Consider the following 50,652-nt stretch of genomic DNA (forward strand, 5'->3'; position numbering starts at 1 on the left):
AGGAGAGACTTGAACTCTCACACCTTGCGGCGCCAGAACCTAAATCTGGTGCGTCTACCAATTCCGCCACTTCCGCATCTATTCCTAACTGCTCTGATAAAAAGAACATTTAGGAATGGTGGCTACGACGGGATTCGAACCTGTGACCCCATCATTATGAGTGATGTGCTCTAACCAGCTGAGCTACGTAGCCAAAACCGTATTTTTTGTTCTCAACGCTTTGTTGCCTTGTCGTTGGGAACGGCGCGCATTATGCGAAGTTGAGTGAGATCCGTCAACAGTTTTTTTTAATAAATTTCGGAAAAAACCTCGTTCGCTTCCTTTTTAAACAAAGAGGCGTGTTTATGATCTAAAACTGGAAATAAATTAGCTTGCAGTTAGGTAATTTATTTTTGCTCATTTACTTAAGGTATTAAAAAAGCCAGCTTAGCAGCTGGCTTTTAGTGTAAATGAAGTGTTTAGAATTCATTCATTTAATTAAACATTGAAGCGGAAGTGTACAACATCACCATCTTTTACGATGTAGTCTTTACCTTCTAGACGCCATTTACCTGCGTCTTTTGCGCCATTTTCACCATTGAATTGGATGAAATCGTCGTAACCGACTACTTCTGCACGAATAAAGCCTTTCTCGAAGTCAGTGTGGATCTTACCTGCCGCCTGAGGTGCAGTTGCACCAACAGGGATTGTCCAAGCACGTACTTCTTTAACACCTGCTGTGAAGTAGGTGTGTAGAGTCAGTAGTTCGTAACCAGAGCGAATTACACGGTTTAGGCCCGGCTCTTCGATCCCCATATCTGCTAGGAATTCTTCGCGATCTTCATCTTCCAGTTCAGATAGTTCAGATTCGATAGCCGCACATACAGGTACAACGACATTGTTTTCTTTTTCTGCGAACTCACGAACCGCATCTAGATATGGATTATTTTCGAAGCCATCTTCGTTTACGTTTGCAATGTACATAGTTGGCTTCAGTGTTAGGAAGTTTAGATAGCCGATTGCTGCTAACTCTTCTTTAGATAGCTCAACCGTGCGTGCCATGCCGCCTTCAGTTAGTACTGGTAACAGTTTTTCTAGTACGGTTAGTTCAAATTTTGCGTCTTTATCGCCGCCTTTTGCCTTCTTCGCGTTACGTTGAATCGCTCGCTCACAAGAATCTAGGTCAGCCATTGCAAGTTCAAGGTTGATCACTTCGATATCTTCAATAGGTGAAACTTTACCTGAAACATGAACAATGTTTTCGTTTTCAAAACAACGTACAACGTGGCCAATCGCGTCTGTTTCACGGATGTTAGCTAGGAATTTGTTACCTAAACCTTCACCACGTGATGCACCAGCAACAAGACCAGCGATGTCCACGAACTCCATCGTCGTTGGAAGAACTCTCTGTGGGTTAACGATCTTAGCTAGTGCGTCTAGACGTAGATCTGGCACAGGAACCACACCAGTGTTTGGTTCAATGGTACAGAACGGGAAGTTTGCTGCTTCGATACCCGCTTTAGTTAGTGCGTTGAACAGAGTTGATTTACCTACGTTAGGTAGACCAACGATGCCACATTTAAAACCCATGATAGTAACCTTATTCAGCTTTGAACGTGTGGAGGCGATTTTGTGCTTTAGATAGGCCATCCTTAATCAGGATATCTAGACAACGAACAGCCTCATCAGCTGCTGCATCTAAAAGCTCTTGCTCTTTAGCTGGCGCTTTACCTAATACAAAACCCGCCACTTTATCTTTGTGTCCCGGATGACCAATGCCAATACGAAGACGATAAAAATCTTTGTTATTGCCCAGTTTGCTAATGGTGTCACGCAGACCGTTGTGTCCACCGTGACCCCCACCTTTTTTAAACTTAGCGACACCTGGCGGTAAGTCTAGCTCGTCATGAGCAACCATGATCTCTTCAGGTTTAATTTGATAAAATTTCGCAAGCGCTGCGATCGATTTACCTGATAGATTCATGAAGGTGGTTGGGATAAGCAAACGGAGATCCTGGCCATTGACCATAATGCGTCCTGTTAGACCAAAAAACTTTGGTTCGTTCTTCAGTGTAACGTTGTGAACGCGTGCTAATTCTTCTACAACCCAAGCGCCCGCATTGTGACGAGTTCTGGCGTATTCTGGTCCTGGATTAGCAAGACCAACAAGAAGTTTGATTTGTTGACTCAAGGTTAGGATCTCTCTGGAATCTCAAAAAGCGCAGTATGATAGCACAGAAAACTCGCGGTGGGCGACCAAGGGATTTTCTAGTTATCAGTACAAATAAAAAAACACCCCAAAGAGGGGTGCTTTTGAAATCAGTGTAACTGAAATGTTCGTATTAGTTGAACATTGCAGAGATTGACTCTTCGTTGCTGATACGACGAATCGCTTCAGCCAGCATGCGAGATAGGCTTAGTGTTGTCACTTTACCTGTTGCAGCCATCTCTTTAGACAGAGAGATAGAGTCAGTTACGATAACTTGGTCAAGAACTGAGTTCTTGATGTTATCCGCAGCGTTGCCTGAGAATACTGCGTGAGTAGCGTAAGCGAATACACGCTTAGCACCGCGCTCTTTTAGTGCTTCAGCTGCTTTACATAGTGTGCCACCTGTGTCGATCATGTCATCAACGATCACACAGTCACGACCTTCAACATCACCGATTAGGTTCATTACTTCAGAAACGTTTGCACGTGGACGACGCTTATCTACGATTGCGATGTCGATGTCGCCTAGTGCTTTTGCTGTTGCACGAGCACGAACAACGCCACCTAGGTCAGGAGATACCACTACAGGGTTATCTAGACCGCGAGCCTGCATATCTTCAAGTAGCACTGGCGTGCCGAAGATGTTGTCTACAGGTACATCGAAGAAGCCTTGAATTTGCTCTGCGTGTAGGTCGATAGTTAGAACGCGGTCAACACCAACGTTAGATAGGAAATCAGCAACAACTTTTGCAGTAATTGGCACACGCGCAGAACGTACACGACGGTCTTGGCGAGCGTAGCCGAAGTAAGGGATAACTGCAGTGATACGGCCTGCTGAAGCACGGCGCATTGCATCAATCATAACAACCAATTCCATTAGGTTGTCGTTAGTCGGTGCACAAGTGGATTGAATGATGAAAACATCGCTACCACGAACATTCTCATTGATTTGAACTGCAACTTCGCCATCAGAAAAGCGAGAAACAGATGCATCACCAAGAGAGATGTAAAGACGATCAGCAATACGTTGGGCTAGTTCAGGTGTTGCGTTACCAGCAAATAGCTTCATATCAGGCACGGTGGAAACCTCGGGTTTGCGTCCAGTTTAAATAGGTCGGTGTGAGGCTGATTGGTATTCAGCCAAAGTCTCTTTTAATGGCGAAATATTGCGCCCTTGAGCGATAAATGCCGAGACTTTATCAGAGAGTTGTGCAAGGATAGTTTCTGCTTCAGATTTGCTCGAAAATTCAGCAAAAACGCAAGATCCTGTCCCCGTCAATCTTGACGGCGCGTATTGTAGCAGCCAAGAAAGTTGCTTATCAACCTCTGGGTAGAGCATTCGTACAATTTTTTCGCAATCGTTTACGCTTGGCGTATTTAAAAGTGTTTCTAGATCTCGTTTTGGGGTGTTTCGCGTCAGATCTGGATGACAAAAAACGTCGACGGTTGCAATAGATACATTCGGTCTGACGACTAAATACCATTTTTCTTCGGGATAAGCAGGAGAGAGTTTTTCACCAACACCTTCAGCAAAAGCTGCAAATCCGCGCACAAATACGGGCACGTCTGCGCCTAGTTTTAAACCTATTTCAGCCAGTTCGTCGTCAGTTAGATTCAGTTGCCATAAGTAATTCAGTGCCACTAATGCTGTAGCTGCATTCGATGAGCCCCCACCAATGCCTCCACCCATAGGCAGCACTTTCTGTAGCTCAATATGCGCGCCAAAAGGGCAGTTTGAGTAAGTTTGAAGCGCGGTTGCTGCTTTCCAAATTAAATTGTCTTGAAGGGGCACACCTTCTATGTCTGGAGAAATCGTAATATCACCAGAATGGTTCGCTTGAATGGTGAGCTCATCGCCGTGATCGACGAATTGGAATAAGGTTTGTAACTCGTGGTAGCCATTCTCTGTACGGCCGTTGATATATAGAAAGAGATTCAATTTCGCTGGTGATGGCCAGCGTGTTGAAAGTTCAATCATTGGGTGATGTTCCATTTTGTGATCACTAGATTTATTTTGACATCAGCTGTGGTGAGTTTCAGCTTATTTGGCAGAGGGAGAGACTGTTCATGCCATTGAACGTCGCCATATCGTTGATATGCAATGCTCCAATCATTTAAACCAATTTGTTTGTTTAACGCTTGCAGTGTATTGGTTGGAGACAGTTGGAATTTGTCGGCATCGGTCGGTAGACCTAATAGCCAGTCAGGCATGTGATCGACGGGCATCATCAACCCTGTAAGACGGTAAATCAGCTGGTTAGCACTGCGAGAAGAAAGGACCTGATCATCGTAAGTTTCTACTGTGGCGCCTTGTGGGGTGATGGTGAGCTTTAATGCCGTTTGTCCGAGAATCGTTGTTAAACGCAACTGGCTTAGTGCTGAAGAATGTTTCCAGTAGAAGTTTAAATTTTGTCTTTGGTCTGGGCCAATATAACCAAGTTTCCCCGTTGCTTGAAAATCTTGGATGGTTTCGAGTCGCTGCTCATGAGCTTGCCATTCAACGCTGGTAACACTTTCAGGAACGGACGAACAACCAGCGAGCAGTAAGCTCGACAAGAAAAAAAGAATAAAGGAGCGTAACGTCATGTTTGATGGCTTATTAATCAGTTTCATCGGGAATCGCTCACAACTATAGCATTGAAAAGTCGCACTTAGGAAAACAAATCCGGCTTACCCTTTCAATAAATGCGTGCTTACAGTAAAATTCTGGACCTATTTTATAACCTATCCCAGAGATACCACGTTAGATGTCCTTGCTTGCTATTGGAATTAATCACAATACAGCGTCTGTCGACTTGCGAGAGAAGGTGGCGTTTGGTCCGGATAAACTCGGCCCTGCACTCGAGCAACTTAGAGAGCACGAAGCAGTTAACGGCAGTGTGATTGTTTCAACCTGTAACCGAACTGAGTTGTACTGCGATGTTAAGCAAGGAGCGCGAAACAAGTTGATCGATTGGCTTGCTCAATTTCATCAAGTGAGCCGCGAAGATTTAATGCCGAGTTTGTATGTTCATGAAGAGCAAGCAGCAATAAAGCATTTGATGCGCGTATCGTGCGGTCTTGACTCTCTGGTGTTGGGTGAGCCTCAAATTTTGGGGCAGGTAAAGCAAGCATTTTCTGACTCGCGAGATCATCAAGCCGTCGATGCCTCGATTGATAAACTGTTTCAAAAGACGTTCTCAGTCGCCAAACGGGTAAGAACAGAGACAGATATTGGTGGTAATGCCGTGTCCGTGGCTTATGCGGCATGTACACTGGCAAAACATATTTTTGAGTCGTTATCAGATTCAACCGTGCTTTTGGTTGGTGCGGGTGAGACGATTGAATTGGTCGCGAAGCATTTAGCGTCCAACGGTTGCACAAAAATGATTGTCGCGAACCGCACTAAAGAGCGCGCGCAAGGCTTAGCGGACCAATTTGGCGCAGAAGTGATCAGTTTGAACGAAATTCCTGAACATTTGGCGAAAGCGGATATTGTGATTAGCTCAACGGCGAGCCCATTGCCTATTATTGGCAAAGGTATGGTCGAAACGGCTCTAAAGCAGCGCCGGCATCAACCTATCTTGTTGGTCGATATTGCGGTGCCGCGAGATGTAGAGTCGGAAGTCGGTGAACTGAACGACGCATATCTGTATTCTGTTGATGACTTGCAATCTATCATCGACAGCAACATTGAGCAGCGTAAAGTCGAAGCGATTCAAGCTGAAGCGATTGTTAGTGAAGAAAGCGCTGCATTTATGACATGGTTGCGTTCACTGCAAGCCGTCGATAGTATTCGCGACTATCGCAAATCAGCCAACGAAATTCGTGAAGAGTTACTGAGCAAAAGTTTGCAATCTTTAGCGGCAGGCGCAGATCCGGAGAAAGTGCTGCGCGAGCTGAGTAATAAACTCACCAACAAACTGATTCACGCTCCAACTCGCGCATTGCAAAGTGCAGCAGAGCAAGGCGAACCAGCAAAATTAACGATTATCCGCCAAACACTTGGCTTGGATGATCTATAACTCACGCTTTTTATTAAGAAAACGACACTATGAAAGCCTCTATTCTGACTAAGCTAGAAACGCTAGTAGAACGTTACGAAGAAGTTCAACATCTTCTTGGTGATCCTGATGTAATTGGAAATCAGGACAAATTCCGTGCTCTATCAAGAGAGTACTCTCAGCTAGAAGAAGTAACCAAGTGCTTCCAAGCTTATCAACAAGCACAAGAAGATCTTGTCGCCGCTGAAGAGATGGCAAACGAAGACGACGAAGAAATGCGTGAAATGGCGCAAGAAGAAATCAAAGAAGCGAAAGCGACGATTGAGCGTCTTACTGATGAGTTACAGATTCTTCTTCTGCCAAAAGATCCGAACGATGATCGTAACTGTTTCCTAGAAATTCGTGCAGGTGCGGGTGGCGACGAAGCGGGTATCTTCGCGGGTGATCTATTCCGTATGTACAGCAAGTACGCAGAAAAGCGTGGTTGGCGTATCGAAGTGATGTCTTCTAACGAAGCAGAACACGGCGGTTACAAAGAGATGATCGCGAAAGTAAGCGGCGACGGTGCATACGGCGTGTTGAAGTTTGAGTCAGGCGGTCACCGTGTACAGCGTGTTCCAGCAACAGAGTCTCAAGGTCGTGTGCATACTTCTGCTTGTACAGTAGCAGTAATGGCGGAAATCCCTGAAGCGGATCTGCCAGAAATCAAAGCCGCAGACCTGAAAATCGATACGTTCCGTGCATCTGGCGCGGGTGGTCAGCACGTTAACACCACGGATTCTGCAATCCGTATTACCCACTTACCAACGGGTACGGTAGTAGAGTGTCAGGATGAGCGTTCACAGCACAAGAACAAAGCGAAAGCAATGGCGGTTCTTGCTGCTCGTATCGTTCAAGCGGAAGAAGAGCGTCGTGCCGCAGAAGTGTCTGATACACGTCGTAACCTTCTAGGTTCTGGTGACCGTAGTGACCGTATTCGTACCTACAACTACCCACAAGGTCGTGTGTCTGATCACCGTATCAACCTGACCATCTATCGTTTGAACGAAGTGATGGAAGGTGACCTGCAGAGCTTGATTGATCCTGTGATTCAAGAGCACCAAGCAGACCAACTTGCGGCGCTCGCAGAGAACGGCTAATCGATGAGCCAAGTTCAATCGATTGAGCAAGCACTGAAAAGTGCGACGGCGAAACTGGCAGAAGGCGGCAAAGAGTCGCCTTCTCTCGATGCAGCTGTACTCCTTTGCCATGTCCTTGGCAAACCACGAACTTACCTGCTGACCTGGCCAGAAAAAGCATTAGAAGCAGAGCAAAAATCTCAGTTTGACGCTCTACTTGAACGACGTTTAACTGGTGAACCCGTCGCTTATATTATTGGTGAGCGAGAGTTTTGGTCTCTACCGTTCAAAGTTTCTCCCTCTACCTTGATCCCAAGACCGGATACAGAACGTTTGGTCGAGGTTGCACTCGATAAAACCTACGAGCAAACTGGGCCTATTTTAGATCTTGGAACGGGTACGGGAGCTATCGCCATCGCGCTTGCATCTGAAATGCCAAAGCGTCAAGTGACGGGCGTAGACCTTAAGCAAGAAGCGAAAGCACTTGCAGAGTACAATGCTGAGCAGCTAAACATCAAAAATGTGACCTTTGCTCAAGGCAGTTGGTTTGAGCCTATTACAGAAGGTACGAAGTTTGCTTTAATTGTCTCCAACCCGCCATATATTGATGAAAAAGATCCACATTTATCCCAAGGTGATGTGCGCTTTGAGCCAAAATCTGCATTAGTTGCTAAAGAGAATGGCTTAGCTGATATTCGTTATATCTCGGATCTTGCTCGTCAGTATCTTGAAGTGGGCGGTTGGCTGGCATTTGAACATGGTTATGATCAAGGTGAGGCGGTGCGTGAGATAATGCGTGGCTTTGGTTACCAACAGGTCGTTACGGAAAAAGATTACGGTGGTAACGATCGAGTAACGCTCGGTTGTTTTGCCTGTTAATCACGGAAGTCAGCAAACACTAACTAAAAAGAGAAGAAAAATGTACGTAGCTCTAAAACACATACACTTAGTGACGATTGCGCTCAGCGCGACACTATTATCGATCCGATTCGTGTTAATGATGATGAACTCACCGAAGCGAAATAATCGCTTTTTGAAAGTGTTTCCCCACATCGTTGATACTGCATTGCTAGTGTCAGGTATCGCGCTTATTTTCATTACTGGTTTCATCCCGTTTACCGATGCCGCACCGTGGTTAACAAACAAAATCACCTGCGTACTGGCGTACATTGCGCTTGGATTCTTCTCATTGAAACTTGCGAAAAACAACCTACTGAAGATATTTGGCTTTTTCGGCGCATTGGGTTGGTTGGTCATGGCTGCAAACATTGCTGTGTCTAAGAGCCCTACGTTATTTGGATAGACGTCATGTTAGAGTTTTTTGACGAAGATTTTGACAATATACCGTTGGTGGAAGGTGCGCTTGAGCTCAACAAAGCGATTAACCCAGAAACCAAAGTACATTGGGCGAAACAAGAGTTAGAGCGTCTTTACAAAGATGCAGAAGCCACGCTTGTTCATGAAACCGATGAAGAGCAACGATTTGATGCATTCCTACGACTGTTTTTCCACGAGTGGGGGTTCAAAGGCGACGAGCAGGAATACTTTATTTCGGACAACAGCTTCATCGATAAAGTGTTGGAGCGCAGAAAAGGTATTCCTGTGAGCTTAGGTTCGATTTTGTTATACCTAGGCAAAAAGCTGGGGTTCCCGTTGAAGGGAGTTACTTTCCCTACTCAGTTCCTGTTAAAAGTCGACTGGATGCATAAGAAGCCAGACTACATCAACCCATTTAATGGTGAGTATGTAGGTGAAAGGATTCTTCAAGCTTGGCTTATTGGCCAGGAAGGACCGCTAGCTCAGCTAAAGCCTGAACATTTTGAGGAAGCTGACAACCCAACAATTATTGGTCGCTGGTTGGCGTTGATTAAAAGTGCGATGTTGCGCGAAGAGCATTATACGCTGGCATTACGTTGTACGAATCTTGCTCTAACGTTTGTGCCAGATGACCCATACGAAATTCGTGACCGTGGTTTTATTTTCCAACAGCTAGAGTGCCCTCAAGTAGCGGTATCAGATTTTCAGTACTTTATTGACCAATGCCCTGACGATCCGGCTTCTGAGCTACTAAAATCACAAGTTAATGTGATGAGTGAAACGCACGTCACACTTCACTAATTTTATCGATGTGCCGAACTGTGGCGTATCGTGGACAGAAAAAGAGAATCAAAATGGAACAGAAAATCGTTAATATCGGCGACATTCAGGTTGCTAACGACAAGCCATTCACCCTATTTGCAGGTATGAACGTTCTTGAGTCTCGTGATCTTGCGATGCAGATCTGTGAGCACTACGTAAAAGTAACGGAAAAACTTGGTATTCCTTACGTATTTAAGGCGTCGTTTGACAAAGCAAACCGCAGTTCTGTTCATTCATACCGTGGTCCAGGTCTGGAAGAAGGTATGAAAATCTTTCAGGAGCTGAAAGACACTTTTGGTGTAAAGATCATCACGGACGTTCACACTGAAGCGCAAGCTCAACCTGTCGCTGACGTGGTAGACGTTATTCAGCTTCCTGCATTCCTAGCTCGTCAAACTGACCTTGTTGAAGCTATGGCCAAAACAGGTGCGGTTATCAACGTGAAGAAACCTCAATTTATGAGCCCTGGTCAAGTGGGTAACATCGTTGAGAAGTTCGCAGAATGCGGTAACGACAAGATCATCCTATGTGAGCGCGGTTCTTGCCACGGTTACGATAACCTAGTTGTAGACATGCTTGGTTTTGGTGTGATGAAAAATGCTTCGAAAGGTAGCCCAATCATCTTTGACGTAACGCACTCACTACAAATGCGTGACCCATCAGGCGCAGCATCTGGCGGCCGTCGTGAGCAGACAGTTGAGCTTGCAAAAGCGGGTCTAGCGACAGGCATCGCAGGTCTATTTATCGAAGCGCACCCAAACCCAGACCAAGCGCGTTGTGATGGCCCATCTGCACTGCCTCTAGACAAGTTAGAGCCATTCTTAGCACAAATGAAATCGCTTGATGATCTAATCAAGAGCTTTGCAGATATCGATATCAAGTAAACGCCAGATGACTGGTGGTAACAAATACTATAGCCAACCGAGTGTTGGCTATTTTTTTATCTGAAAAACTGTAAATTCTCAAACTTGTTACTGATGAATTTGTTATTGCTAAACAATGCATCATAATTATTAAATCAATGTGTTAGGGTGCACGTGGTTTTCAAATAGATCGAATGCTTAAAATGTGCGTCAGTAATCCCAATAAGAAAAAGGTAAATAAATGAATCAGCGTCTGATGATCAAAACTGTTTTGAGTGCCGCTATCTTGGCCTCGTTAGCTGGGTGTGCTACGCAACCTGCACCAGAATGGAATGCCGATACAACCTATAAATTGACCGTGTTGCACACTAACGATCATCATGGTCGCTTTTGGCAAAATCGATACGGTGAATATGGCATGGCGGCGCGTAAAACGTTAATCGATGATTTGCGCGAAGAAATACAGGCTGAGGGGGGGAGCGTGTTATTGCTTTCTGGTGGTGACATCAACACAGGAGTACCTGAGTCTGATTTACAAGATGCCGAGCCGGATTTTAAAGGCATGAGCAAAATTGGTTACGATGCGATGGCTCTAGGTAATCATGAGTTTGATAATCCATTGGACGTGCTATTCAAGCAGCAAGAGTGGGCAAACTTTCCGATGTTGTCTGCCAATATTTACGATAAAAATACTGGCAAGCGTTTATTCCAACCATACGCGATGTTTAACAAGCAGGGCATTAAAATTGCGGTCATTGGTCTTACAACCGAAGACACAGCGAAACTTGGCAACCCTGAATTCATTGAACAAATTGACTTCCGTGACCCAAAAGAAGAAGCCAAGAAGCTGATTGCAGAACTGAAAGAAACAGAGTATCCAGATCTGATTTTTGCTGTCACGCATATGGGACACTATGAAAATGGTAATAGAGGCATCAATGCTCCTGGCGATGTGGCGTTAGCTCGTTATTTGAATGACGGCGATCTCGACATGATCGTTGGAGGACACTCACAAGAACCTGTGTGCATGGAAGGTCCAAACGTTATCAAAAAGAACTTTAAACCAGGTGATGAATGTCAGCCCGATAAACAAAATGGTACCTTTATTGTTCAGGCACATGAGTGGGGGAAATATGTGGGACGCGCCGATTACGAGTTTCGTAATGGCGAACTCTCGATGGTGAGCTACGATCTAATCCCTGTAAACTTGAAAAAGAAAGTTAAAGTTGATGGTCAGTCGCAACGAGTCTTGATCCAAGAAGAGATTAAACAAGACGAAATGATGCTTGAGTTTCTTCGTCCTTATCAAGAAAAAGGTCAGGGCAAACTAAACGTGAAGATTGCAGAATCTAACGGTAAGCTTGAGGGTGACCGCAATGTGGTTCGTTACCAGCAAACAAACTTAGGCCGATTAATTGCAACGGCTCACATGGAACGTGCGAAAGCAGATTTCGCCGTAATGAATTCTGGTGGTGTTCGAGATTCGATTGCTGCGGGTGATATTACTTATAAAGACGTGCTCACTGTTCAGCCATTTGGCAATATGGTTTCTTACGTTGATATGACGGGTAAAGAGGTATTAGATTATCTAAATGTCGTTGCAACTAAGCCTGTTGACTCTGGTGCTTATGCACAGTTTGCCGGCATTGCGATGAGTATCAATAATGGTGAGGTAACCAATGTGTTTATTGGTAATAAGCAACTTCGCTTAGATGGTAATTACCGCTTTACCGTACCAAGCTATAATGCTGCTGGTGGAGATGGTTACCCTAAAATCGACGATCATCCAGGGTATGTAAATACAGGTTTTACCGATGCTGAGGTTTTGAAGGATTATTTAGAAACACATAGCCCTATTGATGTTAATGAGTATGCCCCTTCAGGTGAAATCACGTATTTAGTTGATACGGCGATTGATCAGTAACCCAACAGAGAAAAAGCGATTGACTCAAACTCGCTGATATCATTAACTAAAAGCGCAGATCCAATTCAGTTTGCGCTTTTTGTTTTTATGAGGAGAATCTTGATGACTCCGGCCATTAATCTTGCGAAAAAGAAAAAAATTCCACACACCATCCATCAATATGAGCACGATCCTAGAGCCGATAGTTATGGTTTAGAAGCTGCTGAAGTGCTAGGACAGGATCCGAAAACAGTATTTAAAACCTTGTTGTTCTGCTTGAACGGGGAGCCAAAGAACCTTGCGGTTGCGATTATCCCTGTTGATCAAAAGCTGAACCTAAAACTGGCGGCGAAAGCAGCGAAGGGCAAAAAGGCCGATATGGCTGATCCGGAAATCGCGCAAAAGACCACAGGTTATGTCGTTGGTGGAATTAGCCCACTAGGGCAGAAGAAAGCCTTACCTACTTTTTTGCACGAAAGCGCAGTAGAGCAAGACACAATCTGTGTGAGTGCTGGTAAACGTGGTTTAGAAATTGAGTTAGACCCGAGAGATTTGCTGAGCTTAACTCGCGGTCAGTTTGCACCTCTTTGTTTGTAAACTCATGACAAATAAAAAGGACGCTCATGAGCGTCCTTTTTTGATCTTGCCTGTGTCAGTGAAGTGTTACTTCTTCAGACTCAATGTACCACCAGTGCGTTTAGCTGGTTTGCTTGGTTTCGCGGCATTTGGATTCATGTAATGCTGCTTAGGCTTACTCGGTGATTGAGGCTTGTTTGCTGAATGCGTATTGCTCGATGCATCTGGTTTACGGTGCGATTTACCATGCTCGCCTTGCGGTCTGCTGCGTTCACCTTGTGGTTTCGCTTTGTAATGTTCTTTAGCTGGACGTCCGCCTTCATCATCACGCTGACGACGCTTTTGTTGACCTTTTTTCGAGTTTGGTGCATGACGGAACTCATCAGCATTGTTACCGCGGAAAGTTCGTGTCTTCTGGTTACGACGAGCAGTAGAATCTTGGTTTTCTTCACGGCTATCAAACAGCTTCGCGTCGGTCGCTTTACGAATGTTGCGACCTCTAGAGTCTGTTTTTGATGCTTCTTCTGTACCTACAGAGCCTTCACACATTGCTAGGATCTCTGCCACTTCTTCGTCACTTAGGTAACGCCATTTTCCATTCGGAATACCATCAAGAGAGATATTCATGATGCGTACGCGACGCAGCTTGAATACTTCATAGCCCAGCGCTTCACACATGCGACGGATCTGACGGTTAAGTCCTTGAGTGAGCACAATACGGAAAGAGAATTTAGTTTCTTTCGTTACCTTACAAGGTAGGGTGACTGTGTCGAGAATCTTAACGCCACTCGACATCTGTTTGAGAAACTCTCCTGTAATTGGCTTGTCCACGCGTACGACGTACTCTTTTTCGTGGTTGTTGCCTGCGCGAAGGATTTTGTTCACGATGTCGCCATCGTTGGTCAAAAAGATCAGACCATCAGAGGGTTTGTCTAAGCGGCCGATCGGAAAGATACGTTTTTGGTGGCCGATGAAATCAACGATGTTTCCAGGGACGTCTCTCTCAGTTGTACAGGTGATGCCTGTTGGTTTATTGAGAGCGATATAAATCGGCTTCTCTTTTGCTGCCACTGGATTACCATCCACACAAACATCATCACCAGGTAGCACTTTTGTCCCCATTTCAGGTTTGTTGCCATTAATGGTGACACGGCCTTGCTCAATCAGTCTGTCTGCTTCACGGCGTGAGCAAAACCCCGTTTCACTGATGAATTTATTTAATCGTTTAGCGTTGTCTTGTGACATTTTTGTCTCCTAACGTTTCACAACGGCGAATGAAGCTCGCTTTCTTTAAGGGGAAGGAAGAATAAGGGCGGGCATTCTAGCATTAGGGTGAAATTTAGCCTAACCGTTTTTGGTGACGTTCGCGGGTTTCTAATTTCTTTTCCGCACTTTTTCTAAGTAGGACGTAAACGGCTCCAGTTCCACCGTGAAAGCGTTGCGCACTATGGACGCATTGGACTTCCTTTATTTGTCGTAGCCAACTGCTAACAAAGCTTTTCATCATTGCAGGTGGATTTGAGCGTTCTCCTCGACCATGGACGATAACGACCGTTCTAATGTCCATTGATAGGCATTGCTTTAAAAACGTCACGACTTCATCACGTGCTTCTTTCAATGTTTTACGGTGCAAATCCAAGCGAGCTTGGATTGGATACTTACCAAGGCGAAGTTTGCGGTAAACCCCGTCCTGTACACCATCACGTTTGAACTCAACAAAGTCCTCTGGCTTGAGCATTTCAGCGTGATCAAGTGATAGGTATTCTGGGTCATCTTCCGTTAACCAGATTGCTGCTTCGCGTTTTGCGAGCTGTGCTTCTGTTACTTGGTGTACTTTTTTGTGTTCGGTGGTGTCTTGAGTGATTGGCTTTACATCGCCCATCATCTGTTGAAATAGATCAAAATCGTCGTCGTGAGACATAGCAGTAATCTCATTAAGAACAGGGAAGAATAATAGGATTATATCAATGAGTGGTGCATTGAGATCAAATAAAAAACCGGAGTAGGCAAGTAACCGACTCCGGTGCAAAGCGTTTCTAGAGCTAAGCGAGATCTAGTGAGGAGATTTGTCGTTCATGATCTTGTATATGAAGAAACCGCCGTAAAATAACATCAGACCAATTGCCCCAAAAATTACTATCATTGACGATAGACCCACTGCATTACCAAATAGGAGATCAAGCCAAAAGTCCATACGTTTCCTCCAAGATGTTCCCGACAGGAATAAACTAAATGGCGGTGTCTTGTTGCACACTGATCTGGATCAATTATGTTGCTAAGGTTAATAAACTGTATTTTGTTGTGAGTTATCAGTCACATTTTACGTGCTAGTGTTCAGTTATTCATCAAACGAATTAAGACCTAAGGTTTTTTTGTAAAAAGCACTTGCGCCACAGTTCAGAATCCGTAATATACGCATTCGTTGACGGGGACAATTCCTCAGTTAAACATCTCGGTGAATAGCGCAGCTTGGTAGCGCATCTGGTTTGGGACCAGAGGGTCGGGGGTTCGAATCCCTCTTCACCGACCACTTTCAGAAAGCCTGCTCAATGAGCAGGCTTTCGTCGTTTTAGCGGCAGCAAATTTGACTTTGATAGTAGCGAACCAAATGGGGTTCGCCTGAAGTTAGAATATGGCTCTTCATCGACACATATTGAGAAAAAGGCTCTACAGAAATGTAGAGCCTTTTTCGTATTTGGTGATATTTATTTGGAACCAGAGGATCGGGGTCTGGAATGCCAGTCCTCTGGAAGCCCAGTCGCGTCGAATCCCTACTTCACCGACCACTTTTAGAAAGCCTGCTCAATGAGCAGGCTTTCGTCGTTTCAGCGGTCGCAAATTTGGCTTTGATAGTTGCGAACCAAATGGGGTTCGCCTGAAGTTAGAATATGGCTCTTCATCGACATATTGAGAAAAAGGCTCTACAGAAATGTAGGGCCTTTTCATTTTTTAGAGCGAGTAAATTTATTACTTGATGTCACACGAGATAGTATTGATAGGAGTTTCAGAAGTAGTGAAACAGACATAAGCGGTCTTTGGGTGATTTGGCCCAATCTTGACGTAACCCGCTTTTAAATCGTCTTCATCAAACGTTACTGAGTGAGATTTGCTTGTATTTCCATCATAGTAAACCGCTTCAAAGCCTTGGTTCATCATATGTGCAACGCGATTTCGAGTGTGGGCTGTTGAAAACGTGATGTTCGCGCAACGCATCATTGGTTTTTCGGTAATAAGAAATTGACCACTCTCTTTATCTAAAACACCGCCTTTTACTTCCGGAGTTATATCAATAGCTTGAAAAGCTTCTACGTTGCATGGCGGTTTAGCATAAGACAGCGAAGAAGTGAGCATAATTCCAATCGTGTATAGGAATAAATATTTAAATTTCATATGAGTTGTTTTGTATCCACTTAGCTTAACGGCGTTTTATAAGAAAGTTTGAATGAATTTTAAATAATTGTATTTAAATGGCATTTTTCAAACAATCACTAGATATCACAATTTGCTTGGCGCGTCTTACCCAGTGGTTTGATGTTAAATCCCCGATTTTTAAGCAGTTCAATCAGGTTATCTTTACCTACTAAATGCAAGCCACCAACAACAACGGTGTAACGACCCGATTGCTGAGGTAGAACACTGCCAGTGTCGAGTTTTTTAGCCCAATCTCGATTACGCTCGTATAAAAAGGCTTGGTTAAACTCTTCTGTTGTATGATCGGTCAAAGAGGCTTCGACCAACATGCTACCATCACCACTCTTCCAACTCTCTATCAAGCATTGAACCAACTCTTCTCCGCCATCATATTCTTCAATTGATGAGAGAAGTATCTCTTTACCGCCTTCTGATTGACCTGCGATTAAATCGATTTGGAATTGCACGGACTCCAGTGGAATGACCGGGATTTGCTTTTTATCAGCGAGTCCTATTAAGTGCATGTCGACCCCTTTATCAGAGACATACCCCAGTTTGTTGACTAAAGAGAGTTGGATGGTGAATGCGGCCATCCAAGGTGGGGAATTTAGGAGTTGAGTTTCTGGCAAACCTAAATCTTGGGCAATTTCAATTAAGTGGCGACGTTGAGCTCTGTCTAAAACATCTTTAGAAAGAATGGTTGTTTGTGGGTAAACCAAGCCTTCAGAATTCCTGACGTCTGCTTCAATAATCAACCCTGCGCTTTGGCTTAAATGCTGGATGACCGTTCTAGGGAGTGGGTACATCGTTTTATCCCCCACATGTACCGAGCCAATAATCATAAGTTCGGTTTCCCCTTTTTTCGCTAACCAATGCTGTGGCTCTGCATAAGAGGAAAAAGGAGTCAAAGTAACAAGTAGAGATGATATGAGCGTCAAGAGACGAAACATAGAATGGTCCTCAGATAAGATACCTTAAACTTTATACGCAAAATAGCGTGAGGTTAAGTGCAATTTCTCCAGTGGTGTATTCGACAAAATCGTCATTTCTAAAAATATTGACGAGTTTTGACGACGAATAAATGAGAGTCACTTCACGAAAGGTAAATGGGTAATTCGCTTACTAATGGTTCACAAAATAATTAGGCGTGATCCAAATCTTACAAAATCAGTCGTAACTCATGAATATAAGTGACCTAGATCGCAGCAAACTCGTCAAAACAAGTTGTTCGATTTTGACGTGTATTGTAACTCCATGAAAATTAGGTTTTTATTGTTTTTGCTGAGTGTCATTTTTTGAGCTGGATCACTTCCTATTTCTATTTATTTTACGCTTAGAAATAACAGGTTGTATGTTGAATGTAACGGTTAGGTACCTCGCATTTGAGGGGCCGAGATTTTTATCATTGTCGTTTTGAACCACTGACTTTTTTGGGGAAGTAAGATGTTTAAACCTAGTCTGATTGCTATTTCTGTTATCACTACATTAGCAGGTTGCTCTGCGCTGCAAAGCTCTGAACAACAAGTTGTAAATTCGTTGGCTAATAATCTTGATATTCAATACCAAGTGTTGACTAACCACGGTGCAAACGAAGGTCTTGCTTGTCAGGACTTAGGGGCTGAGTGGGCGTCTTGTAACAAGGTAAACATGACGTTGGTTAACCAAGGAGAAGCGGTTGACTCAAAAGATTGGGCTATTTACTTCCACAGCATTCGTCTGATTCTGGATGTTGAAAACGAACAGTTCAAAATCTCTCGCGTAACGGGTGACCTACACAAACTAGAACCGACAGATAAGTTTGATGGTTTTGCTGCGGGTGAAGAGGTTGTGCTTCCTCTTGTTGCTGAATACTGGCAGCTATTTGAAACTGACTTCATGCCAGGCGCGTTCGTTGCTGCACCAAATGCAGAGCCTAAGATGATTGCTTCTCTTAACACAGAAGACGTTGCATCTTTCGTGACTGGCCTTGAGGGGAACAACCTAAAACGTACGCCAGATGACAACAACGTATTTGCAAACGCTGTGTCTCGTTTCGAGAAGAACGAAGACCTAGTAAAACAAGACGTATCAACCACGTTACTACCAACGCCACTGTCTGTTGAAGCAGGTAAAGGTACCGTAGATATCGCGGCGGGTATCGCGCTGCCTAAAGACGCATTCGATGCGACTCAATACGCAGCAATTCAAGATCGTGCAGAAGTGGTAGGTGTGGATGTTCGTGGTGATCTTCCTGTAAGCATCACTGTTGTTCCTGCAGACTTCACCGGTGAATTAGCAAAATCTGGTGCTTACGAAATGAGCATCAAAGGCGACAGTATTGTGATTAAAGCGTTCGACCAAGCAGGTGCTTTCTACGCAGTACAATCTATCTTTGGCCTGGTAGATAGCCAAAATGCTGATTCTCTACCACAACTGTCTATTAAAGATGCGCCGCGTTTTGATTACCGTGGTGTGATGGTGGACGTGGCTCGTAACTTCCACTCTAAGGACGCAATCCTTGCAACGCTTGACCAAATGGCAGCGTACAAGATGAACAAACTACACCTTCACCTAACGGATGATGAAGGCTGGCGTTTAGAAATCCCGGGTCTGCCTGAGCTGACTGAAGTGGGTGCTAACCGTTGTTTCGATTTGGAAGAGAAAAGCTGTTTACTGCCTCAGCTTGGCTCAGGTGCAACGACAGACAACTTTGGTTCTGGCTTCTTCAGCAAAGCAGACTACGTGGACATCTTGAAGTACGCGAAAGCGCGTAACATCGAAGTGATCCCTGAAATTGATATGCCAGCGCACGCTCGTGCAGCAGTGGTATCAATGGAAGCACGTTACGACCGTCTAATGGAAGAAGGTAAAGAAGCAGAAGCGAACGAGTACCGCCTGATGGATCCTCAAGATACATCGAACGTAACGACGGTTCAGTTCTACAACAAGCAAAGCTTCATCAACCCATGTATGGAATCTTCAACTCGCTTTGTTGATAAAGTGATTTCAGAAGTAGCAGCAATGCACCAAGAAGCGGGTACGCCGCTAACAACATGGCACTTTGGTGGTGACGAAGCGAAAAACATCAAGCTAGGCGCTGGTTTCCAAGATGTGAACGCTGAAGACAAAGTAAGCTGGAAAGGTACGATTGACCTGTCTAAACAAGACAAGCCATTCGCACAATCTCCACAATGTCAGACGCTAATTGCAGACGGTACGGTAAGCGACTTTGCTCATCTACCAAGCCACTTTGCAGAAGAAGTGTCTAAGATTGTGGCAGAGAAGGGCATTCCAAACTTCCAAGCTTGGCAAGATGGTCTTAAATACAGTGAAGGTGAAAAAGCGTTCGCAACAGAAAACACACGTGTTAACTTCTGGGATGTTCTTTACTGGGGTGGCACATCATCCGTGTACGAGTGGTCTAAGAAAGGTTACGACGTGATCGTTTCTAATCCAGACTACGTGTACATGGACATGCCATACGAAGTTGACCCGAAAGAGCGTGGTTACTACTGGGCAACACGTGCAACAGATACTCGTAAGATGTTTGGCTTTGCACCAGAGAACATGCCTCAGAACGCAGAAACCTCTGTAGACCGTGATGGCAATGGCTTCACTGGTAAAGGTGAAATCGAAGCGAAACCTTTCTACGGTCTATCAGCACAGCTTTGGTCTGAGACAGTACGTAACGACGAGCAATACGAGTACATGGTATTCCCTCGCGTACTAGCAGCCGCTGAGCGTGCATGGCACCGTGCTGGTTGGGAAAACGACTACAAAGTGGGTGTTGAATACTCGCAAAACTCTAACCTAGTAGACAAAGCTGCGCTAAACCAAGACTACAACCGCTTTGCGAACGTACTTGGTCAACGTGAACTGGCTAAGCTAGAGAAATCAGGTATCGACTACCGTCTACCTGTACCAGGCGCGAAAGTTGAAGAGGGTAAACTGGCAATGAACGTTCAGTTCCCGGGTGTGAAGCTTCAATACTCTCTAGACGGCAAGAACTGGCTAACTTACGCAGATAATGCTCGTCCAAATGTGAAAGGTGAAATGTTTATCCGTTCTGTGTCAGCAACCGGTGAGAAAGCAAGTCGAGTGACCAGCGTGAAATAACTCGATTCTTGTAAGTTAATTTTTTGGCAAAGCCTCAACATCATGTTGGGGCTTTCTTTATTTTTTGAGGAAATTAAGCGTGATCGATGTCTAATTATTTTTCATTGATAAATAAGTTTTTGGTTGTAATGGTCAAGGTTATTGTGAACTGGATCGACTTAATCTGCTAAATATCAATAAACAACCTGTTTATGATCACACTTCTATTTTTTGAATAATTTTATAAAAATACGATAAGTGCCTGTATTTCCCATGTTTTTATCAGGGTTGTTGAGCTCGGTTTGAACAAGATCACTTTTTAAAATGTTTTATTTTCCATCGCGAATTAATTAAAACAATATTGCGAACGCCAAGGAGGCACATTCCAAAGTTTGCGATAAAAGGGAAGAGATGCCCTCTAAAACTATCGCATAACGTGAATAAATAAAGGCAGTAATTATGAAAAACATTTTTGCACTGAGTGCTCTTTCTCTCGCTTTCGCTTCTAACGCTTTTGCTGGTTCTTCTTACGTAACAGGTAATGTTCAATTCCACGATGATGGTCGAATTCATGGTTCGGACGTTACGTCTACACTGGAAGCTGGTCATACTTTTGATAACCAATTCGGCGGCTTTACGGTTTACACCGAATTTGATGGTATTCAGTTGGGTAAACTGGAAACAGAAAACGGTGGCGCAGGTAACACAACACCAGCAATCACTGTGGGTGGTGAGCAGTCATTTAATATTACCGATCATTTATGGGTTGCCGCGGGTTACCAACACCTGTTCTCTGCTGGCGAGAACGTACAGTACCGTCCATTGGTTAAGATCGGTTACAACTTCGATAACGGCATCTCCTTAAGTAACCGTACTCGTGCGCACATTGATGCGACAGGCGCAGATGCGGATACAGATTACCGCATGGACAACCGCATCGGTTACGTGATGAATGAGGATGTGACGCTAAGCTACAACAACGTCTACATGATTGAAGCGGAAACCATGGACCACGAGCTTCGTGCAACGTGGACTCGTAAAGGTGTTCAACCTTACTTTGAGTTCCGTAGTCAAGCACACGGTGCAGAAAACGCGAGTGGTGACAGCCTAGTGAATAACGCTTTTGTATTTGGTGCCTCTTACGGCTTCTAATTTTATATTTGTCTTAACTGTCCATTAAGAAAAAGCCCAACGGTTTATCTCGCTGGGCTTTGTTTTTATTGGTCGTTGCCTTCGTGGTGGCTATATTCGAACACTTGGCCTTTTTCGTTAAAGGCGTAAACGGTGTAGCTGTCTTTTTTGTCGCCATATTCCATACCAGGGGAGCCCATTGGCATGCCCGGTACTGATAGGCCTTTTGCGTTACGTGGTGGATTTTTCAAAAACGCTTTAATGTCTTCGGCTGGAATGTGACCTTCGAACAGATAGCCGTTGATCTCTGCCGTGTGGCAAGAGTAAAGCTGTTCGTTCTTGATGCCTAGCTCGCGTTTGATGGCGTTCATGTCATCGTGCAATTTTTCTTCGACCGTAAAGCCGTTCTCTTCCATGTGTTTTGTCCATTCTCCACAACAGCCACAGTATGGCGATTTGTGGTTAATGACATCGGCTGCCAATACGTTGGCGGACACGGTCGCAAGCATTGCAAAGGTCAATAGTTTCAACTTCATAATACCCTCAAAAAGAAGTGGTTACTTTACTGAAAACAGTCGTAGTCGATTTGCATTACTAACGACAGTAATTGAAGACAGTGCCATTGCCGCTCCTGCGACAACAGGACTGAGCAAAAATCCAAACGCTGGGTAAAGCACACCTGCGGCAACTGGAATACCCAACGAGTTGTAAACAAAGGCACCAAATAGGTTTTGCTTCATGTTCTTAAGTGTAGCGCGAGAGAGTTCAATCGCATGTACTACCGCCATTGGTGACGTGTTCAGGATGGTCATTTGCGAACTTTCAATGGCGACATCACTGCCGCTACCCATGGCAATACCAAGGTTGGCTAAGGCGAGAGCAGGGGCGTCGTTAATGCCATCCCCCACCATTGCCACGACATGTCCTTGAGATTGAAGTTGCTCAATGTGCTGAGCTTTCTCATCTGGCATTACTTGGGCAATCACTTCATCAATACCAAGTTCTTGGCCGATAGCATTGGCAACGTGTTGGTTATCGCCCGTCAGCATTACCGTTTTGATGCCTTGCGATTTTAACGCAGAGAGCGCTTGTTTCGCATCTGATTTGAGCGGGTCGGCAATGGCGATCAGACCGATCAGTTCGCCGTTCAATGCCACAGCTACCGGAGTCCACGCATTTTTTGCGCATTCATCGATGGCAGATTTTAGTGCGCTAGTCTCGACGTTCTCTGCTTGCATAAATTGAAGCGAACCAATGAGCAGCGGTTTATCTTGATACGTCGCCAAAATGCCGCGTCCGCGAACGTTCTCAAACTTGTCTAATGAGACGTCTTTTGCGTCGTGTCGTTTGGCGTAATCACATACCGCTTTTGCCAGTGGGTGCTCAGACTGACGCTCTGCCGCATACGCTAAAGCCAATAGATCTTCTTGGCTGGTGGCGTGAGTAAACACTTGCTGAACGCTAGGTTTACCTTGGGTAAGCGTGCCAGTTTTGTCGAACACAACCGTGTCGACTTTGCTTGCCAATTGCAGGGCGTCGGCGTCTTTGATCAGAATGCCGAGCTCTGCGGCTTTACCCACTCCCACCGTGACAGAAAGTGGGGTTGCTAAGCCTAGGGCGCAAGGGCAGGCGATGATCAGGACGGTTGTGGTGACCACCAGCATATAACTCGCTTTTGGCTCTGGGCCAACGGCAAACCAAACGAGCGCGGCCAGTATTGCTATACCAACAACGACAGGGACAAACACCGATGAAATCTGGTCTGCCAGTTTCGCGATGGCTGGCTTACTGCTTTGCGCTGTGCGCACCATGCGGATGATACGAGCCAGCATGGTATTTGCGCCAATGCCCGTTGCCTCAATGATTAAGGCTCCATCTGTGTTCAAAGTACCTGCGGAGACTTGAGCCTCTTGCGCTTTTAATACAGGTACAGGTTCGCCTGTGAGCATAGATTCATCAATGTACGATTCACCTTGAATCACAACGCCATCAACAGGCACTTTCTCGCCTGGTTTGATACGCAGTTTCATGCCTAACGTGATTTGCTCAACCGCGATTTGTTGGTCGCCTTGTTCCGTAATTACCGTAGCTTGCTGAGGTTGCAGGTTAATCAACGCTTGCAATGAGCGTGTTGTGTTTGCTTTGGCTTTTGCTTCTATATAGTGACCAAGAGAAATTAAGCCGATGATCATTGCACTCGCTTCAAAGTACACGTGGCGTGAAGCAAGAGGGAACCAGTCTGGGAAAATCACCACAAGCATCGAATAGAACCACGCTGCGCCAGTACCGAGCGCGACTAACGTGTCCATGGTGGCGCGCTTGTGAGTAGCTGCTAACCAAGCGTTACTGAAGAAGTGTTTACCTGCTGTGGCAAGAAGGAGTAAACATACGATACCGATCGCGCCCCAAGCTAATTGGTCGTTGGTGTTGCGAATCATCATATTGCCGCCAGCAACGCCCCAAATCATTAAAGGGGCTCCGACGACAAGGCCAGCAATAGCATCCAGTTTAAAGCGTTTTTGTTGCTGACGTTGTTGCTGTGCTTGCTTTTCTTGCTGGGTTGCGGCGTCTTGTAGGATCTCTGCTTGGTAACCGGCTTGTTTTACCGATTCAACAATTGCGTTAAGGAGGTCATCAGAGTCTTGGCTTGCGAATACTAGTGCGCTTTGTTCTGCGAGGTTGACCTGTGCTTTCTCAACGCCTTCTACGTTAGTAAGTGCTTTCTCTACTGAAGATACGCAACTCGCACACGTCATGCCTTGAATCAGCATTTGCAATTGAATACTCGCTGGTGGCACCTGCGTATCTTTAATATTGCTTTGCTTTTCTACCTGTTCGGTCTCTGGTGAGCTTTCGTTCTCTACTTCAACAGAATCAAGGTTGGCGGTATAGCCGAGTGTTGCTATTAAGTCGATCACTTGTTGCTCGGAGAGGAGGGTACGAATCTCTAAGTGCGTTGTTGAAGCCTCAAAAGAAATAACGTCTTGATTAGATTCTAATAAAGATGAAAGTTTTTTGACGCAACCGCCACAGCTTAAGCCTGAAAGGTTTAGCTCGTAGTGATTTCCTGCTTGGTAACCAAGAGATTCAATCGACGAGACGAGCTCTTTAAGAGAAGACTCGGTTTTGACCTCTACTTGCGTCGGGGACAAATTGAGGATCTCCACATCGTGATTCGCATGTAAAGCATTCTCAACTTTTCTCGCACAGCCCATGCAGTTGAGCCCTGATAAAGGTATAACTAACTGATACATAATCTGCACCTCAATAATAGTGATGCTATGAGCTTAAACCTTCCTGCAAGGGTAAGGTCAATACCCATTTGCTACTCACAACAATTTCGTCAAAATCTCTCGAATCCCACAAGTGCACGGTCATTTTACTTGCGAGTGATCTCAAGGTTTTTTCTCTTTGAATATAAAGTTCCGTTAAAACACCTAAAAGATGAATGAAGTCGCTCACGTTTTTTAGATGCTCTCAATGTCAGTTCAGTGTCAAAACGTACTTTTAACGTTTTTTATTTTTTATATTTGATGTTAACTAATTGTTTTTTATTGATTTATTTTATTTTTGGTCTTCTCATTTTGAAGTCGCTCAGATTGCTGTAGGGAAAGTTTTTTAGTGCGAAAAAAGTTTGTCATATTTGCCCCGTCCAAACACTGTTTCAAGTTCCTGCCATGTCCTAGTTAGTGAATTTGAAAATGGAAAAAACTAAAAATATAGGGGTTTATAATGTCTTACCTAAAGAAAAGCCTACTTGCCACGGCAATTACCGGCATGATGTTCAGTGGTGTTGCATTTGCTGATGGTGCAAACAGTGACGCAGCAAAAGAGTTTCTAACCAAAGATTCATTTTCTTATGAAGTTTACGGGATCATCGCGATGCAGGCCGCGTACCGCGATTACGATTCTGGCAGCAAAGCAACGGACGATGACTTGGGTGGCATGCAGCTAAACAACGAATCTCGTATCGGTTTCCGTGGTAAGAAACAATTTGCTAACTTCGACCCTACTTTTATTTGGCAAATCGAAGGCGGTTATGTAGACCCTAGCTTTGGTGGCGAGGGCGCAGGTCTTGGTGAACGTGACACATTCGTCGGTTTTGAAAGTGCATCTTGGGGGCAAATTCGCCTGGGTCGCGTTTTGACACCTATGTACGAATTGGTTGACTGGCCAGCATCTAACCCTGGCCTGGGCGATGTATACGACTGGGGTGGTGCTATTGGTGGCGCCAAGTACCAAGACCGTCAATCAAACACTATCCGCTGGGACTCTCCAATGTTTGCTGACAAATTCTCCCTAGATATCGCAGCTGGTGCAGGTGATAAAGCAGGTCTAGGTGAAGGGGATGACTACTGGGGTGGTATCGCTGCACACTACAAAATTGGTCCTATCCAGTTAGATGCGGCATATGAAGGTAACCGTAATATCAAGATGGAAAGCCAAACATGGGAAAACAACACGTACTTGGTAGGGGCACAAGGCTGGTTTGATAACGGAATCTCTTTCTTCGCGCAATACAAATACATGGAGGCGGACGCAAGCAATGGTGTGAGTGAAAAGCAAGATGCAATGTCTGCCGCTATCATGTACACCACGGGTGATTGGCAATACAAACTGGCTTACGCCGCTAACTTTGATCTAGAGCGTGATGGTAAGAAAATTAACGATACAGCGGATGATGTGTTATCAGCACAAGTTATGTATTTCGTAGACCCATCGGCAGTGCTGTACGTACGTGCTCGTACTCTAGACTTTGGCGACGGTGCGTCTCAATTAGATAAACCAACAGAAGCACGTTGGAAGTCTGCTGACTACGACGAGTTCTCTGTAGGTGTTGAATACTACTTCTAACTAAAGAAGCAGCTAAAAGGGCGGAAACGCCCTTTTTATCTTGATACTTATTCAAATAAGCCTTTGAAATGACTGGCCTGTAAATTTTAGAGGCTTATCTAAATTGGTATAAAGTGAGAAACCATGATGAAAAAAACAACGACACTTCTCGGACTTTGCGCAATGCTTTCGGCGCCAGCTTTTGCTGCTCAACTCACTCTGCAATCTGAATTAGTTCCTCGCGTTCTCAACGGCGAGTTCGTCTACCCTGAGTGGATATCCAAGAACAACAGCATCGAGTTAAAGGATGGGGAAAACCAATTGGCGGTAACGGTTGGACAAATCGTATTTGAAGATGGAAAGCGCCGTAAATTCGATTCGCAGCCGCTGGTATTAGAGTTTGATGCAGAAAAAGACACCGAGCTTTCTCTGACTTATCAAACATTCCGTACTATTGAAGAGGCGAGAGCCTTCGAACTCGATCCTAAAGTGGTATTGAAAGACAAAAACGGAAAAGAAGTGGCATTCTCTATGGTTCAACTTCGTAAAGGTGGTTTGCAAGGTTTTCGTGATTACGAACGAGAAGTTGCCGACTATAATAACGCAATGAATAAAGAATCGACTAAGGCAAGCATTGCGTCTTCTCCAGCGGAAACCAAAACAATCAAAGCATCGTTTAATGAATTGAGCCGTGAAGAGCAGCAAGAATTTATGCAATGGGCAATGCGTAACCTGAAGTAATTTCGTCTCGTGCTTTAACAGTAAATAGCAGGGCTGTGCCTTTTTGGTTCTGCCCCGTTTTTATTTCTGTTGTCAAACCGATTGTAGAATTGACTTACGGTGGTAAAATGTCGCCACTTTTATCCTTGACATTACAACGAGAGATCTCTCGTTGCTCATTACCCCTAAGGAACTCAAATGACGGTTAAAACTCGTTTTGCTCCTAGCCCAACTGGCTATCTACACGTTGGTGGTGCGCGTACTGCACTTTACTCTTGGCTATACGCTAAAAACCAAGGTGGTGAATTCGTTCTACGTATCGAAGATACAGACCTTGAGCGTAACTCTCAGGAAGCGGTTGATGCAATTCTTGAAGGCATGGAATGGCTAGGCTTGGAGTGGGATGAAGGTCCTTACTACCAAACTCAACGTTTTGACCGTTACAACGAAATGGTTGATAAGCTTCTTGCTGAAGACAAAGCTTACAAATGTTACGCGTCTAAAGAGCTGCTAGATGAAATCCGTGCAGAGCAAGAAGCAAATAAAGAAATGCCTCGCTACGATGCTAACCATCCAAAAATCAAAGCAGCAAACGAAGCGGCAAAAGATGGCGATCCATGTGTTATCCGTTTCCGTAACCCGAAAGAAGGCAGCGTAGTATTTGATGATCAAATCCGTGGTCGCATTGAAATCCGCAACGATCAAATGGATGACCTAATCATTCGTCGTACTGACGGTTCACCTACTTACAACTTCTGTGTAGTAGTGGATGACTGGGACATGGGTATCACTCACGTTGTTCGTGGCGAAGACCACATCAACAACACGCCTCGTCAAATCAACATCTACGAAGCACTAGGTGCGCCAGTACCAACATTTGCACACTGTGCAATGATCCTGGGTGATGACGGCGCGAAACTGTCTAAACGTCACGGCGCTGTATCAGTCATGCAATACCGCGATATGGGTTACCTGCCTGCGGCACTAAACAACTACCTAGTGCGCCTTGGTTGGTCTCATGGTGACCAAGAAATCTTCTCTCAAGAAGAGATGATCAATCTATTTAGCCTAAACGCAGTATCTAAGTCAGCGTCTGCTTTTAACACTGACAAACTGCAATGGTTGAACAACCACTACATCAAGAACTCAGATCCTGCGTACGTTGCTGAGCATCTACAATGGCATCTAGATCAACAAAAACTAGACGTAACGAATGGTCCTGCTATCACTGACGTGATCAAGCTAGTGGGTGAGCGTTGCAACACGCTAGTTGAGCTAGCTGAGCAAATCCGTTACTTCTATGAAGATTTCTCTGAGTTTGAAGCGGGCGCAGCGAAGAAACATCTACGTGGCGTGGCTAAAGAGCCTCTAGAACTTGCATTAGCGAAAGTGGAAGCACTAACTGAGTGGACGACAGCGAACATCAAAGATGGCGTTATCGCAGCAGTATGTGAAGAGTTGGAAATCGGCATGGGCAAAATCGGTATGCCATTACGTGTTGCTGTAACAGGCGGCGGACAGTCTCCTTCTGTCGATGCAGTAATGGAGCTGGTTGGAAAAGAGCGTTGTATTGCTCGCATTAAGATGGCGCTTGAGTTCATTGCTGAGCGTGAAGCAAACGCATAATTGCTTTGAACTGAACGTTCTTTTGAATAAATAGTCACAAAGCCGCGGTGAGCAACCGCGGCTTTTTTGTATCTTCAATTTAGATAACGAGAAACTTTCTCTCATATTGGTGAATGAAGAGATGGTTTCACCTGTAATTTACCTCAATATGGATAAGATTTTTTAATCCAAATATCGTTGGCATGAATAAAAAATGAGCGATTACATATCAAATATCTGATTGATTTTTATCCATGTTCCTTAAAGTTCCATTTTATTTGTCTCATTTTTAAGAAAAATCTTTGCTTTAGCTATGTTGTTCCAAAAATTAAAGCAAACGTTTGCGTCGTGGTTGCGTGGGGATTTTTTTGCTTAAGATCACATGTTGTCGAGATTTTTGATGACAATAAATTGACAGAATTGGGATTTTTCTCGCGATTTCTTAGCGTTATAGTTCATCCCGTCAGCGATACCGAGATGGCGATATGTATCTCTGAACAGGAAATGTACGTAAGTTGCTTCCATAAAAAAAATGCATGTGCATAAAAAGAAGCTGACTAAGTATCTCACTCAAGGAATGAATAAAAAGAATTGAAATACAACGTCAGTCAGACGGCGCATTTCGGCATCTAACAAAAGAACTTCTTTAGAGGAATCAATAATGAAAAAATTAGCAGCGGTAATTTCAGCGTCTCTACTTATGGCTTCAGCAGCACAAGCAGAAGTATACGTTGGTGGTAAGATGGGTAAGTCATGGATGGAAGACGCGTGTGTAGCGGGCCAGGCTTGTGACAAAGACGATTCTACTCTTGGCGCTTTTGTTGGTTACGAAATGAATAAATACTTCGCAGTAGAAGCGGGTTTCGACAACATCGGTGATTTTAACCAAACTTCTTTCGGTGGCCACGTAGAAGCAATCACTCTTGCTCCTAAATTTAGCCTACCAATCACTGAAGACATCGCACTTTACGGTAAAGTGGGTGGCGCTTACGTAATGTTTGATGGCAAAGATGATTACTCTTACCTAGGCGCGGCTGGTCTTGAATTCAACCTAAGCCAAAACGTAACAGCTCGTGCGGAATACCAAACACTGACTGACATCAGCAACGATGTAACTCGTGCGACAGGTAACACTGCAACACTAGGTGTTTCTTTCAAATTCGGCGGCAACGATGAGCCAGTAATCGTAGAAGAGCCAGTTGTTGTAGAAGAAGTGGTTGTAGAAGAAGTGGTAGAAGAGCCAGTTGTAGTTACGAAAACATTCGAAACTCAAACAATTGGTACAGGTAGCTTCGATCTAAACAGCACAACTCTAAAACCAGAGAGCGCTGCAAAACTTGATAACCTAGTTGCTTTCCTAAACGAGCACCCACAAGCGAACGTTGAAGTTGTAGGTTACACAGATACGTCTGGTCCAGCAGCTTACAACCTAAAAGTTTCTGAAAAACGTGCTGAGTCTGTTGCTAACGCACTCGTTGAAAAAGGTATTGATTCATCACGTATCCAAGCTCGTGGCGAAGGTGAAAACAACCCAATCGCTTCAAACGACACTCGTGAAGGTCGTCAACAAAACCGTCGCGTAGAAGTCGTTGTTCCAGAATTTGAATACCAAGTTCAGCAATAAGCTCCTATTCGACCGTAGTATAGAAGACTGAAGCTGAAAGCCCCAAAGAGTTCGCTCTTTGGGGCTTTTTATTTCTCTTCAAAAAACTGACTGAAATGTTCAAAGTGGCCAGGTATTACTTAAGATCAATGCTGTTTAAACGCCCCATAAATGTCAGGATCTCCAAGTTATCTTTATGTGCTTCTAACAACGCTTTTTTGGTTTGCATGTAGGCGGCAAGTTTGCCGTACTTACTAATAGAGCGAACCACCGTTTTATATTTATACTCACCGTCATCATTGAACTCTCGCCACTTGGCGATGTAACACGTATCTCGGTTGTCAGGGTTTTCAAGAGTAGGGTTAGGCTTGTGAACGATTTTAGGCTCAACGCTATGTGGAAGCCTAGTCATTAGGTAAGGGTCTTTCAAAAGACGTCGCCAGAATTTGCCCCACATTTGCCGGCCTAACTCGTTTCTCAGCTTAATGGCTTTTTGTAAGCCTTTCTTTTCTCCAATACGAACAAATCCTACCGAGCGGTGTAGTACCGTATCCTCGGGGGTATGGATATGTATCTTAAAGGCTGTCTTGCCTTTAGAAATAAAGCGGTGTCCAGTGTTAGTTATTAAATTGCTCTTAGACATAGTGCTAACTAATAATTTTATTAATAGCTAAAAGGGTAAGCAAAACTCATAGATAATTAAAGTAATAAAATACAAAACTGTAAATAGGGCTTGTTGAAATGATTTCAAGGGGAAGAAGTCAGATCAGTAGAAGGGTTTATCCCGTAACCGAAACACCCGATCCGATCATATTGATTACTGGGAAGATTATCTAACACGATGTACTAGGGGGAGCAGTGCGAGGCTTGAAATTGAAGATACAAAAAAGCCTTAGCTCAAGTGGGAGCTAAGGCTATGATATGGCGCCCCCAGTAGGATTCGAACCTACGACCTGTCCCTTAGGAGGGGACTGCGCTATCCAGCTGTGCCATGGGGGCGTAATACCAATAGTTGCAGTTCATTGCACTGTTTTACTGAGTTCAAATCTAGCAATCTACCAGATCTGTATCAGCATCACGTTGAACGATTCGCTACGGTCATTGGTATAATCAAATAAGATGCGCTGCCTATGATATTCAAAAGTGAGCATATCTCAAGACTTAATGTTTGCTTTTATAGGATCTTGTTCATTACGTCGCCAATTTGAACGCTAGACGCTAAATTTGGCTGATCAATCGTCAGTTCCGCTTCGTGTTCGTATATGCGTGATACCGTTAATGTAATTTCGCTTTGCGAGACTTTGTTTCTTGGCAATCCATTTTGGTCGATAAACGACGCGGTGTGCCAAAGCTGTAATTTGTCTCCCTCTTTTACGCCGTGCATACGGCCGAGATCCATCGTTACGGTATTACCGAAGACTGCCACAACCTCTGGCAGTGTAATTTTGCAAGATAGCTCCGACTCCAGATCCAACATAATATTGCGACTAACGCGAAGCATCATCTCGCCATAGGTCGATGCCCAAAAACGTGCACTACGAGTGTCCACTTGACTCGTCTTAGCAAATGGCCAACGCGCGACCTCACGGTAGGCTTTGTTGAAGATTTCATGGCCAGTTTTACCATCAAATACTTTCATTTCTAACGCAAACTGACGATTGATGATGTCATCTTGCAATAGTTGAGATTCGACCGTTGCAGTGAGATCGGTTATGACCCCTCCAATGATGTATTGTGCGCCATTGTCTTGTGCGATCATTTGAGTGCGAGCAGGATAGTTGCTGCTTATTGAGTAGTCCGTTGTACCAACAGACACAAAGCTGCGTGAGGTTTGATCAAGTTGACGGTTCACTACGTGGCTAAAATCGTCACCAACTTGATAAATTTGTCCCATCACTGCTTGTTGTGGTGATGCGACCTCAATATTGCCGACCAGCATTGTCTTTTTGTATTGATCGGTGTGGCAACCCGTTGCCGATGGATAAATATCAACGCGGATTTTTACCTCGACTTTACCGCGACGTTTGCGTTCAGACTCGACCAAAATGTAACGGACTTCATGATTGGTAAACTGGTATTCGTTGCGGCTTTCTTCTAATAGCGGCATCAAGTTGCTAATACTGCCAATATCTGCGCCCGAAAAATTGACGGCTTTGAACAGCGCGTCTTCCAACGCATGGAGCCTTGCCGTCTCTTCTGAAGAAACGATGGTGGCAACGCCTGTGACTTCATACCAAGATGCCATGACCTTAAAAGGCACAAGCATCACTAAAGTGATTGAAAACAGACTGTTTAATATTTTTTTCATTGGTTACAACCGTTCGGGTATAAATATTGCTTTAACAAATTCAGTGAAGTTTGGTGGGTTTTTCTTCGTTAGGCAAACAAAGAAAAGCAAAGACTGTTCCAATATTCACTTTCTTGGAAAGGAATTAATAAAGAACGGTATCACCTAAGATTATCTGGAGAATCAAACCATGAAAAAGTGGCTTGTCGCCGCATCGATGATGACGCTTCTGACATCGTGCGCGTACTCACCGATTTACAATGGTAAAGAACCGTACTCGGGAAGCCAGTTCATGCTGATGGATAGTCCGCGTCATACGATGGACTTTTTCATTGAGAGCATGACAGAAGACCTGATGGTTTCTAATGTGGCAGTATCAGCGCGGACACCGATTGCGATTACCTCGTTTGTTGATCTACAAAATATGGATGCAACAAACTGGTTAGGTAACTCGGTCTCTGAAGGTTTTATCCATCAGTTTCAGCGCCGAGGGTTTAAAGTGGTTGATTTCAAAACTACGGGCTCTATTCAAGTGACGCAGCAGGGCGATTTTGCTTTAAGTCGTGATTGGCAAGATTTAGCTCAAGAGCAGCAAATTCAGTATGTACTGACCGGAACAATGCTGCGCCAAGAGGGCGGAGTGCTTGTCAATGCACGCGTGGTTGGCATGCAAAGCCGTGTAGTTGTAGCGACAGCGCAAGGTTTCCTTCCGGCTGACCGTATTGGGCGTGACTTAGATACGTTAAATAGCATCCGCACACAAGATGGTGTGTTGATTCGCTCAGACCCAACCATTCGTCAGCCGTACACTGTGATTCTGCGTCCATAGGATAGAAGCATGAAGAAGTTATTATTTATTGTTGCCACACTGATATTGGTGGGGTGTCAGCCATTACAACAGATGCGTCAAGATGAAATCTTAGTGGCAGTGGGTTACGCCAGTGTCAGTGAGCAAACAGGCCGCACAGTAGAAGAAAAGCGTGTACGAGCGATGCGTGCATCAAAAATTGATGCTTATCGTGAGCTAGCAGAGCAAGTTTATGGCATGCGTGTTAGTGGACGTGCAGAGCTGCAAGACCAACGTTTGGGTATTGAAAGCACCACTGGTGCCGTCGATGGTGTAATTCGTGGTGCAGAAGTTGTGCGTAGTTATCTTGTTGAAGACAGTTATGTGACTGAGCTGCGTCTGGATATCCGTAAAATGGATAAGCTACGTGATTACGGAGAAGTTCAACAGGTGCCTGAGAAGCGTCAACAAACCTTGTTCTAATGCCCTAAGCGCATTACTTCAGAAGACCAGATAATCTTTCCCGCGGCTGATTGGCAACAATGAGTCGCTTTTTTATATCTACATTCTAGAGATGGTGGGGCAGGAGTGACGTTTAGGCTTTTATATTGGTGCCAAGTGTCGAAATAGTATGGGTTTTGCCACCGGCATTGTAGGTCATGCCCACTTTGCCATGAGTTCGCTGAAGCATGTTATTGAGTTTATTGAAACTCAGCTGTGCGCGACTAAGCGATTCACCATTTACTTTGTTGACTTGTTGACAGTCGAGGACGATCGATTGGATTTGAGCAACAACCTGACTTAGGTGCTCATCTTCAGTAAGTTGATTGACGTGCGGGTGAGAGGCGATTCGCTGATCAGTCGTTCTAAGCTGATCAATGAGTGTCATCTTCTGTTTGGCAATATTCTCAATCTCGGTAGAGACACGCGCCGTGATTGCTTGTGTTTCTTGGCGTAAAACAGCGGAAAGTGCCTTAGCATTTTCTAGCTGGAAATTAACGAGATCGACTAATGCTGCCATAAAATACTTACCTTCGGCCTAAGTCAGTTAGCTTTTGCCTTGCAATTCGTTTTCAAACTTAATCATGTTGTCAGCCAATTTTTCAGGATCGACTTTGTATGAACCGTTAGTGATAGCTTCTTTGATTGCTGCAACTTTGGCGCTGTCATATGCCGGAGAAGCTGCCATATCCTTCTGGAGTTTACTGACGGCTTTACTTTGCTGGCTGAGTGATACTGCGTCTTGTTGCGCTGGCGCTTTTTTTGATTCTGTCGTGCTGGTAGCATTGGAATCGTTACGTGCAGGTGCGCGACTTGTTGTCGTCATCATTTGCCCTGAACGTATATTATCTATACTTGCCATGTTTAACCTTTGCCTTGTATCGTAATACTGGTATCCAGACTATCGACCAGCGCAAAAATAACTTTAGTCATTTTTTGCATTTTTATTGATCAGTTTAAACACGCTACCAGTGGGTATTAAAAATTAACAGTGATTTCCGCAATGTCAGTCACTATGCCTTCTATTATACGTTGTGACTTATCATTTTTCACTCTTACTTGATCGCCAGCTGAACCATCCTGCAATGCTGTGCCTTGCGTTGTGATCGTCATGCCAGAATTCACCGCTTTGATAATGACCTTTTCATTTCGGCATACCACACAAACATCATTTCTCTCTACGACATCGCCTAAGCGAACATTACGCTTTAGCTTTGCCCCAACCACTTGATCGTAGCTAGAAAATCCATCTTTACGAAAGCGCTGTAGCTCGATCATGGAAGTGGTAACATCCGATGCGCTGACGATTTCTCCTCTCCCTAGTGTTCGTGTCGCGACGATCATTGGTACTGATACCGAGATCCTCACAGGGACATAGACTTTCCAGTCATCCGGTTGGCATTCCACTAACACATTGATGTTACTTCTCGTGCTGCTGGTGGAAGAGGCAGATGTATCTAACGGAACAGGGCAATCCGTTGCTTTTATTCTCGAGTCGATCTCTGCCGCATTAACAGATAGCTCGCCACCATCAGGCTGATCAACCGTAGCAAGAATATGTTGTTCTGCTGCTGTTTTTATTTGCTCGATCTGATTATCTGAAGCTGAATGAACAAAAAAGCTAAACATACTGAGCAAAATGCCGATAGACTTAGCGTACTTTGTAATTAGCGCTCTACATATTGTCATAGTCAATGGTGTCGAAGTGAAAGTGAAATACGCCATACTGTCTCCCTGGTATCGTGCTTGCCAGTGGTAGAGTATCATTTAAAAACAAAAAGTTTGAGATGGAGATGAGCATATGACGGGGATTCTTGACTCGGTGAATCAGCGTACGCAACTCGTCGGTCAGAACCGATTGGAATTATTGACCTTTCGACTGATGGGCCGACAGCGCTACGGCATTAACGTATTCAAAGTGAAAGAAGTACTACAGTGCCCTAAGCTGACTTCAATGCCAAATCTACACCCTCTGGTTAAAGGTATCGCTCATATCCGCGGCCATACCGTGTCCGTTATTGATTTGAGCCTGGCAATTGGTGGCCGCCCAACCACTGATTTAGATAAATGTTTTGTTGTTATTGCAGAATTTAACCGTACGATCCAAGCATTTTTGGTATCATCGGTTGAGCGTATTATCAATATGCATTGGGAAGCGATTTTGCCACCGCCAGACGGCGCAGGTAAAGCGCACTACTTGACTGCCGTGACAAACATTGACAATGAGCTGGTTGAAATCCTTGACGTTGAAAAAATCCTGGCAGAAATTGCGCCAGTTGATGAAACGATGGATTCCGCTATTGGCGAAGAAATCGCACAAGCAGAACAAGAAAAGCCTATTGTACGCCGCATACTGATTGCTGATGACTCGACGGTCGCGCGTAAACAGGTAGAGCGTGCGATTACATCCATCGGTTTTGAGGTCGTATCTGTCAAAGACGGCAAAGAAGCGTACAATAAGTTGATTGAAATGGCTCAAGAAGGCAATATCTACGATCAAATTTCGTTGGTTATTTCCGATATTGAAATGCCAGAAATGGACGGCTATACCTTAACGGCTGAAATTCGCAGACATGCAGATTTGAAAGACCTTTATGTTATCCTCCATTCTTCATTAAGTGGTGTATTCAACCAAGCTATGGTTGAGCGTGTAGGTGCCAACACCTTCATTGCGAAATTTAACCCAGATGAGTTGGGTAACGCGGTTAAATCTGCATTAACACAATAAAAGAGACATTAATGACTGCTATTACAATCAGTGATCAAGAGTATCGTGACTTTAGCCGTTTTCTAGAATCGCAATGTGGCATCGTGTTAGGTGATAGCAAGCAATACCTCGTGCGTAGCCGACTGAGTCCTTTAGTGACGAAGTTTAAGCTCGCATCGTTATCAGATTTGCTACGTGATGTTGTTACAGGGCGTAATCGAGAATTACGAGTCGCCGCTGTGGATGCGATGACGACTAACGAAACCTTGTGGTTTCGAGATACTTATCCGTTCACGGTTTTAGCTGACAAATTATTGCCAGAAGTAGCGGCAAGTAAGCGCCCAATTAAGATCTGGTCTGCTGCCAGTTCATCGGGCCAAGAACCGTATTCTATTGCAATGACGATCCTGGAAACGCAACAGCGCAAGCCGGGCTTGTTACCAAACGTGTCCATTACAGCCACAGATATTTCGGCAAGTATGCTCGAGATGTGTCGTGCAGGGGTGTACGACAACTTGGCTTTGGGTCGCGGGCTTTCACCAGAACGTCGTCGCACCTTCTTTGAAAATGCGGACGGTGGTCGCATGAAAGTCAAAGATAACGTCAAGCGTTTGGTGAACTTTCGTCCACAAAACTTGATGGACAGTTACGCACTGATGGGTAAGTTCGACATCATTTTCTGTCGTAACGTATTGATTTACTTTTCTCCAGAAATGAAATCTAAAGTGCTTAACCAAATGGCGAGCAGTTTAAACCCTGGTGGCTACTTGCTGTTAGGGGCATCAGAGTCGCTAACTGGTCTGACTGATAAATTTGAAATGGTGCGCTGTAATCCGGGCATCATTTACAAGCTTAAATAGCGGTATCTCTTCATTGATAGAAAAGCCTGACTTCGTGTCAGGCTTTTTTTGTTTGTTACCTTTCTGCGCCGAGCGCCTCATGTATCACTCAATTAGTTGAAGCGCGTTTTTGCCTTGTGCCCTCAACACGGTGTATCTTTATTAAGTGACAAAGTGATACGACATGACATTCCAGTTACTTTGGCTCACTTATTGCTATTTCAATTCACGGTAACCACTAGGTTGGTGTAATGCTTTAGGTTTTGGCATGCTAATTGCTTTTTGGTTATCAATCACGGTCAGTTCTTAATTGTAGAGGCAAACATGGCTATATCTTTTGACAATGCACTAGGCATCCACCAGCACACGGTGGGCGTACGTGAACGCAATGCAGAGGTGATTTCCACCAATATCGCACAAGCAAACACGCCTGGTTACAAAGCAAGAGGTTTAGACTTTGCGAAGGAATTGCAAGCGGCAACATCTGGGGCAAGCATTGGTCTTAGTCGCACAGATGGTCGGCATATTCCTGCCACTACAACGTTGGTTGGGGACAAGTTATATCGTCTTCCTACGCAACCAGATACGGGAGATGGCAACACGGTAGACTTGGATTTAGAGCGTAACTTGTTTATGCAAAACCAAATCAGACACCAAGCATCACTCGACTTTCTAGGCAGCAAATTCAAGAACTTAACCAAAGCAATCAAAGGGGAATAATTTAGATGAGCTTATTTAACGTTTTCAATGTGACAGGTTCCGCAATGAGCGCTGAATCCGTTCGTCTGAATACTACCTCAAGCAACTTGGCGAACGCCGACAGTGTCAGCAGCTCTGCGAAAGACACTTACAAAGCGCGTCATGCAGTGTTTGGTGCAGAGTTAAGTAACGCCATGCGTGGCGGTGATACGGTGCCAGTGAAAGTGATGGGTATTGTAGAAAGTGATAAACCGCTGAGTGCGGAGTACAACCCAGATCATCCCCTTGCAAACGAAGAAGGCTACATTTACAAGCCTAACGTCAATGTAATGGAAGAAATGGCAAACATGATTTCAGCTTCTCGTGCATACCAAACTAATGTACAGGTCGCTGATTCTAGTAAACAAATGCTGCTGCGTACGCTGCAGATGGGTCAATAAGGATAAGGGGGTAGCGTATGGCCGGAATTAACAACGTTGGTCAAAGCGGCTTGTCCTATATCGACCAGCTTAAAAGTCTACAAGAGAGTAACAAGAAAGCGGAAGAGAGCACGGGTAAGCAGGATCTAAAACAGGAAGACTTCTTATCATTGCTCACGAAGCAACTGTCTCAGCAAGACCCTTTTAAGCCGGTGAGTAATGACCAGATGATTGCGCAAATGGCTTCATTTGCGACCGTTGATGGCATTGGCAAGATGAACACTCAGTTTGAGAGTTTGAATTCGTCAATGACATCAAATCAAGCGTTACAAGCTTCCTCTTTGGTAGGGCGTGACGTATTGGTCCCAGGAGCAGCAGGTGTGAAGCAGGACGACGCACCAATGGCGGCAATGGTTAAGCTTTCACAATCTATCGATAATCTGTTTGTTCGTGTAGAGGATGAAGCTGGCCAACTGGTTCGTACCTTTGAGGTAGGGGCGAAACCAGCCGGCGACACGCGTGTGCTTTGGGACGGTAAAGATGAAAGCGGAAATCCACTGCCAGCTGGCAAATACAAAGTGAAAGCGTCTGGCTTAGTTGAAGGGGAGTCGCAAGAGTTCCCAGTATCGACGTATGCCAACGTAAACAGCGTATTGCTTGGCAAAGGTGACGGAAACGTATTACTCAATCTGGCTGGTTTTGAGTCGCCAGTTCGACTTGCAGAAGTATTGGAAGTCGGCAAAGCGTAGTCATAGCTCGCTAGATTAGGAGATTTTGGAATGTCATATGTATCTTTAAGCGGTTTGTCCGCCGCCCAACTGGATTTGAACACCACCAGTAACAACATTGCGAACGCCAACACTTACGGCTTTAAAGAGTCCCGTGCTGAGTTTGCTGATGTCTACTCTAACTCTTTATTTACTAACGCAAAAACCACACCGGGTGGTGGTGCGCAAGCAAGCCAAGTGGCACAGCAGTTCCATGAAGGCTCTAGCATTTACACCAACAACCCAATGGATTTGCGTGTTTCGGGGACAGGTTTTTTCGCTGTAGCGAAAGAGCGTCTAACTCCACAACAGAATGAACTGACACGTAATGGTGCATTTCACTTAAATAAAGAAAACTACATGGTGACCGCGAACGACGAGTTCTTATTAGGTTACCAAGTGGACCCAAGCTCTGGTGAGGTTTCTTCATACGAGCCACAACCTATCAATATTCCTGCTGAATTTGGTAAGCCAAAGCAAACAGCAAACATTGAAGTGGGCGTGAACTTGCCAGCTAACGGCGATTTGAAAGATCCGACTCAGTTTGATTTTTCAGACCCAGATACATACAACCGTTCAACTTCTTCGACTATTTATGACTCGATGGGTCAGTCTTACAAGCTAACGACGTACTACTTGAAAGATCAGACTCAGCCAAACACGTGGAACACTTACTACACCGTGACAGATAAAGAAGGTGAAAAGCCTTTAAATGTTGCGGCAGGTGATGCACAAACGCCAACAGGCCATGTGGGTCATACCATGAAGTTCAACAACGATGGTACGTTGGCGAGCTTGAACAATGGTCAGCCAATTACGTCTGTGGCATTAGGCGATCCGGCGACGAACACGACACCAGTCGATATGAATGGTGCCGATCCTGCGCAGACGCTTAACTTCGGCTTAGGCTCAGCAACACAGTTTGCGGCTCCGTTCGAACTGACTAAGTTTGACGAAGACGGTGCAACAACGGGCTTCCTAACCAAAGTTGACTTCGATGAAAACGGCAGCGTATTGGGAACTTACTCAAACGGTGAAAACGTTACATTGGGTCGTGTTGCTCTCGTACGTGTTCCAAACGAGCAAGGTCTGGATAAGAAAGGCGGCACTCAATGGGATTCAACGCAGTTCTCGGGTGACAAGATCTGGGGTGAATCAAATAAAGGCTCTTTCGGCACCATCAATAACGGTATGCTGGAACAGTCAAACATTGATATGACGCAGGAGTTGGTGGACCTGATCTCTGCTCAGCGTAACTTCCAAGCAAACTCACGTTCGCTAGAAGTACACAACCAACTACAACAGAATATCTTACAGATCCGCTAGAGCACTAGCTGGGTCATTCGATACTCTGCTTGAGTAAGCAATGGCGTGTGATTGCTTCTTAGTAATTACCGCTTTGTTCATTTTCATCATGACATTCATCTGATGCTTAGCCTGAATACACCTCACTCAGGCTAAGCATGCTTTGATCTACGATTTGCCGCTGTTGCCGCCGTATGGATCAAAACCTTGCCTCTCGTTACAGTTTTCTGCCTCTATTGACCTCTTTTCATTGTTGATTTTTAATTCAAAGTATTGATTGATAAGTCTATTTTTGTTTTGGCATAACTATTGCTTTTTACTCCGTGTACAGAGAGATTTTTTGGAGTAATTTATGGATCGCGCACTGTTTCTCGCAATGAGTGGCGCCAAGCAAAATATGCAGGCACTACAATTGCGCGCTAATAACTTGGCTAACGTAAGCACGACCGGATTTCGGGCTGATTTAGCACAGGCTCGCTCAATGCAGGCTTATGGTGAAGGCCATCCTTCACGTGTATTCAGCATGACAGAGCGTCCAGGGCATAACTTTGCTCAAGGTAGCGTGATTACAACAGGGCGTGATCTGGATGTGACGATTGAAGGCAGCGGTTGGATATCGGTACTCGATCATACAGGGAAAGAAGGGTTGACCCGTAACGGCAACCTAAAAGTCGATCAAAATGGCATGCTTACCAACGCAAGTGGTCATTTGGTGCTGGGTGAAAACGACGCGCCGATTACTTTGCCTATCCCTCTCTCCAAAATTGAAATCGGTCGGGATGGCACCATCTCTGTACTTCCTCAAGGTGCCCCGGCAGAAGAATTCCAAGCGGTTGATCGCATTAAGCTCGTTAAGCCTAATGATCAAAGCTTGTTTAAAGACACCAATGGCTTATTTCGCCATAAAACTCCAAACCAACCTTACGAAGCAGACGCGACTGTTAGTCTCCAGACGGGAGCGATAGAAGGCAGTAACGTGAATGCCGTAGGTGAAATGACCGCATTGATTGACTTACAACGTCAGTTTGAAATGCAAGTCAAGATGATGAGCACAGCTGAAGAAATGGATAAATCTTCAGATTCACTGCTTCGTATGAGTTAACAGAGTTAGAGGTTCACTATGCATCCAGCACTATGGGTAAGTAAAACAGGTCTAGACGCCCAACAAACCAACATTGCCACGATTTCGAACAACTTGGCGAACGCTTCTACTGTCGGCTACAAAAAGAGCCGTGCAGTATTCGAAGATTTGTTCTATCAGAACATCAACCAACCTGGCGGCCAGTCATCTCAGAACACGGAACTGCCAAGTGGTTTGATGTTAGGTGCGGGTTCTAAAGTGGTTGCGACGCAAAAAGTGCACACGCACGGCAATGCACAGACAACGACCAACGCACTGGACATGATGGTGGAAGGCGACGGTTTTTTCCAAGTGACATTGCCGGACGGCAACATCGGTTATACCCGTAACGGTCAGTTCACGCTAAATGGTGAAGGCACGTTAGTCACGTCGGGTTCTGGCTACCCTGTAGAGCCTGAAATTGTGATTCCAGAAGATGCGATTTCTATTACTGTCGGTACGGATGGTGAAGTGTCGGTTCGCGTCCGAGGTCAGCAAGACAACCAAGTCGTTGGTCAGCTAACCATTACAGATTTTGTTAACCCGGGCGGCCTAGAGCCAATTGGTCAGAACCTTTACTTACCAACGGGTGCCAGTGGCGATCCACAAGAGGGTGTTCCTGGTTTGGACGGTTTGGGTGAAATTCGTCAATCCATGCTGGAAGCGTCCAACGTGAATGTAACGGAAGAGTTGGTCAACATGATCGAAGCCCAGCGCGTTTACGAAATGAACTCAAAAGTGATCTCGTCAGTCGATAAAATGATGAGCTTCGTTAACCAGCAATTGTAACGATTAAGAGCAAGATTTGAGGAGCTCACGATGAAACGTATTTGCCTACTCGCTTTGATTGCTACGATGTCGGGCTGTGCCATGTTGGAACCGATTGAAACGGATGAAGTGACACAAGCAACCACTGTGGTCGACGCAGTAGAAGGCGATAAATCGAAAGAAGAGAGCAGCGGTATTGTAGATACTTTACGTGGTAGAAGCGATCCGGTTGCTGGCGACCCTGCTTGGGCTCCAATTCATCCGAAAAACAAACCTGAGCATTATGCTGCTGCAACAGGTTCGTTGTTTAGCGCCGAGCACATTACCGATCTCTATGACGATTCTAAACCACGTGGTATTGGCGACATTATTACCGTAACACTGGATGAGACAACCAGTGCGACGAAAAGCGCAAATGCCGATTTATCGAAAACCAATGAAGCGCAAATGAACCCGCTTCAAGTGGGCGGAGAAGAGCTGCAAATTGGCGGAAAATATAATTTCTCTTATGACTTAAACAATTCCAACTCATTTGCAGGTGACTCTTCTGCAAAGCAGAGCAACAGCATCAGTGGTTACATCACTGTTGAGGTGATTGAAGTACTGGCAAACGGGAACCTCGTGATCCGCGGTGAGAAGTGGATGACGCTAAATACAGGTGATGAGTACATACGTTTAAGTGGCACTATTCGTCCGGATGATATTAATTTCGACAACACCATTGCATCAAATCGTGTTTCTAACGCAAGAATTCAATACTCAGGGACTGGTTTTCAACAAGATATGCAAGAGCCAGGCTTCTTGGCACGATTCTTTAATGTAGCGCTATAACACGCCGTTCTGACGGCAATTTGACTGCAAGAGATAAGTAAGCATGAAAAAACTCCTTTTAGTACTGATGAGCGTTGCTCTGTTTTCTACCGTAGCCCAAGCCGCACGTATCAAAGACGTCGCGCAAGTGGCAGGTGTACGAAGCAACCAACTCGTGGGTTATGGTTTGGTTTCAGGCTTACCTGGTACGGGTGAAGCGAACCCGTTTACAGAGCAAAGTTTCGCCGCCATGCTGCAAAACTTCGGCATTCAGATGCCGCCGGGCACAAAGCCAAAAATTAAAAACGTTGCCGCAGTCATGGTTACGGCAGAGTTGCCGCCTTTCTCTAAACCGGGTCAGCAAGTGGACGTGACTGTCTCTTCCATCGGAAGTGCTAAAAGTTTGCGTGGTGGTACGCTACTACAAACGTTCCTCAAAGGTCTCGACGGCCAAGTTTACGCGGTTGCTCAAGGTAACTTAGTGGTGAGCGGCTTCAGTGCTGAAGGCGCTGACGGTTCTAAAATCGTAGGTAACAATCCAACCGTTGGTCTTATCTCTAGTGGTGCGACAGTAGAGCGAGAAATTCCAAACCCATTTGGTCGTGGTGATTACATCACGTTCAACTTGCTTGAGTCAGACTTCACAACGGCTCAACGTATGGCGGATGCTGTAAACAACTTCCTTGGCCCACAAATGGCGAGCGCTGTTGACGCGACATCAGTGCGCGTGCGTGCTCCTCGTGACGTCAGTCAGCGTGTTGCGTTCTTATCGGCAATCGAAAACCTAGAATTCGACCCGGCAGATGGTGCAGCCAAAATCATCGTTAACTCACGAACGGGCACTATTGTAGTTGGTAAGCATGTACGTCTTAAACCAGCAGCAGTAACGCATGGCGGCATGACGGTTGCGATCAAAGAAAACCTGAATGTTAGCCAACCTAACGGCTTTTCTGGTGGGCAAACCGTAGTCGTACCAGACTCGGATATCGAAGTCAGCGAAGAGCAAGGAAAAATGTTTAAGTTCGAACCAGGCTTAACGTTGGATGATTTGGTCCGTGCCGTGAACCAAGTCGGGGCTGCGCCTTCGGACTTGATGGCAATTTTACAAGCATTGAAGCAAGCTGGTGCCATTGAAGGCCAGTTGATCATCATTTAATGGTTAGGAGGTAGGTATAATGAACAATCCTAACGACATTGGTTTTATCCATGACATCAGTTCTCTGGACACTCTGCGTCAAAAAGCAGTGAAAGAGGGAAAAGATGGCGAGCAAGAAGCATTGCATGCGGCTGCTCGTCAGTTCGAATCGATCTTCACCTCCATGATGTTGAAATCCATGCGTGAAGCCAATGAGGGCTTTGAGTCCAACATGATGAACAGCCAAAACGAGAAGTTCTACCGACAAATGTTGGATGAACAGATGGCGAGTGAATTGAGTTCGTCTGGTTCAATGGGACTGGCCGATATGATTGTTAAGCAATTAACGGCTGGGCAAGGGAACGACAAAAAAGAAACGGCTATGCGTGATGCGGCAAACAATGCTGCGGAATATCGTCGTGTTGACCCGAAAAAAGCGCGCGAGATTGAACAGCGCTTGATTGAATCTGGTCAACTATCTCGACCAAGCAATGAACCCACTCGATTCGATTCACCAGAATCCTTTGTTAACTCGATGAAGCCATACGCGGAGAAAGCTGCGAAAGCCCTAGGTGTCGAGCCATCTTTGCTACTTGCGCAAGCCGCTTTGGAAACGGGGTGGGGACAAAAGGTCGTGAAGAACGCGCGTGGCAGCAGCAACAACTTATTTAATATCAAAGCAGATCGAAGCTGGCAGGGTGACAAAGTGACGACGCAAACTTTAGAGTTCCACGATAACACGCCAGTGAAAGAGACGGCGGCGTTTCGCTCCTACTCAAGTTACGAAGACAGCTTTAATGACTTTGTACGATTTTTGAATGACAACCCACGTTACGAGACAGCATTGCAGCAACGCGGGAATTCAGAGTCGTTTATTCGCGGTATCCACAGTGCGGGTTACGCGACCGATCCGAACTACGCAGATAAAGTCCTGCAGGTGAAGGATAAAATCGAAAGTATGTAATGTCTCTGCGCCAATTTATGACGTTCTCGAAGGCTTGCCATAGTGCAAGCCTTCACTTTATCTGAATATCTACGCCTTTCTATCACTTGGCACATCTTTTGCTTTTAACGTGTCTAGGTGATCGGTTTTGCCGATTTATATTTCGTTTTTGGGGGCACGTATGGCGTCAGATCTTCTGAATGTAGGTACTCAAAGTGTGCTTACTGCTCAGAGACAATTAAACACCACTGGTCATAACATTTCTAATGTTAATACAGAGGGTTATAGCCGTCAGTCTGTTATCCAAGGCACGAATGATCCGCGCATGTTTGGTGGTTCTACCTACGGCATGGGTGTGCATGTGGAAAATGTTCGCCGCTCGTGGGATCAGTTTGCCGTGAATGAACTGAACCTGTCGTCGACCAACAATGCCAACAAAACGGATACCCAAGACAATCTTGATATGCTCTCTAGCATGTTGAGTTCAGTGGCATCGAAGAAAATTCCTGAGAACCTGAATGAGTGGTTCGATGCGGTAAAAACCATGGCAGATACCCCGAACGATTTAGGGGCACGAAAAGTGGTATTGGAAAAGGCGAAAATCTTCTCTGATACATTAAATGATTTCCACGAAACCGTTCGACTGCAATCTGATGTCACCAATAAAAAATTGGATATGGGCATTGAGCGCGTTAACCAACTTGCGTTGGAAATTCGAGATATTCATCGACTGATGATGCGTACCCCCGGTCCACATAATGACCTGATGGATCAGCATGAAAAGCTGGTTACTGAGCTGTCAGAGTACACCAAAGTTACCGTAACCCCACGCAAAAATGCGGAAGGGTTTAATGTTCATATCGGCAATGGACACACTCTTGTTTCTGGCACGGAAGCAAGCCAGCTCAAAATGATCGATGGCTATCCGGATGTTCATCAAAGACGATTAGCAATGGTGGAAGGGAATGGCATTAAAGCGATCAAGTCTGATGATATGGATGGCAAAATCGGCGCTTTACTTGAAATGCGCGACAAACACATCCCACAACTGCAAGATGAAATGGGCCGTTTAGCGACGGGCTTTTCCTACAAAATTAATCAGCTGCAATCTCAAGGTCTGGATCTCAACGGTAAGATAGGTAAAGACGTATTTACCGACGTGAACTCTGAGCTGGTGGCAAAATCTCGAGTTTTTGCTGCGCCTGACTCCCAAGCTGATGTTGCGGTTTACATCGAGGACATTTCCGCGATCAAAGGTGGTGAATATTCGCTGCGTTATGATGGCGACCAATACAGCGTGACAACACCGAAAGGTGAGCAAATGTCGTTGAACATCGACCGTTCGGATTCGTCGTTTGTTCTGGATGGTATGAAAGTGCAAATTGGTGAAGGCCTTGCCGCCGGTGAGCGCGTATTGCTACGCCCAACGAGAAGTGGTGCAGCCATCATAAAGATGGAAACCAATGACGCAAAAGCTATTGCCGCACAAAGTTATGAAGCCTCAACCACTTTTGCCCAAGGTAACGCCAAGTTTAAAATTCGTGAGGCGGGGGATGTTAAAGAGTTTGAGGTTACCGTACAACCAGCCGACGAGAAGCATGATAAGCCGTGGTTAAAGATCACGGATAACAAGGGTAATTTACTATCGGACAAATACTCATATCCGTTAGATAAAGATAACCCGATGATTGAAATCTCAGTGCCGAAAAGCCATCCGCTGTATAAAAACGGCGATGCAACCGTGTTTGAGTTGAGCGAAGGCGCACTGATGAATGATAAATTCACCGCAAACTTGGTGCCTTCTGAAGGTGGTAACGGCAACTTGAGAAAAATGCAGAAGATCCAAACAGACAAGATGATGGATGGAAAATCCAGTACCTTGATCGATGTTTATCATAACCTCAATACCGAAGTTGGACTGAAGTCTTCTACAGCAAACCGTTTAGCCTCCGTCGCTCGTTTAGAGCATGAAGCGGCGCAAGAGCGCGTTGCTTCTATTTCTGGTGTTAACCTCGATGAAGAAGCGGCCAACATGATGAAGTTTCAACAAGCGTACATGGCTTCATCACGTGTGATGCAAGCGGCGAATGATACCTTCAATACCATTTTACAACTGAGGTAAGGAGAAGAGATAAGTGCTAACCCGAATTTCTAGTTTCCATAACTATCAGTCCGTACAAAATGATCTGCGTCGTCAAGAGAATAAGGTTCACCACAACCAAGAGCAACTTGCTTCAGGGAAAAAGTTACTGAAACCTAGTGACGACCCCCTCGCTGCGCATTACATCCAAAACATTAGTCAGCAACAAGAACAGCTACAACAATATCTTAGCTCGATAGTGTTGGTGCGTAATCGTCTAGAAAACCACGAAGTTAATATCGCCAATGCGGAGAATTTTGCCGACGAGTCGAAGCGCTTAACGATGGAGATGATTAACGGTGCCTTTTCTGCTGAAGACCGACAAGCAAAGAAGCGTGAGCTAGAGGAGATTGCGAACAACTTCCTTAACTTGGTGAACTCGCAAGATGAATCTGGTAACTACGTGTTTGCTGGCACTAAGCCAAAAAGCCAACCATTTTATCGCGATAAAGATGGTAGCGTGCAATACGCTGGGGACGATTATCAGCGCAAAATGAAAGTCTCCAGCATGCTTGAGATGCCAATGAACGATCCCGGCAGCAAGCTGTTTATGGAGATACCAAACCCATTTGGCGACTATCAGCCGAATTACGATCTACAAAACGGCTCTGAGCTGTTGCTAAACAAAGCTACTAACGTTGACGCTAAGGATGATGCGGCGTATCGCGTGACATTTGTCGATATGAATAACGGCAAATTTGGTTACCAATTAGAGCGTAACGGCAAAGTAGTGGATGCCGATGAGTTTTCACCAGAGAAAGGGATTGAATACAAAGGCCTGAAAGTGCACGTAAAAGGCCAAATTACGCCTGGTGACAGCATTGAGATCGAAAAGCGGGCAGAGTTCAGCATTTTCGATACCTTCAAGGATGCAATGGCATGGTCAGACAAATCGGTTTCGGATACGTCGGCGACTGCTAAATTGCACCAAATGACAGAAGAATTCCACGCTGCTTTTATCCATTTGAATAAAGCGCGTACAGATGCCGGTGCTCGATTGAGTACGCTGGATATCCAAGAGCAAAATCATGAAGACTTTAATTTGTCTCTCGCAAAAGCGAAGAGCAACTTTGAGGACTTGGATTACTCTAAAGCCGTGATCGAGTTCAGTGAAAACTCGCGAGCGTTACAGGCATCGCAACAAGCATTCGGTAAGACCAAAGATCTAACGTTGTTTAACTACATCTAGTATGACACTCATACACATTGTCTGATTTTGATGCCTTATGTGCAAAGCCTTAAGCGCGATAAGTCGACGTAACCTGAGAGTCTGAGATGTCATGCGGCACGATTTTACCCAAAGCGGCAATGATGCGGGAGGCAAGTCGGGCGGCAACAGGGCAGCGTTCAATACCCTTGGGCTAAGATGAGTCTGACAAACCGGAAATAGCTTAATGATAAAGCTAACTTATTGTTTATTTGATTCTTTTAAAAGTAGTTAAATAATTTACGCAAGTTGGCACACAAATTGTATTGAAAATATCAGAACAGATTTAGAGATTCTAAACCCTGCGTTTAAGGCAGATTTAGCAAGTAACTTTTACGGTCAGTGCTTATCCAAATGAGAGTAAAGCTGGCCGCTTCGCAAAAGCTTGCGAACTCAACAGGAGAGCAAAATGGCTGTAACAGTTAGTACTAACGTCTCCGCGATGACCGCGCAGCGTTACCTAAACAAAGCGACTGATGAATTAAACACGTCGATGGAGCGCTTATCTTCAGGACATAAGATTAACAGTGCAAAAGATGATGCGGCAGGTCTACAGATCTCTAACCGCTTAACTGCACAGTCTCGTGGCCTAGATGTCGCAATGCGTAACGCGAACGATGGTATCTCGATTGCACAAACCGCTGAAGGTGCGATGAATGAGGCAACCTCTGTCATGCAACGAATGCGTGACCTTGCGATTCAATCATCGAACGGTACTAACTCTCCAGCTGAGCGTCAGGCGATCAACGAAGAGTCAATGGCATTGATTGACGAGCTAAACCGTATTGCAGAAACCACTTCATTTGGTGGTCGTCGTCTATTGAACGGCTCATTCGGTGAAGCAGCATTCCAGATTGGTGCGAGCTCAGGTGAAGCCATGATCATGGGACTCACCAGCATTCGTGCGGACGATACTCGCATGGGCGGTGTGACCTTCTTATCTGAAAATGGTAAAGATAAAAACTGGAGCGTTGACCCAGCTAAATCTGACTTGAAGATCACGCTACCAGGTATGGGTGAAGACGAAGACGGCAATGTTGATGATCTAGAAATCAACATTAATGCCAAAGCGGGCGACGACATCGAAGAGCTTGCCACTTACATTAATGGTCAGTCTGATATGATTAATGCGTCTGTAAGTGAAGATGGCAAGTTGCAAGTTTTTGTCGCGCATCCAAACGTTCAGGGTGAGATTTCTATTTCTGGTGGATTAGCATCTGAGCTTGGCCTGAGTGATGAACCTATCAGAACGTCAGTACAAGATATTGATATGACCACGGTACAAGGTTCTCAAAACGCGATTTCTGTGCTGGATTCGGCACTGAAATACGTAGACTCGCAACGTGCAGACTTAGGTGCGAAGCAAAACCGTCTGAGTCACAGCATCAACAACTTGGCAAACATCCAAGAAAACGTTGACGCATCGAACAGCCGAATTAAAGATACAGATTTTGCGAAAGAAACCACGCAAATGACCAAAGCACAAATTTTGCAACAAGCAGGTACATCGATTCTTGCTCAAGCGAAACAGTTGCCAAACTCTGCAATGTCACTATTGCAGTAGTTTACTTAGCCTGTACTCAATACATTCAGACGTGGATGGGAATGCAGGCTTTTGGCAAGCAGCTTTACAATAGAATGAGCGGCTCTCTCATCTCTCACCTGCCAATCATTTTCAATGTAAAGTTGCACTCGGTATGCCGGAAATGTGTTCATTTCTCTTGATCTCCACATAGGCTCTGGCGACCAACCTAGCCCCAGTTCTCTCAAAGGAAAAGGGGCTTTTTCTTTTCTAATCTTCACGTCTATCGTCTGCGAACTTACCTTTAATTGTTTCCTTTTGCTGATTTTCTATACAATTTAGCCCTCTCGGCTCGATTTGTGGAAACTTGAGCACTTTTTCTTACTTTTCTTCAATTTTATTAGCTAAATCTCGCAATGTTATTTTTTTAAACTTTTTTCTAAAGCTTCTGAATTTGGTGTCGTTAATAGAGGTAACTTTGAGAGAACTACTTGGTTTTCCGAGACGTCGGAAACCGCTACACCGGAAAATCAATTGGAGAAATCACCA

The 50,652-nt window shown here is 44.9% G+C and carries 47 protein-coding genes and 3 tRNA genes; 31 read left to right on the top strand and 19 right to left on the bottom strand.

Annotated elements, in window-relative coordinates; translation table 11 throughout:
* Nucleotides 1-116 precede the first annotated feature (116 nt).
* From R7Z41_RS21185 to lolB, 6 genes are all read right to left on the bottom strand, one after another.
* A tRNA-Met gene (locus R7Z41_RS21185) sits at nucleotides 117-193 on the bottom strand.
* 284 nt (nucleotides 194-477) lie between these two features.
* Nucleotides 478-1,569 carry a redox-regulated ATPase YchF gene (ychF, locus tag R7Z41_RS21190; protein ID WP_005393178.1) on the bottom strand — a complete coding sequence of 364 codons (1,092 nt, stop codon included), beginning with the start codon at nucleotides 1,567-1,569 and terminating at the stop codon, nucleotides 478-480.
* A gap of 10 nt (nucleotides 1,570-1,579) precedes the next feature.
* On the bottom strand, nucleotides 1,580-2,170 hold the full coding sequence (pth, locus tag R7Z41_RS21195; RefSeq protein WP_005384112.1) for an aminoacyl-tRNA hydrolase: 591 nt from the start codon (nucleotides 2,168-2,170) through the stop codon (nucleotides 1,580-1,582).
* Between the two features lie 151 nt (nucleotides 2,171-2,321).
* Nucleotides 2,322-3,266, bottom strand: a complete 945-nt coding sequence (locus R7Z41_RS21200; protein ID WP_005393176.1) for a ribose-phosphate pyrophosphokinase — start codon at nucleotides 3,264-3,266, stop codon at nucleotides 2,322-2,324.
* Between the two features lie 27 nt (nucleotides 3,267-3,293).
* Nucleotides 3,294-4,166 (bottom strand): 4-(cytidine 5'-diphospho)-2-C-methyl-D-erythritol kinase, encoded by an 873-nt coding sequence (ispE, locus tag R7Z41_RS21205; protein ID WP_064369040.1) that lies wholly within the window; start codon nucleotides 4,164-4,166, stop codon nucleotides 3,294-3,296.
* A complete protein-coding gene (gene lolB, locus R7Z41_RS21210; RefSeq protein ID WP_017634843.1) occupies nucleotides 4,163-4,801 on the bottom strand; it encodes a lipoprotein insertase outer membrane protein LolB in 639 nt (212 codons plus the stop codon). The genes ispE and lolB overlap by 4 nt, the downstream gene beginning before the upstream one ends.
* Before the next feature lie 134 nt (nucleotides 4,802-4,935).
* Between lolB and hemA the strand changes: the two genes are divergently transcribed.
* The 8 genes from hemA to ybaK all read left to right on the top strand — a co-directional run bounded on the left by hemA (nucleotide 4,936) and on the right by ybaK (nucleotide 12,791).
* A complete protein-coding gene (gene hemA, locus R7Z41_RS21215; RefSeq protein ID WP_005384104.1) occupies nucleotides 4,936-6,192 on the top strand; it encodes a glutamyl-tRNA reductase in 1,257 nt (418 codons plus the stop codon).
* A gap of 29 nt (nucleotides 6,193-6,221) precedes the next feature.
* The gene (gene prfA / locus R7Z41_RS21220; protein ID WP_005382222.1) at nucleotides 6,222-7,310 is read left to right on the top strand and encodes a peptide chain release factor 1; all 1,089 of its coding nucleotides are present in this window, start codon (nucleotides 6,222-6,224) and stop codon (nucleotides 7,308-7,310) included.
* Nucleotides 7,311-7,313: 3 nt separating this feature from the next.
* Complete coding sequence (gene prmC, locus R7Z41_RS21225) at nucleotides 7,314-8,168, top strand: peptide chain release factor N(5)-glutamine methyltransferase (RefSeq protein WP_115385795.1); 855 nt, start codon at nucleotides 7,314-7,316, stop codon at nucleotides 8,166-8,168.
* Nucleotides 8,169-8,208: 40 nt separating this feature from the next.
* Nucleotides 8,209-8,592 (top strand): SirB2 family protein, encoded by a 384-nt coding sequence (locus tag R7Z41_RS21230; protein ID WP_005382225.1) that lies wholly within the window; start codon nucleotides 8,209-8,211, stop codon nucleotides 8,590-8,592.
* Nucleotides 8,593-8,597: 5 nt separating this feature from the next.
* Nucleotides 8,598-9,407 carry a SirB1 family protein gene (locus R7Z41_RS21235; RefSeq protein WP_005384098.1) on the top strand — a complete coding sequence of 270 codons (810 nt, stop codon included), beginning with the start codon at nucleotides 8,598-8,600 and terminating at the stop codon, nucleotides 9,405-9,407.
* Between the two features lie 53 nt (nucleotides 9,408-9,460).
* Entirely contained in the window at nucleotides 9,461-10,312 is an 852-nt protein-coding gene (gene kdsA / locus R7Z41_RS21240; protein ID WP_005384095.1) for a 3-deoxy-8-phosphooctulonate synthase, read from the top strand.
* A 220-nt stretch (nucleotides 10,313-10,532) separates the two neighbouring features.
* Complete coding sequence (ushA, locus tag R7Z41_RS21245; protein ID WP_132937040.1) at nucleotides 10,533-12,215, top strand: bifunctional UDP-sugar hydrolase/5'-nucleotidase UshA; 1,683 nt, start codon at nucleotides 10,533-10,535, stop codon at nucleotides 12,213-12,215.
* Nucleotides 12,216-12,317: 102 nt separating this feature from the next.
* Entirely contained in the window at nucleotides 12,318-12,791 is a 474-nt protein-coding gene (ybaK, locus tag R7Z41_RS21250; protein WP_206971058.1) for a Cys-tRNA(Pro) deacylase, read from the top strand.
* Between the two features lie 66 nt (nucleotides 12,792-12,857).
* Here ybaK and rluF read toward each other — a convergent pair whose 3' ends face one another.
* The 3 genes from rluF to R7Z41_RS21265 form a co-directional block, all read right to left on the bottom strand.
* Nucleotides 12,858-14,015 carry a 23S rRNA pseudouridine(2604) synthase RluF gene (gene rluF / locus R7Z41_RS21255; protein WP_054576681.1) on the bottom strand — a complete coding sequence of 386 codons (1,158 nt, stop codon included), beginning with the start codon at nucleotides 14,013-14,015 and terminating at the stop codon, nucleotides 12,858-12,860.
* A 94-nt stretch (nucleotides 14,016-14,109) separates the two neighbouring features.
* The gene (smrA, locus tag R7Z41_RS21260; RefSeq protein WP_005382233.1) at nucleotides 14,110-14,691 is read right to left on the bottom strand and encodes a DNA endonuclease SmrA; all 582 of its coding nucleotides are present in this window, start codon (nucleotides 14,689-14,691) and stop codon (nucleotides 14,110-14,112) included.
* A gap of 132 nt (nucleotides 14,692-14,823) precedes the next feature.
* Entirely contained in the window at nucleotides 14,824-14,964 is a 141-nt protein-coding gene (locus R7Z41_RS21265; protein WP_005382236.1) for a DUF3149 domain-containing protein, read from the bottom strand.
* 259 nt (nucleotides 14,965-15,223) lie between these two features.
* Here R7Z41_RS21265 and R7Z41_RS21270 point away from each other — a divergent pair.
* Nucleotides 15,224-15,300 (top strand) — tRNA-Pro (locus tag R7Z41_RS21270).
* A gap of 437 nt (nucleotides 15,301-15,737) precedes the next feature.
* Here the strand turns inward: R7Z41_RS21270 and R7Z41_RS21275 are convergent.
* Complete coding sequence (locus tag R7Z41_RS21275) at nucleotides 15,738-16,121, bottom strand: hypothetical protein (RefSeq protein WP_005384085.1); 384 nt, start codon at nucleotides 16,119-16,121, stop codon at nucleotides 15,738-15,740.
* Nucleotides 16,122-16,258: 137 nt separating this feature from the next.
* On the bottom strand, nucleotides 16,259-17,131 hold the full coding sequence (locus R7Z41_RS21280; protein ID WP_206971056.1) for a TraB/GumN family protein: 873 nt from the start codon (nucleotides 17,129-17,131) through the stop codon (nucleotides 16,259-16,261).
* Between the two features lie 493 nt (nucleotides 17,132-17,624).
* Here R7Z41_RS21280 and R7Z41_RS21285 point away from each other — a divergent pair, with 493 nt between their 5' ends.
* Nucleotides 17,625-20,276, top strand: coding sequence for a beta-N-acetylhexosaminidase (locus R7Z41_RS21285; RefSeq protein ID WP_225478086.1), 2,652 nt, complete (start codon nucleotides 17,625-17,627; stop codon nucleotides 20,274-20,276).
* A gap of 438 nt (nucleotides 20,277-20,714) precedes the next feature.
* Complete coding sequence (locus tag R7Z41_RS21290) at nucleotides 20,715-21,407, top strand: oligogalacturonate-specific porin KdgM family protein (protein WP_206971054.1); 693 nt, start codon at nucleotides 20,715-20,717, stop codon at nucleotides 21,405-21,407.
* Between the two features lie 65 nt (nucleotides 21,408-21,472).
* On the opposite strand, the gene R7Z41_RS21295 is transcribed toward R7Z41_RS21290, so the two are convergent.
* Nucleotides 21,473-21,922 (bottom strand): DUF411 domain-containing protein, encoded by a 450-nt coding sequence (locus R7Z41_RS21295; RefSeq protein WP_047102912.1) that lies wholly within the window; start codon nucleotides 21,920-21,922, stop codon nucleotides 21,473-21,475.
* 21 nt (nucleotides 21,923-21,943) lie between these two features.
* Nucleotides 21,944-24,640, bottom strand: a complete 2,697-nt coding sequence (locus tag R7Z41_RS21300; RefSeq protein ID WP_206971053.1) for a heavy metal translocating P-type ATPase — start codon at nucleotides 24,638-24,640, stop codon at nucleotides 21,944-21,946.
* Nucleotides 24,641-25,118: 478 nt separating this feature from the next.
* Between R7Z41_RS21300 and chiP the strand changes: the two genes are divergently transcribed.
* The 4 genes from chiP to R7Z41_RS21320 all read left to right on the top strand — a co-directional run bounded on the left by chiP (nucleotide 25,119) and on the right by R7Z41_RS21320 (nucleotide 30,168).
* On the top strand, nucleotides 25,119-26,240 hold the full coding sequence (gene chiP, locus R7Z41_RS21305; RefSeq protein ID WP_017819978.1) for a chitoporin: 1,122 nt from the start codon (nucleotides 25,119-25,121) through the stop codon (nucleotides 26,238-26,240).
* Nucleotides 26,241-26,363: 123 nt separating this feature from the next.
* Nucleotides 26,364-26,960, top strand: a complete 597-nt coding sequence (locus R7Z41_RS21310) for a DUF2057 domain-containing protein (protein ID WP_005382008.1) — start codon at nucleotides 26,364-26,366, stop codon at nucleotides 26,958-26,960.
* A 177-nt stretch (nucleotides 26,961-27,137) separates the two neighbouring features.
* The gene (gene gltX, locus R7Z41_RS21315) at nucleotides 27,138-28,565 is read left to right on the top strand and encodes a glutamate--tRNA ligase (protein WP_005384075.1); all 1,428 of its coding nucleotides are present in this window, start codon (nucleotides 27,138-27,140) and stop codon (nucleotides 28,563-28,565) included.
* A 640-nt stretch (nucleotides 28,566-29,205) separates the two neighbouring features.
* Complete coding sequence (locus tag R7Z41_RS21320) at nucleotides 29,206-30,168, top strand: OmpA family protein (protein ID WP_005382010.1); 963 nt, start codon at nucleotides 29,206-29,208, stop codon at nucleotides 30,166-30,168.
* A 115-nt stretch (nucleotides 30,169-30,283) separates the two neighbouring features.
* Here R7Z41_RS21320 and R7Z41_RS21325 read toward each other — a convergent pair whose 3' ends face one another.
* From R7Z41_RS21325 to R7Z41_RS21335, 3 genes are all read right to left on the bottom strand, one after another.
* A complete protein-coding gene (locus R7Z41_RS21325) occupies nucleotides 30,284-30,790 on the bottom strand; it encodes a hypothetical protein (protein WP_005382011.1) in 507 nt (168 codons plus the stop codon).
* Between the two features lie 279 nt (nucleotides 30,791-31,069).
* Nucleotides 31,070-31,146 (bottom strand) — tRNA-Arg (locus R7Z41_RS21330).
* Between the two features lie 175 nt (nucleotides 31,147-31,321).
* Nucleotides 31,322-32,455 (bottom strand): flagellar assembly protein FlgT, encoded by a 1,134-nt coding sequence (locus tag R7Z41_RS21335; RefSeq protein WP_005382012.1) that lies wholly within the window; start codon nucleotides 32,453-32,455, stop codon nucleotides 31,322-31,324.
* A 169-nt stretch (nucleotides 32,456-32,624) separates the two neighbouring features.
* On the opposite strand from R7Z41_RS21335, the gene R7Z41_RS21340 reads away from it, so the two are divergent.
* Both R7Z41_RS21340 and flgP read left to right on the top strand, forming a co-directional pair.
* On the top strand, nucleotides 32,625-33,263 hold the full coding sequence (locus R7Z41_RS21340; RefSeq protein ID WP_005382013.1) for a FlgO family outer membrane protein: 639 nt from the start codon (nucleotides 32,625-32,627) through the stop codon (nucleotides 33,261-33,263).
* Between the two features lie 9 nt (nucleotides 33,264-33,272).
* Nucleotides 33,273-33,704: a flagellar assembly lipoprotein FlgP gene (gene flgP, locus R7Z41_RS21345; protein ID WP_005382014.1), complete on the top strand. Its 432-nt coding sequence runs from the start codon at nucleotides 33,273-33,275 to the stop codon at nucleotides 33,702-33,704.
* A 112-nt stretch (nucleotides 33,705-33,816) separates the two neighbouring features.
* On the opposite strand, the gene R7Z41_RS21350 is transcribed toward flgP, so the two are convergent.
* From R7Z41_RS21350 to flgA, 3 genes are all read right to left on the bottom strand, one after another.
* Nucleotides 33,817-34,242, bottom strand: coding sequence for a flagella synthesis protein FlgN (locus R7Z41_RS21350; RefSeq protein ID WP_012842057.1), 426 nt, complete (start codon nucleotides 34,240-34,242; stop codon nucleotides 33,817-33,819).
* A gap of 27 nt (nucleotides 34,243-34,269) precedes the next feature.
* A complete protein-coding gene (gene flgM, locus R7Z41_RS21355) occupies nucleotides 34,270-34,584 on the bottom strand; it encodes a flagellar biosynthesis anti-sigma factor FlgM (protein ID WP_167415057.1) in 315 nt (104 codons plus the stop codon).
* A gap of 116 nt (nucleotides 34,585-34,700) precedes the next feature.
* A complete protein-coding gene (gene flgA, locus R7Z41_RS21360) occupies nucleotides 34,701-35,447 on the bottom strand; it encodes a flagellar basal body P-ring formation chaperone FlgA (RefSeq protein ID WP_005382020.1) in 747 nt (248 codons plus the stop codon).
* A 76-nt stretch (nucleotides 35,448-35,523) separates the two neighbouring features.
* On the opposite strand from flgA, the gene R7Z41_RS21365 reads away from it, so the two are divergent.
* The 14 genes from R7Z41_RS21365 (at nucleotide 35,524) to R7Z41_RS21430 (ending at nucleotide 50,145) form a co-directional block, all read left to right on the top strand.
* Nucleotides 35,524-36,450 carry a chemotaxis protein CheV gene (locus R7Z41_RS21365; protein WP_005382022.1) on the top strand — a complete coding sequence of 309 codons (927 nt, stop codon included), beginning with the start codon at nucleotides 35,524-35,526 and terminating at the stop codon, nucleotides 36,448-36,450.
* An 11-nt stretch (nucleotides 36,451-36,461) separates the two neighbouring features.
* Nucleotides 36,462-37,289 carry a CheR family methyltransferase gene (locus R7Z41_RS21370; protein WP_005382024.1) on the top strand — a complete coding sequence of 276 codons (828 nt, stop codon included), beginning with the start codon at nucleotides 36,462-36,464 and terminating at the stop codon, nucleotides 37,287-37,289.
* 303 nt (nucleotides 37,290-37,592) lie between these two features.
* A complete protein-coding gene (flgB, locus tag R7Z41_RS21375; RefSeq protein WP_005382026.1) occupies nucleotides 37,593-37,988 on the top strand; it encodes a flagellar basal body rod protein FlgB in 396 nt (131 codons plus the stop codon).
* A gap of 5 nt (nucleotides 37,989-37,993) precedes the next feature.
* The gene (gene flgC, locus R7Z41_RS21380; RefSeq protein WP_005393132.1) at nucleotides 37,994-38,407 is read left to right on the top strand and encodes a flagellar basal body rod protein FlgC; all 414 of its coding nucleotides are present in this window, start codon (nucleotides 37,994-37,996) and stop codon (nucleotides 38,405-38,407) included.
* Between the two features lie 17 nt (nucleotides 38,408-38,424).
* On the top strand, nucleotides 38,425-39,135 hold the full coding sequence (gene flgD, locus R7Z41_RS21385; RefSeq protein WP_005382029.1) for a flagellar hook assembly protein FlgD: 711 nt from the start codon (nucleotides 38,425-38,427) through the stop codon (nucleotides 39,133-39,135).
* Between the two features lie 30 nt (nucleotides 39,136-39,165).
* The gene (gene flgE / locus R7Z41_RS21390; protein WP_005382030.1) at nucleotides 39,166-40,479 is read left to right on the top strand and encodes a flagellar hook protein FlgE; all 1,314 of its coding nucleotides are present in this window, start codon (nucleotides 39,166-39,168) and stop codon (nucleotides 40,477-40,479) included.
* A 331-nt stretch (nucleotides 40,480-40,810) separates the two neighbouring features.
* The gene (gene flgF / locus R7Z41_RS21395; RefSeq protein WP_005382031.1) at nucleotides 40,811-41,560 is read left to right on the top strand and encodes a flagellar basal-body rod protein FlgF; all 750 of its coding nucleotides are present in this window, start codon (nucleotides 40,811-40,813) and stop codon (nucleotides 41,558-41,560) included.
* 18 nt (nucleotides 41,561-41,578) lie between these two features.
* Nucleotides 41,579-42,367: a flagellar basal-body rod protein FlgG gene (gene flgG / locus R7Z41_RS21400; RefSeq protein WP_005382032.1), complete on the top strand. Its 789-nt coding sequence runs from the start codon at nucleotides 41,579-41,581 to the stop codon at nucleotides 42,365-42,367.
* Nucleotides 42,368-42,397: 30 nt separating this feature from the next.
* Entirely contained in the window at nucleotides 42,398-43,177 is a 780-nt protein-coding gene (flgH, locus tag R7Z41_RS21405; RefSeq protein WP_206971051.1) for a flagellar basal body L-ring protein FlgH, read from the top strand.
* Nucleotides 43,178-43,220: 43 nt separating this feature from the next.
* Nucleotides 43,221-44,312, top strand: coding sequence for a flagellar basal body P-ring protein FlgI (locus tag R7Z41_RS21410; protein WP_005393118.1), 1,092 nt, complete (start codon nucleotides 43,221-43,223; stop codon nucleotides 44,310-44,312).
* Nucleotides 44,313-44,328: 16 nt separating this feature from the next.
* Nucleotides 44,329-45,255: a flagellar assembly peptidoglycan hydrolase FlgJ gene (gene flgJ, locus R7Z41_RS21415; RefSeq protein ID WP_031779079.1), complete on the top strand. Its 927-nt coding sequence runs from the start codon at nucleotides 44,329-44,331 to the stop codon at nucleotides 45,253-45,255.
* Between the two features lie 160 nt (nucleotides 45,256-45,415).
* On the top strand, nucleotides 45,416-47,356 hold the full coding sequence (gene flgK, locus R7Z41_RS21420) for a flagellar hook-associated protein FlgK (RefSeq protein ID WP_065274248.1): 1,941 nt from the start codon (nucleotides 45,416-45,418) through the stop codon (nucleotides 47,354-47,356).
* 13 nt (nucleotides 47,357-47,369) lie between these two features.
* Nucleotides 47,370-48,563 carry a flagellar hook-associated protein FlgL gene (flgL, locus tag R7Z41_RS21425; RefSeq protein ID WP_005382037.1) on the top strand — a complete coding sequence of 398 codons (1,194 nt, stop codon included), beginning with the start codon at nucleotides 47,370-47,372 and terminating at the stop codon, nucleotides 48,561-48,563.
* Nucleotides 48,564-48,990: 427 nt separating this feature from the next.
* A complete protein-coding gene (locus tag R7Z41_RS21430; protein ID WP_005382038.1) occupies nucleotides 48,991-50,145 on the top strand; it encodes a flagellin in 1,155 nt (384 codons plus the stop codon).
* The last annotated feature ends 507 nt before the right edge of the window (nucleotides 50,146-50,652 follow it).

Source organism: Vibrio sp. 1457 (genome assembly GCF_033340195.1).
Lineage (GTDB): Bacteria > Pseudomonadota > Gammaproteobacteria > Enterobacterales > Vibrionaceae > Vibrio > Vibrio alginolyticus.

Excerpts from the sequence above, each read along its gene's own strand:
- flgH (WP_206971051.1), top strand. The coding sequence starts at position 42,398 with ATGAAACGTATTTGCCTACTCGCTTTGATTGCTACGATGTCGGGCTGT.
- lolB (WP_017634843.1), bottom strand. The coding sequence starts at position 4,801 with ATGAAACTGATTAATAAGCCATCAAACATGACGTTACGCTCCTTTATT.
- R7Z41_RS21230 (WP_005382225.1), top strand. The coding sequence starts at position 8,209 with ATGTACGTAGCTCTAAAACACATACACTTAGTGACGATTGCGCTCAGC.
- rluF (WP_054576681.1), bottom strand. The coding sequence starts at position 14,015 with ATGTCACAAGACAACGCTAAACGATTAAATAAATTCATCAGTGAAACG.
- R7Z41_RS21235 (WP_005384098.1), top strand. The coding sequence starts at position 8,598 with ATGTTAGAGTTTTTTGACGAAGATTTTGACAATATACCGTTGGTGGAA.
- R7Z41_RS21310 (WP_005382008.1), top strand. The coding sequence starts at position 26,364 with ATGATGAAAAAAACAACGACACTTCTCGGACTTTGCGCAATGCTTTCG.
- R7Z41_RS21265 (WP_005382236.1), bottom strand. The coding sequence starts at position 14,964 with ATGGACTTTTGGCTTGATCTCCTATTTGGTAATGCAGTGGGTCTATCG.
- R7Z41_RS21280 (WP_206971056.1), bottom strand. The coding sequence starts at position 17,131 with ATGTTTCGTCTCTTGACGCTCATATCATCTCTACTTGTTACTTTGACT.
- flgP (WP_005382014.1), top strand. The coding sequence starts at position 33,273 with ATGAAGAAGTTATTATTTATTGTTGCCACACTGATATTGGTGGGGTGT.
- R7Z41_RS21300 (WP_206971053.1), bottom strand. The coding sequence starts at position 24,640 with ATGTATCAGTTAGTTATACCTTTATCAGGGCTCAACTGCATGGGCTGT.
- ushA (WP_132937040.1), top strand. The coding sequence starts at position 10,533 with ATGAATCAGCGTCTGATGATCAAAACTGTTTTGAGTGCCGCTATCTTG.
- flgE (WP_005382030.1), top strand. The coding sequence starts at position 39,166 with ATGTCATATGTATCTTTAAGCGGTTTGTCCGCCGCCCAACTGGATTTG.
- R7Z41_RS21320 (WP_005382010.1), top strand. The coding sequence starts at position 29,206 with ATGAAAAAATTAGCAGCGGTAATTTCAGCGTCTCTACTTATGGCTTCA.
- R7Z41_RS21335 (WP_005382012.1), bottom strand. The coding sequence starts at position 32,455 with ATGAAAAAAATATTAAACAGTCTGTTTTCAATCACTTTAGTGATGCTT.
- hemA (WP_005384104.1), top strand. The coding sequence starts at position 4,936 with ATGTCCTTGCTTGCTATTGGAATTAATCACAATACAGCGTCTGTCGAC.
- ispE (WP_064369040.1), bottom strand. The coding sequence starts at position 4,166 with ATGATTGAACTTTCAACACGCTGGCCATCACCAGCGAAATTGAATCTC.
- flgK (WP_065274248.1), top strand. The coding sequence starts at position 45,416 with ATGGCGTCAGATCTTCTGAATGTAGGTACTCAAAGTGTGCTTACTGCT.
- R7Z41_RS21275 (WP_005384085.1), bottom strand. The coding sequence starts at position 16,121 with ATGCTCACTTCTTCGCTGTCTTATGCTAAACCGCCATGCAACGTAGAA.
- flgA (WP_005382020.1), bottom strand. The coding sequence starts at position 35,447 with ATGGCGTATTTCACTTTCACTTCGACACCATTGACTATGACAATATGT.
- R7Z41_RS21365 (WP_005382022.1), top strand. The coding sequence starts at position 35,524 with ATGACGGGGATTCTTGACTCGGTGAATCAGCGTACGCAACTCGTCGGT.
- flgB (WP_005382026.1), top strand. The coding sequence starts at position 37,593 with ATGGCTATATCTTTTGACAATGCACTAGGCATCCACCAGCACACGGTG.
- R7Z41_RS21290 (WP_206971054.1), top strand. The coding sequence starts at position 20,715 with ATGAAAAACATTTTTGCACTGAGTGCTCTTTCTCTCGCTTTCGCTTCT.
- R7Z41_RS21340 (WP_005382013.1), top strand. The coding sequence starts at position 32,625 with ATGAAAAAGTGGCTTGTCGCCGCATCGATGATGACGCTTCTGACATCG.
- R7Z41_RS21295 (WP_047102912.1), bottom strand. The coding sequence starts at position 21,922 with ATGAAGTTGAAACTATTGACCTTTGCAATGCTTGCGACCGTGTCCGCC.
- prfA (WP_005382222.1), top strand. The coding sequence starts at position 6,222 with ATGAAAGCCTCTATTCTGACTAAGCTAGAAACGCTAGTAGAACGTTAC.
- R7Z41_RS21410 (WP_005393118.1), top strand. The coding sequence starts at position 43,221 with ATGAAAAAACTCCTTTTAGTACTGATGAGCGTTGCTCTGTTTTCTACC.
- smrA (WP_005382233.1), bottom strand. The coding sequence starts at position 14,691 with ATGTCTCACGACGACGATTTTGATCTATTTCAACAGATGATGGGCGAT.
- flgF (WP_005382031.1), top strand. The coding sequence starts at position 40,811 with ATGGATCGCGCACTGTTTCTCGCAATGAGTGGCGCCAAGCAAAATATG.
- gltX (WP_005384075.1), top strand. The coding sequence starts at position 27,138 with ATGACGGTTAAAACTCGTTTTGCTCCTAGCCCAACTGGCTATCTACAC.
- R7Z41_RS21430 (WP_005382038.1), top strand. The coding sequence starts at position 48,991 with ATGGCTGTAACAGTTAGTACTAACGTCTCCGCGATGACCGCGCAGCGT.
- flgM (WP_167415057.1), bottom strand. The coding sequence starts at position 34,584 with ATGGCAAGTATAGATAATATACGTTCAGGGCAAATGATGACGACAACA.
- kdsA (WP_005384095.1), top strand. The coding sequence starts at position 9,461 with ATGGAACAGAAAATCGTTAATATCGGCGACATTCAGGTTGCTAACGAC.
- R7Z41_RS21370 (WP_005382024.1), top strand. The coding sequence starts at position 36,462 with ATGACTGCTATTACAATCAGTGATCAAGAGTATCGTGACTTTAGCCGT.
- R7Z41_RS21350 (WP_012842057.1), bottom strand. The coding sequence starts at position 34,242 with ATGGCAGCATTAGTCGATCTCGTTAATTTCCAGCTAGAAAATGCTAAG.
- chiP (WP_017819978.1), top strand. The coding sequence starts at position 25,119 with ATGTCTTACCTAAAGAAAAGCCTACTTGCCACGGCAATTACCGGCATG.
- R7Z41_RS21325 (WP_005382011.1), bottom strand. The coding sequence starts at position 30,790 with ATGTCTAAGAGCAATTTAATAACTAACACTGGACACCGCTTTATTTCT.
- prmC (WP_115385795.1), top strand. The coding sequence starts at position 7,314 with ATGAGCCAAGTTCAATCGATTGAGCAAGCACTGAAAAGTGCGACGGCG.
- flgC (WP_005393132.1), top strand. The coding sequence starts at position 37,994 with ATGAGCTTATTTAACGTTTTCAATGTGACAGGTTCCGCAATGAGCGCT.
- ybaK (WP_206971058.1), top strand. The coding sequence starts at position 12,318 with ATGACTCCGGCCATTAATCTTGCGAAAAAGAAAAAAATTCCACACACC.
- flgD (WP_005382029.1), top strand. The coding sequence starts at position 38,425 with ATGGCCGGAATTAACAACGTTGGTCAAAGCGGCTTGTCCTATATCGAC.
- flgG (WP_005382032.1), top strand. The coding sequence starts at position 41,579 with ATGCATCCAGCACTATGGGTAAGTAAAACAGGTCTAGACGCCCAACAA.
- R7Z41_RS21285 (WP_225478086.1), top strand. The coding sequence starts at position 17,625 with ATGTTTAAACCTAGTCTGATTGCTATTTCTGTTATCACTACATTAGCA.
- ychF (WP_005393178.1), bottom strand. The coding sequence starts at position 1,569 with ATGGGTTTTAAATGTGGCATCGTTGGTCTACCTAACGTAGGTAAATCA.